General features: G+C 49.0%; 47 protein-coding genes, 2 pseudogenes and 1 riboswitch. Of the genes and pseudogenes, 31 read left to right on the top strand and 18 right to left on the bottom strand.

Annotated features, from left to right (window positions below; genetic code table 11):
• Positions 1–105 precede the first annotated feature (105 nt).
• The 7 genes from tenA to BLS58_RS07500 form a co-directional block, all read right to left on the bottom strand.
• Positions 106–774 carry a thiaminase II gene (gene tenA, locus BLS58_RS07525; RefSeq protein WP_090397592.1) on the bottom strand — a complete coding sequence of 223 codons (669 nt, stop codon included), beginning with the start codon at positions 772–774 and terminating at the stop codon, positions 106–108.
• A gap of 3 nt (positions 775–777) precedes the next feature.
• Positions 778–2,046, bottom strand: coding sequence for an acetylornithine deacetylase (locus BLS58_RS07520; RefSeq protein ID WP_090397591.1), 1,269 nt, complete (start codon positions 2,044–2,046; stop codon positions 778–780).
• A 63-nt stretch (positions 2,047–2,109) separates the two neighbouring features.
• Positions 2,110–2,213: riboswitch (TPP riboswitch) on the bottom strand.
• 56 nt (positions 2,214–2,269) lie between these two features.
• On the bottom strand, positions 2,270–3,028 hold the full coding sequence (locus BLS58_RS07515; protein ID WP_342705520.1) for a YkvI family membrane protein: 759 nt from the start codon (positions 3,026–3,028) through the stop codon (positions 2,270–2,272).
• Between the two features lie 32 nt (positions 3,029–3,060).
• A complete protein-coding gene (locus tag BLS58_RS18260; RefSeq protein WP_342705519.1) occupies positions 3,061–3,321 on the bottom strand; it encodes a hypothetical protein in 261 nt (86 codons plus the stop codon).
• Positions 3,322–3,342: 21 nt separating this feature from the next.
• Complete coding sequence (gene menC / locus BLS58_RS07510; RefSeq protein WP_425433677.1) at positions 3,343–4,458, bottom strand: o-succinylbenzoate synthase; 1,116 nt, start codon at positions 4,456–4,458, stop codon at positions 3,343–3,345.
• A gap of 5 nt (positions 4,459–4,463) precedes the next feature.
• Positions 4,464–5,237: a GNAT family N-acetyltransferase gene (locus BLS58_RS07505; protein WP_090397590.1), complete on the bottom strand. Its 774-nt coding sequence runs from the start codon at positions 5,235–5,237 to the stop codon at positions 4,464–4,466.
• A complete protein-coding gene (locus BLS58_RS07500) occupies positions 5,234–6,337 on the bottom strand; it encodes an amidohydrolase (RefSeq protein WP_090397588.1) in 1,104 nt (367 codons plus the stop codon). The genes BLS58_RS07505 and BLS58_RS07500 overlap by 4 nt, the downstream gene beginning before the upstream one ends.
• 173 nt (positions 6,338–6,510) lie before the next feature.
• Here BLS58_RS07500 and pxpB point away from each other — a divergent pair, with 173 nt between their 5' ends.
• From pxpB to BLS58_RS07485, 3 genes are read left to right on the top strand one after another with little or no spacing between them, the layout of a single operon-like run.
• Positions 6,511–7,245, top strand: a complete 735-nt coding sequence (pxpB, locus tag BLS58_RS07495) for a 5-oxoprolinase subunit PxpB (RefSeq protein WP_090397885.1) — start codon at positions 6,511–6,513, stop codon at positions 7,243–7,245.
• Positions 7,242–8,264: a 5-oxoprolinase subunit C family protein gene (locus tag BLS58_RS07490; protein ID WP_090397586.1), complete on the top strand. Its 1,023-nt coding sequence runs from the start codon at positions 7,242–7,244 to the stop codon at positions 8,262–8,264. The genes pxpB and BLS58_RS07490 overlap by 4 nt, the downstream gene beginning before the upstream one ends.
• A gap of 15 nt (positions 8,265–8,279) precedes the next feature.
• Complete coding sequence (locus BLS58_RS07485) at positions 8,280–9,038, top strand: LamB/YcsF family protein (RefSeq protein WP_090397584.1); 759 nt, start codon at positions 8,280–8,282, stop codon at positions 9,036–9,038.
• A gap of 2 nt (positions 9,039–9,040) precedes the next feature.
• On the opposite strand, the gene BLS58_RS07480 is transcribed toward BLS58_RS07485, so the two are convergent.
• Positions 9,041–10,309 (bottom strand): L-lactate MFS transporter, encoded by a 1,269-nt coding sequence (locus tag BLS58_RS07480; RefSeq protein WP_245723100.1) that lies wholly within the window; start codon positions 10,307–10,309, stop codon positions 9,041–9,043.
• A 199-nt stretch (positions 10,310–10,508) separates the two neighbouring features.
• Between BLS58_RS07480 and fdhF the strand changes: the two genes are divergently transcribed.
• The 4 genes from fdhF (at position 10,509) to BLS58_RS07460 (ending at position 15,552) form a co-directional block, all read left to right on the top strand.
• A complete protein-coding gene (fdhF, locus tag BLS58_RS07475) occupies positions 10,509–13,466 on the top strand; it encodes a formate dehydrogenase subunit alpha (protein WP_090397581.1) in 2,958 nt (985 codons plus the stop codon).
• Positions 13,459–14,100: a helical membrane plugin domain-containing protein gene (locus BLS58_RS07470; protein WP_090397579.1), complete on the top strand. Its 642-nt coding sequence runs from the start codon at positions 13,459–13,461 to the stop codon at positions 14,098–14,100. The genes fdhF and BLS58_RS07470 overlap by 8 nt, the downstream gene beginning before the upstream one ends.
• Positions 14,101–14,114: 14 nt before the next feature.
• Positions 14,115–14,915: a formate dehydrogenase accessory sulfurtransferase FdhD gene (fdhD, locus tag BLS58_RS07465; protein WP_090397577.1), complete on the top strand. Its 801-nt coding sequence runs from the start codon at positions 14,115–14,117 to the stop codon at positions 14,913–14,915.
• Between the two features lie 304 nt (positions 14,916–15,219).
• The gene (locus tag BLS58_RS07460) at positions 15,220–15,552 is read left to right on the top strand and encodes a hypothetical protein (protein ID WP_090397575.1); all 333 of its coding nucleotides are present in this window, start codon (positions 15,220–15,222) and stop codon (positions 15,550–15,552) included.
• A 143-nt stretch (positions 15,553–15,695) separates the two neighbouring features.
• On the opposite strand, the gene BLS58_RS07455 is transcribed toward BLS58_RS07460, so the two are convergent.
• Positions 15,696–18,569: a gamma-glutamyltransferase gene (locus tag BLS58_RS07455; protein WP_090397574.1), complete on the bottom strand. Its 2,874-nt coding sequence runs from the start codon at positions 18,567–18,569 to the stop codon at positions 15,696–15,698.
• Between the two features lie 450 nt (positions 18,570–19,019).
• On the opposite strand from BLS58_RS07455, the gene BLS58_RS07450 reads away from it, so the two are divergent.
• The 15 genes and pseudogenes from BLS58_RS07450 (at position 19,020) to BLS58_RS07385 (ending at position 38,239) form a co-directional block, all read left to right on the top strand.
• Complete coding sequence (locus BLS58_RS07450; protein ID WP_090397572.1) at positions 19,020–21,263, top strand: N-acyl-D-amino-acid deacylase family protein; 2,244 nt, start codon at positions 19,020–19,022, stop codon at positions 21,261–21,263.
• 58 nt (positions 21,264–21,321) lie between these two features.
• Entirely contained in the window at positions 21,322–21,561 is a 240-nt protein-coding gene (locus BLS58_RS17495; protein WP_090397570.1) for a hypothetical protein, read from the top strand.
• Between the two features lie 66 nt (positions 21,562–21,627).
• On the top strand, positions 21,628–22,203 hold the full coding sequence (sipW, locus tag BLS58_RS07440) for a signal peptidase I SipW (RefSeq protein ID WP_245723099.1): 576 nt from the start codon (positions 21,628–21,630) through the stop codon (positions 22,201–22,203).
• Between the two features lie 55 nt (positions 22,204–22,258).
• Complete coding sequence (locus BLS58_RS07435) at positions 22,259–22,849, top strand: TasA family protein (protein ID WP_090397566.1); 591 nt, start codon at positions 22,259–22,261, stop codon at positions 22,847–22,849.
• Positions 22,849–24,612 carry a M4 family metallopeptidase gene (locus BLS58_RS07430; RefSeq protein WP_090397564.1) on the top strand — a complete coding sequence of 588 codons (1,764 nt, stop codon included), beginning with the start codon at positions 22,849–22,851 and terminating at the stop codon, positions 24,610–24,612. Before BLS58_RS07435 ends, BLS58_RS07430 begins: the two co-directional genes overlap by 1 nt.
• Positions 24,613–24,803: 191 nt before the next feature.
• Positions 24,804–25,145 carry an FIMAH domain-containing protein gene (locus tag BLS58_RS07425; RefSeq protein WP_090397561.1) on the top strand — a complete coding sequence of 114 codons (342 nt, stop codon included), beginning with the start codon at positions 24,804–24,806 and terminating at the stop codon, positions 25,143–25,145.
• 19 nt (positions 25,146–25,164) lie between these two features.
• Positions 25,165–26,796 carry a dipeptidase gene (locus tag BLS58_RS07420; protein ID WP_090397559.1) on the top strand — a complete coding sequence of 544 codons (1,632 nt, stop codon included), beginning with the start codon at positions 25,165–25,167 and terminating at the stop codon, positions 26,794–26,796.
• A gap of 65 nt (positions 26,797–26,861) precedes the next feature.
• Entirely contained in the window at positions 26,862–27,452 is a 591-nt protein-coding gene (locus tag BLS58_RS07415) for a TasA family protein (RefSeq protein WP_090397557.1), read from the top strand.
• Positions 27,453–27,545: 93 nt separating this feature from the next.
• Complete coding sequence (locus tag BLS58_RS18350; RefSeq protein ID WP_176764659.1) at positions 27,546–29,924, top strand: M28 family peptidase; 2,379 nt, start codon at positions 27,546–27,548, stop codon at positions 29,922–29,924.
• Between the two features lie 161 nt (positions 29,925–30,085).
• A complete protein-coding gene (locus BLS58_RS07405; protein ID WP_090397553.1) occupies positions 30,086–32,089 on the top strand; it encodes a glycoside hydrolase family 3 protein in 2,004 nt (667 codons plus the stop codon).
• Positions 32,090–32,108: 19 nt separating this feature from the next.
• Positions 32,109–33,350 (top strand): annotated as a pseudogene (locus tag BLS58_RS07400) (exo-beta-N-acetylmuramidase NamZ family protein); the annotation flags it as partial.
• A gap of 24 nt (positions 33,351–33,374) precedes the next feature.
• Positions 33,375–33,617: pseudogene (locus BLS58_RS18345) on the top strand (FIMAH domain-containing protein); the annotation flags it as partial.
• Positions 33,618–33,767: 150 nt separating this feature from the next.
• Positions 33,768–34,748, top strand: a complete 981-nt coding sequence (locus BLS58_RS07395; protein WP_218126186.1) for an endonuclease/exonuclease/phosphatase family protein — start codon at positions 33,768–33,770, stop codon at positions 34,746–34,748.
• 4 nt (positions 34,749–34,752) lie between these two features.
• Positions 34,753–36,240 carry a serine hydrolase domain-containing protein gene (locus BLS58_RS07390; protein WP_245723098.1) on the top strand — a complete coding sequence of 496 codons (1,488 nt, stop codon included), beginning with the start codon at positions 34,753–34,755 and terminating at the stop codon, positions 36,238–36,240.
• Between the two features lie 16 nt (positions 36,241–36,256).
• The gene (locus BLS58_RS07385) at positions 36,257–38,239 is read left to right on the top strand and encodes a glycoside hydrolase family 3 protein (RefSeq protein ID WP_090397546.1); all 1,983 of its coding nucleotides are present in this window, start codon (positions 36,257–36,259) and stop codon (positions 38,237–38,239) included.
• Positions 38,240–38,326: 87 nt separating this feature from the next.
• Here the strand turns inward: BLS58_RS07385 and BLS58_RS07380 are convergent, their stop codons facing one another.
• The 5 genes from BLS58_RS07380 to BLS58_RS07360 form a co-directional block, all read right to left on the bottom strand.
• A complete protein-coding gene (locus tag BLS58_RS07380) occupies positions 38,327–40,504 on the bottom strand; it encodes a TRAP transporter permease (RefSeq protein ID WP_090397544.1) in 2,178 nt (725 codons plus the stop codon).
• Between the two features lie 4 nt (positions 40,505–40,508).
• On the bottom strand, positions 40,509–40,994 hold the full coding sequence (locus BLS58_RS07375) for a DUF1850 domain-containing protein (protein ID WP_090397542.1): 486 nt from the start codon (positions 40,992–40,994) through the stop codon (positions 40,509–40,511).
• A gap of 8 nt (positions 40,995–41,002) precedes the next feature.
• A complete protein-coding gene (locus tag BLS58_RS07370; RefSeq protein ID WP_176764658.1) occupies positions 41,003–41,941 on the bottom strand; it encodes a TAXI family TRAP transporter solute-binding subunit in 939 nt (312 codons plus the stop codon).
• A 68-nt stretch (positions 41,942–42,009) separates the two neighbouring features.
• Positions 42,010–42,927, bottom strand: coding sequence for a LysR family transcriptional regulator (locus tag BLS58_RS07365; RefSeq protein ID WP_090397538.1), 918 nt, complete (start codon positions 42,925–42,927; stop codon positions 42,010–42,012).
• A 3-nt stretch (positions 42,928–42,930) separates the two neighbouring features.
• Positions 42,931–43,950, bottom strand: a complete 1,020-nt coding sequence (locus BLS58_RS07360; RefSeq protein ID WP_090397536.1) for a hypothetical protein — start codon at positions 43,948–43,950, stop codon at positions 42,931–42,933.
• Between the two features lie 204 nt (positions 43,951–44,154).
• Here BLS58_RS07360 and BLS58_RS07355 point away from each other — a divergent pair, with 204 nt between their 5' ends.
• From BLS58_RS07355 to BLS58_RS07335, 5 genes are all read left to right on the top strand, one after another.
• A complete protein-coding gene (locus tag BLS58_RS07355) occupies positions 44,155–44,907 on the top strand; it encodes a DeoR/GlpR family DNA-binding transcription regulator (protein WP_090397534.1) in 753 nt (250 codons plus the stop codon).
• Positions 44,904–46,208 (top strand): four-carbon acid sugar kinase family protein, encoded by a 1,305-nt coding sequence (locus BLS58_RS07350; protein WP_090397532.1) that lies wholly within the window; start codon positions 44,904–44,906, stop codon positions 46,206–46,208. The genes BLS58_RS07355 and BLS58_RS07350 overlap by 4 nt, the downstream gene beginning before the upstream one ends.
• On the top strand, positions 46,198–47,205 hold the full coding sequence (gene pdxA / locus BLS58_RS07345) for a 4-hydroxythreonine-4-phosphate dehydrogenase PdxA (protein WP_090397530.1): 1,008 nt from the start codon (positions 46,198–46,200) through the stop codon (positions 47,203–47,205). The genes BLS58_RS07350 and pdxA overlap by 11 nt, the downstream gene beginning before the upstream one ends.
• A gap of 12 nt (positions 47,206–47,217) precedes the next feature.
• Complete coding sequence (locus tag BLS58_RS07340) at positions 47,218–48,591, top strand: GntP family permease (RefSeq protein ID WP_090397528.1); 1,374 nt, start codon at positions 47,218–47,220, stop codon at positions 48,589–48,591.
• Positions 48,592–48,907: 316 nt separating this feature from the next.
• Positions 48,908–50,497 carry an acyl-CoA synthetase gene (locus BLS58_RS07335; protein WP_090397526.1) on the top strand — a complete coding sequence of 530 codons (1,590 nt, stop codon included), beginning with the start codon at positions 48,908–48,910 and terminating at the stop codon, positions 50,495–50,497.
• A gap of 25 nt (positions 50,498–50,522) precedes the next feature.
• Here BLS58_RS07335 and nhaC read toward each other — a convergent pair whose 3' ends face one another.
• The 4 genes from nhaC to BLS58_RS07315 all read right to left on the bottom strand — a co-directional run bounded on the left by nhaC (position 50,523) and on the right by BLS58_RS07315 (position 54,168).
• Positions 50,523–51,899 carry a Na+/H+ antiporter NhaC gene (gene nhaC, locus BLS58_RS07330; RefSeq protein ID WP_090397524.1) on the bottom strand — a complete coding sequence of 459 codons (1,377 nt, stop codon included), beginning with the start codon at positions 51,897–51,899 and terminating at the stop codon, positions 50,523–50,525.
• A 77-nt stretch (positions 51,900–51,976) separates the two neighbouring features.
• A complete protein-coding gene (locus BLS58_RS07325; protein WP_090397522.1) occupies positions 51,977–52,570 on the bottom strand; it encodes a hypothetical protein in 594 nt (197 codons plus the stop codon).
• Positions 52,571–52,673: 103 nt separating this feature from the next.
• Complete coding sequence (locus tag BLS58_RS07320; protein ID WP_245723097.1) at positions 52,674–53,345, bottom strand: type 1 glutamine amidotransferase domain-containing protein; 672 nt, start codon at positions 53,343–53,345, stop codon at positions 52,674–52,676.
• Positions 53,346–53,409: 64 nt separating this feature from the next.
• Positions 53,410–54,168: an SDR family oxidoreductase gene (locus BLS58_RS07315; RefSeq protein ID WP_090397520.1), complete on the bottom strand. Its 759-nt coding sequence runs from the start codon at positions 54,166–54,168 to the stop codon at positions 53,410–53,412.
• 90 nt (positions 54,169–54,258) lie between these two features.
• On the opposite strand from BLS58_RS07315, the gene BLS58_RS07310 reads away from it, so the two are divergent.
• The 4 genes from BLS58_RS07310 to BLS58_RS07295 all read left to right on the top strand — a co-directional run.
• Entirely contained in the window at positions 54,259–55,221 is a 963-nt protein-coding gene (locus BLS58_RS07310) for a 2-hydroxyacid dehydrogenase (RefSeq protein ID WP_245723096.1), read from the top strand.
• 23 nt (positions 55,222–55,244) lie between these two features.
• On the top strand, positions 55,245–56,195 hold the full coding sequence (locus tag BLS58_RS07305) for a ribose-phosphate diphosphokinase (protein ID WP_090397879.1): 951 nt from the start codon (positions 55,245–55,247) through the stop codon (positions 56,193–56,195).
• Positions 56,196–56,324: 129 nt separating this feature from the next.
• Positions 56,325–57,329 carry an AbrB family transcriptional regulator gene (locus tag BLS58_RS07300; RefSeq protein WP_245723095.1) on the top strand — a complete coding sequence of 335 codons (1,005 nt, stop codon included), beginning with the start codon at positions 56,325–56,327 and terminating at the stop codon, positions 57,327–57,329.
• A 122-nt stretch (positions 57,330–57,451) separates the two neighbouring features.
• Positions 57,452–57,671 (top strand): IS110 family transposase (locus BLS58_RS07295; RefSeq protein ID WP_176764657.1); only part of this gene is annotated, 220 nt, incomplete at its 3' end.

Genomic DNA, 57,671 nt, shown 5'->3' with positions numbered 1-57,671 from the left:
CAGATCATCATTCGAAACCGCCAGAAAAAGTTGCAAAACCGCCAGATTATCGTTCGAAACCGCCAGAATAACCTATAAAAGCGCCAGATCTATCGGAAGTTATTCCTACACCGGCCACCCTTCCTGCTTATAAGCCATATCCCAAAACATATATTCATAGCGGCTCGTGTTCAGAAAGATCGCTTCCAGTCGATCCAACTCCGCTTCCGTTTTGCCTTCCGCGAGTTCATCCAACTTCCCGATCAACCAATCGCCAATGGCCCCAAATTCTTCAGACGCATACATCCGCACCCATTCTCCGTATTGTTCGTGTTCCGTGGCGCCGGGGATTGTTGCGAGTTCGAGGCCGATTTCGTAATAGCTCCAGGCGCAAGGGAGGATAGCCGCTATCAGTTCCGCGAGGGAGCCTTTTTGTGCTTCGGCCATCATGTAGCTGCTGTAAGCGTGCGTGATCGGGCCGGGCTCGGTCGCTTCGAGTTCTTCGCGGGAGATGCCGAGCCGTTCGGCGTAGGAGCGGTGCAGCTCCATTTCCATATTTAAAGTATCATCGAGGGCTTTCGCGAACCCGGACATCGTGTCCAGATCAGGCGCGAGGACGGTTCCCATCGCCATGACACGCGAATATTCGATTAAATATTTATAATCCTGGCGCATGAAAAATTTAAAAGATTCAATGTCCAATGTGCCATGTCCGATACCTTGCACAAACGGATGTTCATGGCTTGCCTTCCAGATCGGATCTGCGGTTTTGCGAATGCGTTCGCTGAATGTCATATTTTATCTCTCCTTTGGTTGGTTACACCACTTAACGATGAAGCGAAGCAGTGTTTTCGTATAGTCCAGTAATTGATCGATATCGATTTGTTCATTGACGGCGTGAGCGTGTTCCAATTTTCCGGGACCGTAGCAAACCGTGGGGATGCCGGCCTCCGCCAGCCAACCGCCGTCATTGACGGATGGGGACATGGACAGTTTTGCAGGTTCTGAAAAAGTTTGCTCGTGCGCTTCCTTCAAATTATCGACAGCTGCATGATTTTCATCGATAGAAAAAGAAGGAAAGACCTCGCCACGATCTTCTATCATTGACGTGCCACCCCATTGAAACGTTGGCGGGTGGTCTTTCATCCAGAGATCAGCATTTGCTGTTGCCAGGAGGTGGTCTTCGATTTCTTTTGCCACGGAATCAGCACTTTCATCTGGATAAAAATGAACGGTGATCCAAAGCCGACATTCGTCCGCTACAAAAGCGGCATGGCGTCCGCCTTCAATGACGGCGGGGTTAATCGTGTTCGTTCCCGGGACGAAACCGGGATAAGACTTCTGAATCGCCCAGTCACGTTCCAGTTCCTGCAGAGCTGTGATCAGCTTATTCATTTTTTCAATGGCACTGGCCGCGCGCAACCCGCCGCCGGCGTGCACCATGCGGTGGCGGGTTCCGTCATGATGAGTCGTTGGGCTTTTCACCGTCACCCAGCCGGTGATCACACCACCTTGACCGTGAAGTTCGCAATTACTCGTGTCGGCGACGAGGGCGAAGTCCGCTTTATAGCCGCGATCGCAACACTGTTTTGTGCCGGCTTCCCCGACTTCTTCACCGATGACGGATTGCAACAAAACGTCCCCGTGAAGCTCGACGTCGTTCTCGTGCAACAACTGAAGCGCGAATAAACAGGCGGCGACACCTCCTTTCATATCGGCGGCTCCGCGACCGAATAACGTTCGGTTTTGCACGATTGCTTCAAACGGCGGCGTTTCCCAGTCTTCATTTTCCTCCACGGAAGCCACATCTACATGGCCGTTTAAGATAAGACTTTGATACTCCCTTGAACGGGAACCTTTTCGTGTCCCTACAACATTCGGATCCCCGGGATAAACGTCCCATTGATCCACACCAAAACCTATCGCCTGCAGTTTGGCAGCTATGTACCGTTGGATCCCATCGGTGTTTCTGGCCGGCGGTGCCGGCGTGCGAAACGCGATTAAATCCGAAAGCAAGCGCACCAATTCAGCTTCACGCTTTTCAACTTGTTGAATGAGCGTATTCATCGTTTCCACCTCCAAAATAAAAACCACTTCCCGAAAGGGAAGTGGCGACGAAAAAATATGCTATACGTCTTCAGCCCACTTCCCTCCGCCAGTGCGAACTGGATCAGGTGGATAAGGGTCGAGGCTACCGCCTCTCTCAGCTAATGAAAGCACCCCTAGTGGTTTCGTAGATTTTTATTGTTTTCTATAAGTTAGCATATATTCCCATAGTAGGCAAGTGTTTTTAATGGTTCTTGTTCCTGGATCTCAATAAAGAAACGAGCACCGCCCCGATTAATACAAATCCGACGTACCCCAACATGGGATAAACGGTGTTCACGAGATCGACAAAGCCGATGAAACCGAGGGCAAACGCAACAATGCCGACGATCACGACTGCTCCCCTAAACTTGGGTGTTTCCGCTTGTACAAAACGGGCCGTAAAACTATAGAACATCGCTGTCGCCGTATTGAAAATCATCCCGAGCAAGGCAATGGCCATGAGAATGCCCACGAGTGGAGAAATTTCAGTTGCCAACGCCAGGGTCGGCATTTCAGCGTCTTGAAGTTGATCGATATTCGCGTAGATACCCAAATTGAGGACTAATACCATCACACCGAGGATGATACCTCCTACAATCGCTCCTCGTCTCGCCGCTTGTTTATTTTTTTCCGTGGAGCCAATCACGGCCATCATCGCGAATCCGACAGAAAAGTTAAAGGAGACATAGAGCAGCGCACTGAGCAGCCAATGCGGAGCCGCTGAAAGTTGGTCGTGAGCCACATTATCCAATTCCTCGAAATTCATCCCGCTTGTAAACAAAGAATAAACCACGACAATGAGCGCAAGCGCAATCATATAGGGGCTGATGTAGCTTATGATTGTGACGATTCTTTCGGTTCGGAGAATCGTTGTCAAAATCACAAGGGCGACTAACAGAAAATAACCGACGGCAGGAGGGATGCCAAACTGCTGCTCGAAAAGAGAACCGCTACCGGCCACCATGATGACCCCGACGCCAAATAAGAAAAAGGTCAGAATAACATCAAGGATAGGGCCAAGATATCTGCCGGCAATGTGGGAAATGACCGTTTATGAGAGGCGACCTGTAATCGTTCGCCCAGCTTTATGACTTGATAGCCGAGCAGCGGAAAGAGGATGATCGTCACGATGGCACCAGCAATGCCCCACATACCAAAGCTCGTAAAAAATTGGATGATTTCCTGGCCGGAGGCAAATCCAGCTCCGACAATGATGCCGACATAGGCACCCGCTACCCGAAGGATGTCTTTCATATGTAATCTCTCCCTTGCTGTTTAAAAGTCGAACGTCTTTGTTGCGGTTGTCCACTTGTCTAAGGCATGGTCGTCGATGTCATAACCGATGCCCGGTTTATCGGGAACTTGAATCATGCCATTTTTCGCCACGACTTCAGGGTTGATAATATCTTCTTCCCAATAAAGGGAAGAACTGGCGGTATCGCCGGGCAGCGTAAATTGGGGCAGCGTAGTTAAGGCAATATTATGCGCCCGGCCCACTCCTGCTTCCAACATGCCTCCGCACCAGACGGGCACCCCTTGTTCGCGACAATAATCATGAATACGTTTTGATTCAGTTAACCCGCCGACACGACCGATTTTTATATTGATGATTTGGCAACTGCCTAGTTGAATGGCCTTTCTCGCGTCGGCGAGAGAATGAATGCTCTCGTCCAGGCAAATCGGCGTGTCCATGCTGGCTTGCAGCTGGGCGTGATCGACGATATCATCGTGGGCTAAAGGTTGTTCGATCATCATTAAGTCCAGGTCGTCCAGCTTTTTCAAATGGTCGACATCGTCTAGCGTATAGGCTGAATTGGCATCCGCCATCATCGGCATATCCGGAAAATGGGCGCGCACTTCCCGCAGAACATCAACGTCCCAGCCGGGCTCTATTTTAATTTTTATGCGCTTGTAGCCTTCCTCGAGTTGCTGTTCAATCGTCGTTAGTAAATCTTTTACGGTCGGTTTGATGCCGAGACTAACGCCCACCTCGATCTCCTGTTGGGTGCCGCCTAGCGCTTGGGCTAACGATTCGTTTCTCCGTTTGGCATACAAATCCCAAATCGCCCCTTCTATGACCGATTTCGCCATGTTGTTTCCCTTTATGTGTGAAAATAATGCGGCTAAATCATCCGGATGGGTGATACCATGATTTTTGATAGGCTCGATTAAAAAGTCTTCCAGAATATGGGCGCTGGTTTGCACGGTTTCTTCACTGTACCAGGGACTGGCGAAGGCGACCGACTCGCCAAATCCACGATTTCCTACCTCATCAATCGCTTCCAGAATCAAAAATTCCTTGTCCCGAAACGTGCCGAAGCTTGTCGTAAAAGGATTTTTGAGTTGCATGCTTAAACGGCGCAGCTTGATTTGTTTAATCGGAATCGTCATTGTATTCACCTTTCCAACATATAGTAGCTCGTTTGTGATTCCTGGCCGCGGATGACGCCTTTTGCCTGATAGCCATCATTAAAAAGTGTTTGAAAGACTTTTCGCGTTTGATAACGCCACTCCCGGGCGCGTTGAAAATCTTCTTGTTTTATCGTCTGAAAATTTTCGGGCACCGCTAAAAACCATGGCCCGGCTTTTTGTTCATACCGGTGAGCAAACATGGTGGGTTGGCCATGTCCGTCCTTGTCCAGGAGAATACTTTCTTTTTCAAAATGAACATTACGATCGTTGTTCTGCTCATGTAAATCCCATTCAATTTGGATGCGATCGGTCGGGAGCCCTTGATTCAGGTCATCGTCCATGGCTCCGTAGTGGTTTTCCTTGTAAGCGACACCTTTTGCTTTTAACTTCTGTATGTTAAAAAAAGCATTTAAACTCTCCAGTGGATCAAACGTCCAGGTGATCAAGTCGTAGCCCGTGTTGCGGGCCACCTCCGCTTGTTTATTTTTCATATCCCGGCCGAGGCCGCTTTTTCTGTATTCCGGTAAAATGCCGAGCATGTGAGAACATAGATAAACTTTACCCTCGGCAAAGCCGGGGAAGCTGTTTAAAAATCCGACCATCTTGTCCCCGTCAAAGGCACCTAAAATCACTCCGCCATGATTTAAGACGGTGAAGGTTTGATGGACAGGGATCGGGGCCATATCCCAAACGGCGGCTTCGACTTCCTGCAATTGCTGCAATTCTTTCATTGTCGTGAGTGGGCGAATTTCGATCATCGTTCAGCCTGCCTCTTTTTGAGTGTGGTTGTCAAAATCTCAATGGTCGTAGGGATCGCGTCACGATCAAAGGTCATCTGTGGATGGTGCAAGCCTGGTTTTAAATCGCATCCGATCGCGAGCATCGTCGCTTTTAAATCGGGACGTTTAATGGTGTAAAAATGAAAATCGTCGCCGCCCGTTGTCGTGATCGTCGGTGCCCGTTTATCGTTGCCGACGTTTTCCGAAATCGCGGCTTGCATGACTGCTTTCGCTTCCGGATCGATGACAGCCGCGGGGACATCTGCCCCGACCTCTAATTCGATGTCGACGTGATGATAAGTGGCCAGGGCATGCGTCAATTTTTTTATTTTATCCATCAATTCTTGCATGACTTCATTCGTTTGCGCCCGTAAGTCGATGGAAAAATCAGCATTGCCGGGGATGATGTTCGGACTTTTGCCACCGGCGTGAAAAGTCGTCATTTTTGCGGAATGCGGAATCATCGGGTTGATATGGATATTGTTTAATTGCTGTGCGATATCCATACCAACCTGAATGGCGTTCGTGTTCAAATGAGGACGCGCGCCATGGGCATCATCGCCTCGGATCGTCCCTTGCAAAAATTTGGCGGCCCCGTGTTGAATCGCGGGTGCAAAATGGCCGTTGGCTAATTCCTCGTTCGGCCGCAAGTGCATGCCATATAAAACATCGACATCGTCAACCACGCCCTGATCAACGAGTGTTGCAGCGCCCGTGCCTTTTTCTTCCGCGGGCTGGAAAATAAAGCGGAAGGTGCCGGTGTGGGGAGGACCTTCTTCCAAAAGATTCCGTATCACGCCGATCGCTATCGTCATGTGCGCATCATGCCCGCAGGAATGATTGGCTTGAAACGTGCCATTGACTTCTTGCCAGACCGCGTCAATATCAGCCCTGAGAGCAACGACCGGACGACCTTCGCCGATATCTGTGACGAGCCCGGGGATTGAATCGAACGTTTTGACTTCACAGCCGTATTCTTCCAATAGATTTTTTATGTACGCCGTAGTGTTGTGCTCTTCCCAGCTTATTTCCGGATGGGCATGCAAGTGCTCGAAAATGTTCGTAAGTTGAGGGTGCATGGAGTCGCCCTTTCTGAATAGATATTCATTGTTATATATTAGTCATTATAATATGGCTGTTTGTGGATTTCAAAGGCGGGGACAAACCTCACTCTTCAACTTGCGGAGGATGTCACTTGCAAGCAAATAATGTTAAACTTATTTTTAAACAGGAAAGTAGCGAGGAGGCCTTTATGCCTGCCACAGTTGAAAATCCAAAGCTGTATGCGCTATCCGAAACAGCGGTCAACATTGCTTTTGGCACCGAAATTCACCCGGACATTCATAAACAGACGAAAAAAATGATGGACTCTTTGGAAAATGATCCATTCGAAGGCTATCTAGAGTGTGTGCCGAGTTATATTGGTCTCACCGTCTTTTATGATCCAGTGAAGATCTATCCTATAATGGATAAAAAGGGGTCGCCGAGTGACTATGTGATGCATCGGCTGCGAGAGAAGGTAACCACTTTAGGTGAAATCACCGAAGACGAAGACGAGGGAAATGTAGTTACGATCCCCGTCTACTACGGGGAAGAGCTTGGACCGGATTTGCCTCATGTAGCGAAAGAAAACGGCCTTTCCGAAGCTGAGGTGATCCGCATACATACAAGCGGAGAGTATCTCGTTTATATGATCGGCTTTGTTCCCGGATTCTCCTTTCTCGGTGGGATGTCAAAAGAGATCGCGACACCGCGGAGAAGCGAACCGCGTACAAAAATCCCTGCCGGTGCCGTCGGCATTGCCGGTATGCAAACAGGCGTGTATCCGTTTGAGACCCCGGGGGGATGGCAATTAATCGGGCAAACGCCCGTTAAAATGTTCGATCCTAACCGCGAGCAACCGAGTTTGCTGAAATCCGGTGACAGGGTTTATTTCAAGGCGGTGACACGCGTGGAATACGAGGCGTATGAGGAGGGGGACGAGTGAGCCTACATATTTTAAAAGCAGGTTTATTTACGACCGTTCAGGATGGCGGGCGTATCGGCTTTTTAAATCAGGGGGTTTTGGCAAGTGGTCCGATGGATCGGATATCGCTGCAAAGCGCGAATGCGATCGTGGGGAATAACAAAAATGAAGCCGGGCTTGAAATGACGATGCTCGGCCCTGAGATCAAGGTCGAGCGAGACAGCCTTATCGCCATCACGGGCAGCGGCATGGAGCCGATGATTGACGGCGAGGCCTATTCGCTCGGTGTCCCACTTTTTGTTCCCGCCGGAAGTACGATCACCTTTAAACCGATGAGCCGCGGCTATCGCGCTTACCTGGCTATCGCAGGTGGCATCGCTGTACCGGTGGTGATGAACAGTAAAAGCACGTTCGTGCGCGCAGGGATCGGGGGATTGGACGGCCGCGCCCTTGAAAAAGAGGATCGTTTACATATCGGAGAAAAAGAAGAAAAAGCGCAAGAACGTTTTGAAAAAATATCCAAAAAGGCAGGCGGACACGTCTTCGCTGAAAATTGGGGAGCAAACGGGCGACTGCTCGACCGTGAACAACAAAAAATCCGTGCTTTTCCGGGCACCCATTTTGAACAGTTTACACGAAAGAGCCAAGAACAATTTTTTCAACATCCATTTACCGTTTCCACGCAATCGGATCGCATGGGTTACCGGTTGCAAACAGAGGATGGGGATCCGCCACTCGAACTTACGGAATCCTTCAGTCTTTTGTCCGAGGCGATCGCGTTTGGAACCGTGCAAGTGCCTCATGATGGCCAGCCCATCGTCTTAATGGCTGATCGCCAGACGATCGGCGGCTACCCACGTCTGGCCCAGGTGGCCGCAGTCGATTTAGCCCGGGTAGCCCAGTTTCGACCGAACGAAACATTCATGTTCGAACAGATTACATTCGCTGAAGCCGAATCGCTTTATCTAAAACAGGCCCAGGCCATGCGCGAACGGGAAATAGGGATTTCCTTAAAATGGAATCAGATAGTTAACCAATAAAAGGAGTGATTGAAAATGAAAACGATCGATCTGAACTGTGACATGGGCGAAAGTTTCGGCGTTTACAAGCTTGGATCCGATGAAGAGATTCTTCCGTATATCTCTTCGGCAAATATCGCCTGCGGGTTTCATGCCGGGGACCCGGCCACAATGCGGAAAACGGTAAGGCTCGCGATTGAAAATGACGTCGCGATCGGTGCACATCCGGGCTTGCCGGACCTGATGGGCTTCGGCCGTCGCCACATGGATCTTTTACCGGAAGAAGCCTATGATCTTATCGCTTATCAAATCGGCGCTTTATGGGGCGTCGTGCAATCGGAAGGGGGGCAGATGCGGCATGTGAAAGCCCATGGCATGCTCTATAACAGGGCGACGGTCGATCCGGAACTGTCGGATGCGCTCGCCCGGGCGGTCTATGATATCGATCCGAACTTGGTGTTATTTGGACTACCCGGCGGCGAGGTTTTGAAAGCCGGCACAAACGTCGGGTTGCAGACCGCGAGTGAAGTCTTTGCCGACCGTACGTACCAGGAGGATGGGACCCTCACCTCGCGGCGTGAAGCCAATGCCTTGATAGACGATACAAATCAGGCGGGAGCGCAGGTGGTTCGCATGATTGAAGACGGTAAAGTGCGTTCCTTACAGGGAACAGATGTGGACATCCTTGCAGAAACCATTTGTATCCATGGCGATGGCCCGCATGCGTTCGAGTTCGCGAAGAATGTGCGGGAAAAAATCGAACACGCGGGCATCAAGGTCCAGTCGTTCGCATAGAGCTATGAAGGCTCCTCTTGCTGCCTGCGAATCTTTTTAATATTAAAATGCATGAGAATCGCCATTAAAAGCGCCAAGGCGAGTAAAAAGATAAAGAGCACAAAAGCAGCCGTGAAATCATCGGTGAGCTCTACAATCGTAGACACAGCTGTCGGTCCGAAAACGCCGGCCATCGCCCAGGCGGTTAACGTATAGCCGTGGATGGCACCGAGTTGTTTTGTGCCGAATAAATCGCCGATATAAGCCGGCAGACAAGCAAACCCGCCTCCGTAGCAAGTCATGATAATATACAACAAAATCGCGAAAATGACGACATTTGTCGTAAGCGGCAAGAGGATGAAGGCGATCAACTGCAAAACGAAGAAAATGATATAGGTATTGGTCCGCCCAATATAATCGGAAGCACCTGCCCAGCCGATTCGACCTAGGCCATTGAAAAAACCCATCACGCCGACGATGGTGGCCGCGGTGGCTGAGCCTACGCCTGTAATGGCCTGGGTCATATTCGACGCGACAGCGAGAAGCATGATTCCCGCGGAAATATTAATAAACATCATGCCCCATAATAAATAGAAGCGGAAAGTTTTTAATGATTCTCGGGCTTCCAGTTGAGCAAGATCGCCTTGCTTGACTTTTGTCTTTTTTTCCTTCTCCTTTCTCTTTTCCCTGACTTTCTGCATGTTGGCAGGTTCCCACCCTTTCGGTGGTGGCGATATATAGCTGGAACCTGCGATCATGAGAATGAGATAAGCGACACCGAGCGTGTAAAAGGTCGCCGGTATACTGATCATTCCCATCAACCATTCAGCGACGGGACTCGTAATGAGCGAACCGGCACCAAAGCCTAAAACAGCCATTCCGGTCGCGAGTCCGCGTCGGTCCGGAAACCAGCGGACAAGGGTGGCGACGGGGGAAATATAACCGATCCCGAGGCCGAAGCCCCCGATCACCCCATAAAATAGGACAAACATCGGGAAGCTTTCCAACTGCACGCCCAGACCTGCCCCTAGCGTCCCCGTTCCAAAAAGAATTGCGGCGATCAACGAGGAACGGCTGGGGCCGTTGCGCTCGACGAATTTCCCCATAAAAGCGGCAGTCATACCAAGGAAGAAGATAGCAGTAGTAAATGCGAATGTTACCAGTCCAATATCCCAACCAAGGCTTTCGTTCAAGGGATTTTGATACACACTGTAGGCATAGACAGAGCCGATCGATAAGTGAATGGCGATCGCCGATACAGCAATCAGCCAGCGATTACGGTGCGCTTGCAATGGCATACCCCTTTCATTTTATTTTGGAATATAATTGAGAATACCACGAATAAATTTAAAGTAAACATTTATTTTACAAATAAACCAACGATTCGACATGCCATTTAATCTTTTACAGTAAAATTTAAAAGCGCTATGTTTACATGGCGGGCAAAAAATGGTATACAATAGGGAAACGTGATAGTTAGGAGGACTGGTCATGTCTGGATATCTTGAAATAAAGCTGAATGGTAAGCGCATACAGGCGCAAGAGCATCAGACAGCGCTTGATGTGATGACAGAGAATGATACGGAAGTCCCGAGCCTATGTTATCACCCGAGTCTGGGCGCGATTGAAACGTGTGATACGTGTATTGTGAATGTCAACGGGGAAATGGTGAGATCTTGTTCGACCAAACTGCAAGACGGGGATGTTATCAGCTCGAAGAGCGAAGATGCCCACGAAGCGCAGTTAATCGCGTTGGATCGTGTCCTCGGCAATCATGAATTATATTGTACCGTCTGTGATTACAACAACGGTGACTGCGAGATACATAACGCGGTCAAGGATATGAAAATAAATCACCAGGAGACACCTTTTACGCATAAGCCTTTTGAGGTGGACCGAAATGCGTTCTATCGCTATGACCCGGACCAATGCATCCTGTGTGGCCGTTGTGTCGAGGCTTGTCAGGATGTACAAGTAACAGAGACATTAACCATTGATTGGGAGAGGGAACGTCCGCGTGTAATTTGGGACAAGGATTCTCCCATCGAGGAATCTTCTTGTGTGAATTGTGGGCATTGTTCGACGGTTTGCCCGTGTAACGCCATGATGGAAGTGGGCATGGAAGGGGAAGCCGGTTTTCTGACTGGAATTAAGGATGACTCCATGCGCCCGATGATCAATATTACAAAAGAAGTAGAAACGGGCTATGGCCAGCTCATGACCATGTCCGACATGGAAGCGTCGATGCGGGAAAATCGCATTGAAAAAACGAAAACGGTATGCACGTATTGCGGGGTCGGCTGTGCCTTTGATGTCTGGACGAAAGATCGTCAAGTTCTCAAAGTCGAGCCGCAGACAGAAGCGCCGGCCAATGGCATTTCCACCTGTGTGAAAGGGAAATTCGGCTGGGATTTCGTCAACAGTGAAGAACGCCTGGAGAAGCCCCTCATCCGCGAAGGCGATGCTTTCCGGGAAGCGGAATGGGATGAAGCGTATGACCTCATTGAACGCAAATTCAATGAAGAAAAAGAAAAAAATGGACCCGATGGGCTCGCGTTTATAACTTCGTCCAAATGTACGAACGAAGACTCGTATGTCATGCAAAAGCTCAGCCGCGCGGTGATCGGCACGAACAATGTTGATAATTGTTCCCGTTACTGCCAGTCTCCGGCGACGATGGGCTTATGGCGAACGGTCGGCTACGGCGGTGATTCCGGAAGTATCACCGACATCGAAAAAGCTGAACTGGTCATTATCGCCGGTTCCAATACAGATGAATCGCATCCGGTGCTGGCAACGAGAGTTAAGCGTGCCCAGAAACTTCATGGCCAAAAAGTGATTGTCTCGGATCTCCGCAAGAATGGTATGGCAGATCGAGCTGACCAATTTGTCCAACCGGCAGGCGGAACGGATCTCGTCTGGGTCTCGGCGGTCACCAAATATATGATTGATCAAGGTTGGCACGATCAATCCTTTGTGGATGAGCATGTGAACTACTTCGAAGAATTTAAAGAGAGTCTGGAGCCGTACACGCTTGAATATGCCGAGAAAGTCAGCGGCCTGACCAAAGAAGAAATGATTGAAATCGCGACTTCGATCTATCACGCCGAGACGACCTGCTTCTTATGGGCGATGGGGATCACCCAGCATGGGGGAGGTTCTGACACGAGCACGGCTATTTCCAACTTGATGCTCGTAACCGGCAATTACATGAAACCAGGAGCAGGCACTTACCCGTTGCGGGGTCACAACAACGTGCAGGGAGCCAGTGACTTTGGCAGCATGCCGGACCGTTTCCCGGGGTATGAATATGTAACGGACGATGACGTTCGTGCCCGTTATGAAAAAGGCTGGGGCGTGGAGCTGCCGACCGAGAAAGGGCTTAACAACCACGAAATGGTCGATGCCATTCATGATGGGAATCTTAACGTCCTGTATCTAAAAGGCGAAGAGATGGGGATCGTGGATTCCAACGCCAATTATGTGCAATCGGCGCTTGAAAAGCTCGATTTCTTTGTCGTCCAGGATATCTTTTTCTCGAAGACAGCCGAACAGGCGGATGTTGTGCTTCCGGCATCGCCAAGCTTTGAAAAAGAAGGGACGTTTGTAAATACCGAGCGTCGTTTTCAGCGTTTGTACCAAGTCTTTGATCCACTGGGAGACTCGAAGCCGGACTGGCAAATCATTATGGAAATCGCCAATCGTTTCGGCGCCGACTGGAATTATGGAAACCCAGGTGAAATCATGGATGAAGTCGCCTCGCTTTGTCCCATGTTCGCCGGCGTCAGCTATGATCGACTGGAAGGATATGACAGCTTGCAATGGCCGGTGGCTGAAGACGGCACCGACACGCCGCTCTTGTTCGAAAAAGAATTTCCATTCCCGGACGGCAAAGCGAGACTGTACCCCGTCGACTGGACCCCGCCCCTTGATATGGGCGAGGAATATGACCTCCATGTCAACAACGGACGTTTGCTTGAACATTTTCATGAAGGAAACTTGACTTATAAGGTTCCGGGGATTACGAAGAAAACCCCTAGTGTTTTTCTTGAGGTCTCCCCCGAACTTGCCGAAGAACGCGGCGTAGAGGACGGGACGCTCGTTCGCCTCACCTCGCCGCATGGCCATGTGAAGGTCCCTTGTGTTGTCACGGATCGCGTGAAGGGTAAGGAATTGTATTTGCCAATGAATGACACGGGCGAAGGCGCGATTAACTATCTGACGAGCAGTCATGCCGATAAGGACACGGATACCCCTGCGTACAAGGAAGTCTCCGCCAAGATGGAAATCCTCGAACAAAAAGGGGAGAGCCCATTGCCGCGTATCAATCATCGAAATGGCAATCCGCAACCGCAAATAGGGGTAGCGGTTGAAAAGAAATGGGCACGCAAGGATTACACCTTCCCTGGCGACGTCGTGAAAGAGAGGAGGTCGCGGCATAATGGCTAAAGCAACCCAAGTCATCCATCGCATGGAACCGAGCGAAGAGGAATTACGCCAGCGTGATTGGGAAGAAATCGAAAGCGTTCTTTTGGAAAATAAAGAAGTGATCGCCGATACGTTTGAACTTATGAAGGGGCTTCAGGATTGGGAAGTGTTCAATACACTCAATGCTCTCGTCAAAGAAGGGGACGCGGTGCTGGAAAGATTCATGACGGCCATTGACGAGTCGGATGCCACACAGTCGCTGAAAAATACGCTCCTAGGGTTTGGCGTCCTTGGAAATCTTAATATGGAGGAAATTGAGCCGCTCATTCTAAAAATGAATACGGCCATTTCCCAGGTGGCGGAATATGAGCACTATGGTAAGGAAGGCGGCGGTTATTCCGCCTTCCTCCAATCCATGAGGGATCCAGAGGTCATCGAAGGGATAAACGTCCTGATGGCTTTTCTCAAAGGTTTCGGGGCGAATCAGGAAGACAGGGAAAAAATGGAGTCGCGTGAAGCGAAAGAACAGCATAAGTCCGAAAGAAAGGTTCCCGGGACTCGGATATCGCGTTACCCGTCTTCCACGAACAGCAAATGGTATCTTGCCGCGGCAGGTGTAACGCTCGTGGCATTGCCTTTTATTTTTAAAAAATGAGGATCGTGAGAGAGATGAACGGAAACATCCAAACTTCTCGATCGATATTGCGTTTTGGAAATGGAACAACAGAATGGAAGGAAGACACCGTCGCCGCTGAATATCCGGTGACAATCAAAATCAACGAAGAAGAATTCGTGACGATGGTATGCACCCCGGAATATATCGAGGACATGGCCATCGGATACCTGGCTTCAGAAGCTGTGATCCGTTCAGTGGATGATATAAAAGAGCTGCGCGTGGACGAAAAAGGAGGATTTGTCCACGTGACGCTCGCGATGAAGATCGATCAGTTGCACCAATACATGCAAACGAAACGCTACATCACCTCTTGTTGCGGCATGAGCCGGCAAAGCTTCGTCTTTGCCGGGGACGCAAAAACGACGAAAACGATGACCACACGAAAAGTGGTCATTTCTCCTGATGATTGCTTTCGCCTCATGGGAGACATGCAGCAATCCGCGGAGACCTTTCAGGAAACGGGCGGCGTGCACAATGCCGCCTTATGCACGCTTGAGGGCATCGTGCTCATGCGAATGGACATCGGCAGACACAATGCCCTTGATAAAATTTACGGATATTGTTTGAAACACGGCATTTCCTTGCAGGACAAGATTATCGTCTTCAGCGGAAGGCTATCATCAGAAATCCTCTTAAAAGTGGCGAAGATCGGCTGTGAAGTCGTTTTGTCGAAATCAGCGCCTACGCAAAGAGCGTTGGAATTGGCCGAGGAACTGGAGATTACAACCATCGGCTTCATTCGCCGTGGCTCGTTGAACGTGTATACCGTGTCGGAGCGGGTGAAATTGACGTGAGCATGTCAACCGCCAGATTAATCTGTAAAACCGCCAGAATATGCATCAAAAGCGCCAGAATATGGACAGGAATCGCCAGATGAGCGCTCATATTATCTAAATGCAGCCGGGAACGTTCTCCGTTTCCGGCTGTTTTACGCTTTCGGCTGATAAATCAGGCTCTCAAAGTATTCTCTAGGGGTAATGAACAATTCATGATAAACTATATATAAGGGAAAAAGTGGACGCGAAATGAGGGGAGTCCTGCCGTAACGACATCGAATGAGAAAAGTTACGATATGATAAAATCGAGAGGATGAGAGCGATGAGTGACAATTTATTAAAATTGATTCTCGAAAAACTGGATTCTCAGCAACTAGAACTAAAGGAACTAAAAGAACAAGTAGGAGTGCTGGATAATAAAGTGGAGAACCTGGATAATAAAGTGGGGAGCCTGGATAATAAGGTGGAGAATCTGGATAATAAAGTGGAAAACCTGGATAAGAACTTGGATTATAACACACAAATGACTAAACAAACGCTGCAATACGCGTTGAGTATTGACAAGCACCAGCAAGAAAATCATCGGTACCTCACTGAAAAAATGGTGGTGCATGATAAAGAAATCTTTCATATCAACGAAAAACTGAACAACTAATTTTTCATATAAAAGAACCGGGAACGTTCTCCGTTCCCGGTTGTTAAATTTAGCAGGTAAGAAAGTATAAACCACTTTCTTATCCTGCATAAGTGCAACTAAGGCTTATCGCCTTAAAGGCTTGGCGATAAGCCAAGTTTTCTTTATTCCCACATTTCAATCAATGCTTCCGCTTCTGCCAGCAAAGTGTCATAGACGTCATCGGAAATCCATTCCTGTGCTTGCTGGTGGTCGAGCAGATCCTTGAATCCGCCCATGTGGTGAACGACTTTCTCCGCTTCTTCCTGATTTTCAAAATGACCTACGGACGTCAGATGCACGTCCAAAGCACGGACGGCGTCATCGTTTTCGAATTCGCCTTCTTCGTCGAAGCTCTCGACTAAGCCTCTGATCTTCTCAGCGCTGACTTCTTCATCATCCATCTCGCTCTCCACGAGGGCGCTTCCTCCCCCGCGGCGTTCAGGCTCGGTGGCCGCGGTGACTTGTCCATCTTCCAAAAATTCAATGCCGACCGCTGCGCTGATGCCTTGCTCGGCTGTATCGGCCGTAAAGCGATGGCCCATCGCCTCTAATTCTTCGATTTGTTGCTCGGTTTCGGCATCCAGATAGTTTTCTTCATATTCAGCTAACGCGTTAAAATTGTTTCGTTGTGACAAGCGAGGCTGTTCGATCGCGTCTGGAAGCGATACACCAAAATCCAGGTTGTTCATCATGATTTGCGACAAGGTCGTTAAAATCGTATCACTTCCCGGAGCACCTACCGTTAGAACCGGTTCCCCTTCTTCCATGACAAGAGTAGGAGCCATGCTGCTCATCGAGCGCATCTCCGGACGCGGATAATTCGGATGCGATGGCGTCTCGGTCGGTGTCCGCCCGTACACGGCATTATTTAACAAAAAGCCATAGCCGGGGACAACCATGCCATTGCCGCCGATCGATACAATCGTTGTCGTGTAGCTGACGACGTTGCCTTCGTCATCGCTCACAGCCAGGTGAATCGTCGATTCATCGACTATGTCCGCTTCGTCTTTCATGCGTTGTTCTTCATCAGCCTGCACGCCTTCGGCTTCCTCTTCGATAGATGTGGTTTCAGCCGGTGGCGTTGCATCGTCAGCCATGACGCTTGTTTCACTCGGTTCCGCGAGTGTCTCGCTATCTTCGATTACGGGTTCTACTTCAATATGATCAAGGAAAAACGTCTGCGTTTGCTCGTAATCGAAGTTAATAACGCTCATCATCAAACGGCCGAGGGGCTCTTCCAGCTGATCGTCATCCGCTAATTCATGGACGGCCAACCATTCCTCGGGCTCCTCGTCATCTGTTCCCCAAGCATTCACTTTCAGCTCGTTATTTTCCACCCGGAAACGCAAGTCGTGCCAATCCGTCTCCACGGGGTAATCGATACGCTCAAGGGTTGCCAAGTTACCATCGATAACGCGCTGGAGAACAAGCTCCCCGGTTTCGGTGTTGATTTCCAGTCCGTAGCCATTGCTCGGAATGCTGCTGCCTGACTGCCACACATCGCCGTTCAGCCATAAACGCAAGCGTTGGTCATATCCTTCTTCATCGGCGCGCACGCGCACATTCACTTCGTTATCTTCTACAGGCTCCATGTTGGCAGCTGCCCGCCCGTACGCGCTTCCTCTCTCTTCCCCTCGTGCGCTCAAGTCAATTTTTCCGGCTTCATCTTCAATTGTAAAGCTGGTATCAAAAGGGTCGCTCGTAGGACCGGTATCGATGCGGTGAAATTTACGGGCATCCCATTCGGCGCCATCTTCTTCGGCAAAATCATAGAAGAAATCCTCATCATCGTCCAACCAGGGATTGCCGGGAGGCACCTGGCCAATCGATGCACGCTCCGAATCAATATTCGTGATCCGCTCTTCGGTATACGCATCGGAAAGCAACTCATCGACGGGGACATCTGTATGCGCGGGGTCACCGATGTATTCCCGGCGATCGGCAATAGCATAGCGGGTCGCTTCCATAAAATAATGCCACGCCTCGGTTCTGGACATATTTTCCATATCATAATGCTCGAGCATATTAAACGTTTGCCCAATCGTGAGGCCGCCGCTGGAAGATGGGGGCATGCCATAGATGTCGTAGCCGCGGTAACCGGTGTGGATCGGCTCGCGCGTTACCGTTTCATAGTTTGCGAAGTCTTCCATCGTGACATCGCCTTCCAGCACCCCGTATTCTGTCAGCCATTCGCCACTGACAGCTGCAAAGTCCGGGTCGTCCACGACTGGCGGGTCGTTAATCGTGTCGACCATCGCCTCGGCGATGTCGCCTTCATAAAAAACCTCGCTTCCTTCTTCAGCTATCAATTGATAAGTATGAGCCATATCAGGGTTTTGGATCACGTCACCGGGTTCCGGCGCAGAACCGTCCTCATTGAGATAAATGTCTCTCGTAGAGGCAAAAAGATCAAAACGCTCCTGATTTTCCGTCGTTTCCCGTACAAAATTCTCATCCGCAATGAATCCTTCTTCGGCCACGTCAATCGCCGGTTGCAGCACTTCGGCAAATGTCATCGTTCCGTATTCTTCCAGGGCGACTTCCCAATTTTTCACCGTCCCGGGAACGGAAAAAGATTTTCCGCTTGAGGTTCTCATCACTGAGGGGAAAATGCCCCCAGATTCCGGATTAATGTACGTTTCGTCATTAAACGAGGCCGGGGTAATGGAGCGACTGTCAATCGCGATGGGCTCGTCCTCTTCGGCTAAATGGATGAGCATCATGCCACCGCCGCCAATGCCGCCGGAATACGGTCTCGTTACCCCTTGAGCTGCCGCTACCGCCACAGCAGCGTCGACGGCATTCCCGCCTTGTTCAAGAATCGTCATCCCGGCATCCGTTGCATGCACATCTTCAGAAGCCACGGCCCCGCCGCTTCCGGTCATATGTGACATAGATTCATCATTCTCCTCGCCATTAACGCCTGGTGCAAATAAAGCCGCCATTAATGTACTACATATAAGCGTCATTCCGAATCGAAACCTACGCTTAACCATTTAATCCCTCCAGTGGATGTTAATTTACATATATTTTACAGATATTACTGAAATTTTGGCATAGTCACATCCTCCTTTTATAGGAAAATCTATGAAACATTGAGTCATCAGTTCAAAAAAATCCTATTCTGACAATATTTTAAAATAATATAAAAAATTAAAATAGTAACATATATACATCCAAAAAATAGGATAATTATGAAATAGGTTGCAAAAATAGATAGAAAAACTATCGTTAAGACCAATAAAAAAATAATATAAACGAACTATTATTAATTCCGGATAATTAATAGTTATATATTTATAACCATAAGTTATTTTTTAATCTATTGTCACAATGGTAATATTTTATATAAATATCTCAAATTATTGAAATACTTGTAAAAACAGGAGGTGGCATTAACAAGCGGTCGGCAAGGCATTCAAAATTTTCAAGGAGGATCATATGAAATGTTTAAACGACCATTCATCGTTTCGTTAGCGGTCATTTTTGTAGGCGGGGCTGCTATAGGACTGAAAAACGACAACCAAAGTGATGCCCAGGAAAATGATTTCGACACGATTATCAAAAACGGCACAGTCATGGATGGGACAGGCCAGTCGAGTTATGAGGCGGACGTAGGTGTCCGGGACGGGTACATTTATCAGATTGGCGATCTTGATGAAGCCAACGCTGCCCAGGAAGTGGATGCAGACGGGCAGATCGTCGCGCCGGGTTTCATTGATATTCACAGCCATGCTGATCTCGAAGCGTTGCAGACCGCGACGAGCTCGCTAACGCAAGGGGTGACGACAGAGATATTAAGCCCGGATGGTTTCGGACCAGTCGATGTAACGGAACGATATGACCTCGAAGACGATGGATTGGCGATCAACATCGGCACCTATATAGGGTTTAACTCTGTTTGGTCAGAAGTTGTCGGTGAAGATGATCGGGATGCCACGGAGGAAGAAATTACCGAAATGCAGGGATTGGTTGAAACAGGACTTGAAGAAGGCGCCTTTGGTGTCTCGGCAGGTCTTTTTTACACACCGGCAACTTATGCCGACACCGAAGAAGTGATCGATGTCGTTGAGGTAGCCGATCAATGGCGGACGAACTTCCCGCACCACATTCGGGACGAAATGGATGATGTCGTAGAGGCGACCGAAGAGACGATCGAAATTGGAGAGGAGGCAGGACTCGTTCCGGTTATCACGCACATGAAAGTGATGGGTGCAGACAACTGGGGAGCTTCCGAAGAAACGATCGGTCTCATTGAAGAAGCTAACGAGCGCGGAACATATGCCGCCGCCGATGTCTATCCGTACCTGGCAAGCCAGACCGGTTTGACGGCGCTCGTCCCGGCATGGGTAGAGGATGGTGGTTTTGACGCGATGCTGGAGCGTTTTGCCGACCCTGAATTACGGCCGCAAATTGAAGAAGAAATTGAAGATGTGATGACGAGCCGGGTGGAAACGGCGGAAGATGTTTATTTTCCGGGAGATAATGAGACATTGGCCGACGTCGCTGAAAGAGAAGATGTGAGTCCCGGAGAAGCGACGATGCGAATCCTCGAGGATCGAGGGAGCTTGACGACGATCTATCATTTTGGCCACGAAGACGATTATGAACGGATCCTCCAAAACCCAACGACGGCCGTCGCTTCAGATGGGGGAGCCACGTACTCGGATAGCATTCACCCTCGCCGTTACGGTTCACAGCCACGAGTGTTGGGAGAGGACGTCCGTGAAAACGGATTGCTGTCTTTTGAAGAAGCCGTGCAGAAAATGACAGGCTTACCGGCTACGATGATTGGAATGACCGATCGCGGTTTTATCGCCGAGGGTATGGTCGCTGACATCACCGTTTTTGATCCGGAGACGGTTACGGACAACGCTGAATTTGAAGATCCTCAGCAGTACGCGGACGGGATCGAGCAAGTGCTCGTAAACGGTGAATTTGCCCTGCAGGACGGGGGAACGACCGACGCTCAGCTCGGGGAAGCATTGCAGCGAACGGGGAATATGCCGAGTCGACCGATGAGTGTTGACAAGGATGTGAGTGTGGAAGGTGCCGGAACGTTGCGTAATGTGGACGGTTCCGGATCCCCGGATGAAGAAGTGGCGATCGCTGTTGAGCAGGCGGCAAGTGATTCAGCGGCCACAGGTTATTTCCAATTCAATCATGAGGACGCAGGTATCGAACTGGAAGCCGATGAAGTGGGCCAACTGCAGGCGAAAGAAGACTGGGCGAGCTTTACCGGACTGGGAACATTGGAGAACGGTGAAGAACGGACATTTGAAGTCATCGTTGAAGAAAATGATCCGATGATCGAAGACGAGCGCGCCTCCGTGACGGTTTATATCGAGGATGAGCTTGAGTATCAGGGAACGCTCTCTCCTGAGCAAATGGATGTGCAAATAGCAGAACCTGATATTGCACCACCGGAAAACGCCGCCGATATTGAAGCCGTCGTTGAGGACTTGGCTGAGGACGGTGAGTTTGCCAACGATGAGGCTACTCGTGCCTTAACCGTCCATTTAACAGCTGTCCATCATTACGAGAATCAAGACGCGGCGGAACAAGTTATCCAGCACATGGGAGGCTTTCAGGATCTTCTTGACCATCAACTGGACGAGGCATTGATCTCCGAGGAAGCGTACGACATTTTAAGCGCGCAGGCCGAAGATCTGCTCGACATCTGGGAGTGAGTATAAAACAAAGCCCTCCTGTGACAGCTCGCGGGAGGGTGGGGAAGGAGAGGGTGAATTGCGCAGGAAGATAGGCATTCCTGTCCGGCTGTTCGCGGTAACGTACTTACTATTTTGCATCGGTGCTTTAGTAACGTCGCCGACATCGGCAACGTTTGAAGATACGGAATCGCTGGAAGGAAATCTTTCCACGGAAGATTCTTTTGGGGAAGCGGATAAAACGGATGAAGCGGATTCGGATGAAGATGAGGATGAGGAGGAGGAAGACTCGGAAGCAGAGGATGATGAAGAACAATAACTCAATATTTTTAATATAACCAATCAAACCAAGGTTCAAAAATCTATTATGAGGGTGATGAATACTATGTGGCGTGTCACTGGCAAAGTCATTAGCGGCTTTACAACAACTTTATTGTTTGCGTTACTCGTCGTCACCTTATTCGCGGTTATTTCCAGCCAGGCGGCTGAGGGCGAACCGAATGTCTTTGGGTATGAATTAAAAACGGTTTTATCAGGATCCATGGAACCGGAGATTCAAACCGGATCGATGATCGCGATCCAGTCGACCGAGCATCCGACCCAGTTTGAGCAAGGCGATGTCATCACTTTTACAAATGCCGATGACAATCTCGTCACCCACAGGGTTCACGAAGTTGAGAATGACGGCCAACAATACATTACCAAAGGGGACAACAACAACTCGACGGATTCGGAACCGGTGCTTGCTGAAAATATTGTCGGCGAATACACAGGGTGGACGGTTCCGTTTCTCGGCTATGCGTTTGTTTTCGCCACTTCGGAACAGGGAGCGGTGCTGTTATTGATTTTGCCCGGCGTGTTGCTGCTGGCTTACTCTGCATTCACCATAGGGCGCGCGCTGCGACAGATCGAACCGTCCGAGAAAAAGGAAGAAACGGTGTCGCCGCCCCGTCAGGAGTAGGCGTAACCCTGATGAGGCGTTCACATAACTAAATTTTTAAAGGGAGGATTTCATAATGGGAATCAAAAAACAGCTTGGCATGGGAGTCACGACGGCGGTTCTCGGCTTGACGTTAGTCGGTGGGGGTACGTTCGCGTATTTTAGCGACAGTATCGAAACGAACAATACGTTCGCGGCCGGAACGCTCGATCTGAATGCGGAGCCGACAGAGATCATTGATGTGGACAACTTGCAGCCCGGGGATACGATGATTCGCGATTTTGAGTTACAGAACAACGGCTCCCTGGACATTGATACGGTGACGTTGGAAACCGAATACACGGTCAATGATGCAGAAAATGATAACACGCACGATTTCGGGGAGTTCATCGAGGTGGAATTTTTGTATAACGCCGACAACTTGGACGAAGTGATTTTTCAAACGACATTGAGTGAACTCGAGGATATGGAACCGGAGGCGATCAGTGAGCATGTGTTCTATCCGGAACTCGGCGATGATGGTCTGCCGGTCGATGAGTCCCACGACCTCGTCGTACAGTTTAACTTTACAAGTGACGAAGACGTAGACATGAACCAGTTCCAGGGCGATGCTTTAGAGCTGGAATGGACGTTTACCGCCACGCAAACGGAAGGTGAGGAACAATAATGGCTAAAAAATGGACGAGCGGTTTGTCGATAGGTCTCATCGTGTCACTTGCTGTATCCAGTGGAGCTTTAGCTAACTCTCAGGTTCCGGAAGAAAACAGTGGTGATTCAAGCATCCTTTATCAAGAAGATGCAGATGTGTCCGCACAAATGCAGCGTTCCATCGAAGAACAGGAAAGCGATGCGGACTCGGCCAAACGGTTTTTGGAGGTCAACAAAGACGTTTTTGATATGGCGGACCCACTCCAGGATATGGAGGTGCTCGAAGAACAAACCGATGACGAGGGGATGACCCATATTCGCCTGCAACAAACGAAAAATGGGATCCCGGTCGAAGGTCATGAAGTGATTGTCCATTTTGACGAAGACGATAACGTCGACTCGGTCAATGGGCATTTCGATTCGCAAGTGGATGGGACGGATGCGATTTTAAGCAGTGCAACACTGGCTGAGGAAGACGTCATTGCAACAGCACGGGAGGCGGTCGATGCACCTAAAGATTTGGCAGAAACCCCTGAAACAGAGCTTGTGTACTATCCCATGGGCAATGACACCCACCTCACTTATAAAGTAAACATAACTTTCATGACGGAGGATCCGGGCAATTGGTTTGTTTTTGTTGACGCCGATACAGGGGAAGCGATTGATCAATACAACACCATTTCCCATATGGCAGAAGCGGCCGGATTGGAAGATGAGGAGTTACAGGAAGAGGAAAATGAACAAGCTGACGCATCTGCCTCTGTATCCGACGCTGATCCGGACCCTGGCGTGTATGAATCAGCGGTTGGCCCTGGCATAGGTGTTCATGGTGAAAATCGCGTGTTAAACATCTCTCATAAGGCAGCAGAAAATGGACCGGGCAGAACCTTTAGCTTATTTGATTTTTCCATCCCTGACCTGGATGGCCTCCTGACATATGACGCAGAAGAAGACTTCGCTCTGCCGGGTGTCCCTTATTCCAATGTCGGTGCGGCTTTTGACTTTCGCGATGAGTCTCACGCGGCCGCGGTAGACGCCCATTACAATTCAACCGAAGTATATGAGTATTTCCTGGAAGAGCATGACCGCAATTCCATCGATGATGAAGGGATGGCCCTGGTATCTTCAGTGCATTACGGTGAGAATTTTGCCAACGCTTTTTGGAACGGAAGCCAAATGACATACGGTGACGGGGACGATGAAATGTTTATTCCTTTGTCCGCCGGTTTGGATGTCGCCGCTCATGAAATCACCCACGGCGTCACCGAATATACTGCGGGGCTCGTGTACCGCTTCCAGTCCGGCGCGGTCAATGAAGCCATGTCCGATATATTCGGGGTCCTGGTTGATGATTCTAGCTGGGATATCGGGGACGATATCATGGCACCGGCTGCGATAGAAGATGGTCGATTTGCTTTGCGTAGCCTTGAAGATCCCGGCCAGTTCGATGTCGATGAAGCGTATTGGGAGTATGGAGATGGATCCGGTGCGTATCCTTCGCACATGGATGAATATTATGACTTGCCGATTGAACTGGATGACGGCGGCGTTCATACCAATTCCTCCATTATTAATCACGCGGCTTATTTAATCGGCCAGGATATCGGTCGTGACGACCTTGGACAAATCGTGTATCGGGCTTTAACGACGTATTTAACGCCGATGTCTGATTTTGACGATACCCGTTTTGCCTTCGTCCAGTCGGCGATCGATCTCTACGGAGAGGATAGTGACCAAACCGAAGCGGCCAGAGATGGATTTGACGGGGTGGGGATTGAGTAAATGATTCTCTGTGAATAAGCTAATCTGGCGGTTTCCGGAGATAATCTGGCGCTTTTGTGTCATATTCTGGCGCTTTTGCAGGATAATCTGTCACTTTTGCCTCTTATTCTGGCGCTTTTGAAACGAGGAGGTATATCTATGAAAAGAAATTTGACGAGACTCCCGGCGGAATCGGCAACGTCCAAAGTATCATGGTCGATCACGATGACGGCGTCTTTGAAGGGGTTGCGGATGATAACCGCGAAGGAGTGGCCATTGGATTTACCCTGGACAGCGCGTCCATGATGAACCTCGTGGAACGTTTTGAAAATGAGGGTGAATTCGAAAATGAGGAAGCGGCCGACGACTTGCATCTTCATTTAACGGCCGTCAATCATTATGAAAATCAAGGAGACTATGAAAAAGTGGTGCAGCACATGGAAGAAGGCTTTAACGATTTACTGAACCATCAGCAAGAAAATGAGCTCATTTCCGAAGAAGCGTATGACATTCTCGCTGCCCAGGCCGATACCTTGGTTGAAAAACAGCCGTAATGTGGAAGGAGTGCTTGTCATGCGGGTGATGCTCAGCATTCTATTTATTTTTTCTACATCGTTGGCTTTTCACGGTACGTCTTACGCTGAAGACGAAGGTACTCATTATCAATCTACCGTGGTAGACAGCCATATCGACACGTTTATGCACACGTTGGATGAGACGACTTGGTTGCCGGAAACCGACATCGGGGAAGAAACACCTTTTGATTTCGATATTCCAAAAGGGCAAGAAGGCGGATTGGATGTTCCTTATCTGGCGGCCTATACGCCGGGATATTATGAAAATACCCCGCGCAGCATCAGTGAGACGTTGGCGAAAATTAACGGGATTTATTGGACAGAAGCCAATAACCCGGACGACCTCAGCATCACCCCGTCTTATGAAGACATCGAGCAAGCGGTGCAGGATGAAAAAATCGCGGCCGTACCGACGATTGAAGGCGGCTATTCCATGGAAGAGGATAACGCGATTGAACTGTTGCACCAATACGACGATTTAGGGGTAAAAGCGCTCGGGTTTACCTGGAATTATTCCAATGCCCTCGGGGAGGGCGCAGACCGAGTATACGGGGACCCCGATGAAACGCCTTCCGAAGGTGGGTTAACGGAACTGGGTACAGAAGTGGCCGAAGAGATGAATGACTTGGGGATGATGATTGATGTCTCGCACATGGCCCGGACAACGTTCTGGGATGTAATCGAAGTTTCCGAAGACCCGGTTATTGCTAGTCATTCAGGTGTCAATGCTTTGCATGACCACCAGCGGAACCTCACCGATGAGCAGTTGGAAGCATTGGCTGACAACGGCGGCGTGGTAGGGATCGTCTTTTACCCTGCATTTTTAACTGATGAATCGGAAGGTTACGTGGAGGACGTCGTCGACCATATCGATCACGCCGTCGATGTTATGGGCATGGAGCACGTCGCGTTAGGCTCAGATTTCGATGGCGCACCCATGCCGGAAGATCTTCAGGATGCATCAGAATTATATAAAATTACCGACGAACTTGAGAATAGAGACTACTCAGAAGAAGATATCGAGAAAATATTGGGCGAAAACCATCTGCGGGTTCTGGAAGAAGTAGAACAAAATGAAGAAGATGCCGATAAAGGCGTGACCGTAACTCCTTCGCTGGAGATGGGCGAAGAATTGGCAGATAACACCCCAATCCTGCAGGCGGATATCGAAGGGGAAGCCCTCAATGAGAGCGATTTTCGCATCATCGTTGATGGTATCGATCATGAACCTGATTTTGATGAAGAAACCGGAACTTTATCGTTGGAGCTGGACGAGCCGTTAAAAGAACGCTTCCACGCCGTTACGTTTGAAGCGGAAACAGGAGATGGTGAAACGGAAAGGGAGACAAAAATCTTTTACGTCGATACGAGTGTCGATAACATGAAAACGCTCGTTGAGCATTTCGAAGCAGAAGGCGCTTTCGAAAATGATGAAGTTGTCCGTTCCCTGAATCTTCACTTGACGGCAGTGGGGCAGTTCGAGGATCAGGAAGAATCGGAAAAAATCGTTCAGCACACGGAAGGTTTACAGGATCTACTGGATTATCAGCATGAAAACGATTTGATTTCCGAGACGGCGTACAGCGTTCTCTCGAATGATGCCGATGTGCTTAAGGATAAGTGGCAGTAAAAAAACGGTGACATCGCCTTAACAGGGCGCTCACATAATAACAATTTTAAGGGGAGGATTTCAACGTGGGAATCAAAAAACAGCTTGGCATGGGAGTCACAACGGCGGTTCTCGGCTTGACGTTAGTCGGCGGAGGCACATTCGCGTACTTTAGCGACAGTGTCGAAACGAACAATACGTTCGCGGCCGGAACGCTCGATCTGAATGCGGAGCCGACAGAGATCATTGACGTGGACAACTTGCAGCCCGGGGATACGATGATTCGCGATTTTGAGTTACAGAACAACGGCTCCCTGGATATTGATACGGTGACGTTGGAAACCGAATACACGGTCAATGATGCAGAAAATGATAACACGCACGATTTCGGGGAGTTCATCGAGGTGGAATTTTTGTATAACGCCGATAATTTGGATGACGTGATTTTCCAGACGACGTTAAGTGAGCTCCAGGACATGGAACCGGAAGCGATCAGTGAGCATGTGTTCTATCCGGAGTTGGGCGATGACGGTCTGCCGGTTGACGAGTCCCACGACCTCGTCGTGCAGTTTAACTTTCTGAGCGACGATGACGTAGACATGAACCAATTCCAGGGCGATGCTTTAGAGCTGGAATGGACGTTTACAGCGACGCAAACCGAAGGTGATGAGCAGTAACCAACATCGAAGAGCTGGCCCATGAACTTACGTTTTAGGTCAGCTCTTTTTTCTAGAGAAATCTATGAAAAAGCTATTTTTAAGGAGGCTATTATGAAAAGTCCAAAATGGAAAATGTCCTCTTCTGCTTTGTTTTTCGCATTCTTGCTCGCCGGAAGTCCGATGGTGGGAGCCGCAGCCCAGGAAAACGAAAACGCGGAGGAACCTCCGACGACGGGATTCGAAGACAGCGACGGTGAAGAATGGACGAGCCATGATGATGAACTGCAATTTTTGGAAGAAGTGGCGGAGCAATCGGAGTGGATGACGTATTACGAGATTGGAACATCCGTTGAGGATCGGCCGCTTCACTTAGTACAAGTGGGAGCTCCCGAACCACCAGCGGATGAAGATATTGCCGACGGAAACAATATGTTGGTGATTGGTTCACAGCATGGTAATGAGCCGGCTGGCCGGGAGATGGCGTTACAGACGCTTCGGGATTTGGCATTTACCGATGACACAGAGTTGGAAGAGCAACTGAATGAGTCGACGGTGATGTTCATTCCATCGGCGAACCCCGATGGACGTGTGGCGGATACACGTACCAACGCCAATGATGTGGACATTAATCGTGATCACCTCAACCTTGAGGAACCTGAGGGGCAAGCGATTGGTGAGGTGTTAGAGGAGTTTTCTCCTGATATTACGATCGATGCGCACGAACGGCCTACGGCCACGGGTGATCCAGACATGGAAATGTTGTGGCCGCGCAACCTGAACGTGGACGAAGATCTTCGTGACTTAAACCAGGAGATGGTGGAAGAATACTTGTTTCCTGATGTGGAAGATGCAGGGTTCTCCACTGGTTTGTATGGAACCCCCGGTGGAGCCGGTGGTGGCGATGAGCGGATCTCTAGAAACGTTTTAGGTCTTCGGCATGGATTGGGTCTGTTGACCGAAACGGCTGGGGAGCAAGATCCACAATACCGGGTGGACGCCCAGGTGGAAACGGTGGAATCCGTGTTGAACTTCTACAGTGAGCGCATGGACGACATTTCCACTGAAGTAAATGAGGCACCGGATCGCAAAGCGGTCGCGGGTGAAGAACAATCCGAGCCGTTCTATCTTGACGGTGCGGACAACTGGGAGCCGACCGAAACGTTGGACCCCCACGCGTGCGGCTACATGCTTCATACGACCCAAGCTGAAGATATCGACCGCCATATCGATGCCTTTTCCCTGGAAACGGAAGAGGTGAGTGAACACGGGGTGTTTGCCACCATGGGTCAGTCGATGATGACCGTTATTCCCTTTTTGATGGATGGTGAAGCGACTTACAACGAAGTAAGCGCCATGCCGCTGGAAGGTTGTGAGGATCCGAGAGTCACGGCTTCCGGCTTGCAAAGCCTCGTGGGGCAATTCGATGAAGACGGGGAGTTCGAGGGGGATGACGCGCCTCATGACTTGGACATTCATTTGGAAGCTGTCAGCCACTATGAAAACCAGGAAGAAACAGAAAAAGTCGTTGAGCATATGGGCGGCTTTCATGACCTTCTGGGTCATCAGTCGGACAATGAACTGATTTCTGATGAAGCTTTTGAAATTCTGAGTGATTTTGCCGATGATTTGATCGCAAACTATGAAACAACGTTTGACGCCGATCGAGTCATGGACCATGTCGAGCATTTAAGTGTAGACATCGGCCCACGCGTTGCCGGTACTGACGAAGAAGCCGAGGCTGCCGATTATATATACGATGAATTTGAAAGCCTTGGTTACGAGACGTCTACCCATGAATTTGAGATTGCGGACGGTGACGAGTCACAAAACGTGATCGCGGTGAGAGAAGCGGAAGGCGTGGAAGATCCGGAGATCGTTTATCTCACCGCGCATTATGATAGCGTACCGGAATCCCCAGGTGCGAATGACAATGCTTCAGGGACGGCGAGCCTGCTGGAACACGCCCGCGTGATGCAGGATATGCCGACGGACAAAGAAATCAGATTTGTAGCGCTTGGCGCTGAAGAGATTGGGCTGGTTGGTTCGGATGAATACGTTGATGAGTTGTCCGAGGACGAGATTGATCGTAGTGAGGCCACCTATAATTTGGATATGGTCGGTACGGATTGGGATCCGGCTTCGCAACTTCACATCAGCACCGTTGACGGAGAATCGAATACGGTCTGGGAAACGGCAGATGCAGCCGCTGAAAACGTAGGATTTGACGAAGATGAGTGGACGTTGCACCAATTGGGCCGATCCGATCACGTTCCGTTTCATGAAGCTGGCATCGACGCAGCGCTCTTCATCTGGATGGAACCGGACACGGAACCGGGGGGTGCCGACCTAGAACCTTGGTATCACACACCGGAAGATACGATTGATAAAGTGAGCCCGGAAAAAATTCAACAGGTCGGTGACCTGATTGATGAGGCGGTTTCCGATCTTGTTAGCGAAGGTGAATTGTCATCAACAGATGAAGCTGCCTAGTGACAGATTATCTCGGTAAAGCGCCAGATTAGTATGAAAAAGCGCCAGATTATCCTTGAAAAGCGCCAGAATAAGATGAAAAAGCGCCAGATTATCTCACGAAAAACGGAAACGGATCCCGGAAATCTGGCGCAAATTTTTTAAAGAGAGGAGGTCATCCCATGCGATGGCGATCATTTTTGACTATCGCCTTATTAGTGCCTCTGATTGTAGGGTTACAATCACCGAATGCTATACAATTAAGTGCACAAGATGCTGAACCTGACGAAATCGAATCCATTATGGACGATATGACTTTGGAAGAAAAAGTCGGGCAACTCTTTATCGTCCATGTCTATGGAGAAACGCCGACCGATCCGAATTATGAAGAGGAAAATCTGGAAAATGACCGCGGCGGGAAGAACTTTCAGGAAGTGATTGAAAATTACCATCCCGGTGGTGTGATTTATTTTAACTGGAGTGACAATATCGGTATGCCCGCGAATTTATCCCAGGTGAATGCCCTCTCCAACGGGATTCAGGACATCGCGATGGATGACGGGTCGTCCATTCCCATGTTCGTATCGACCGATCAGGAAGGGGGCATTGTCGCTCGGGTGACAGAACCTGCCACGACCTTTCCTGGTAACATGGCGATTGGCGCGACCGGCTCTTCGGCCTATGCAGAACAATCCGCGGAAATCCTCGGTGAAGAGCTGAAAAAGTTGGGCATAAACATGAATTTTGCTCCCACTTTGGATGTGAACGTCAATCCGGACAACCCGGTGATCGGTGTCCGCTCCTATTCTGAGGATCCCGCTTTAGTCTCAGATTTGGGACTTTCGCAAATTCAAGGCTTCGAATCGGAAGATGTGATCGCAACGGCGAAGCATTTTCCCGGCCATGGCGATACGGATGTTGATTCCCACTACGGGCTTCCGATTATAGAAAAAGACTTGGATACGTTGCTCCAAGAAGATTTGCCCCCGTTTAAAGATGCCATTGATCACGGGATCGACGCGATCATGCCGGCTCATATAGTCGTTCCCGCGCTGGATGATTCGGAACTGCCTGCCACGTTTTCCGAACCGATCTTAACGGATTATCTCCGGGGAGAATTAGGCTATGATGGGCTAATTGTGACGGATAGCCTCGGCATGTCGGGTGCCGACGTTATGCCGGAAGAAGAAGTGCCGGTGGAAGCTTTTAAAGCCGGTGTCGACGTACTGTTGAATCCACCGGATGTTGATTTGGCGTACAATGCGATGCTGGATGCTGTTCAGAACGGTGAAATCAGCGAAGCGCGACTGGACGAGTCCGTCTACCGCATTTTGGACCAAAAAATGGAACAGGACTTGTTCGATGATCCTTACGCAGACCCTGAAGCCGTCGATGAGATTGGCAACGAGGACAATCTGCAACTGGCCGAGGACATGACCGATGACAGTATCACACTCGTTAAAAACGACGATGATGTTCTGCCATTGGATTATGACACTGAATTGCTGGTGACCGGTCCGGAATCCGGAAAGCCGGAGCTACTGTCGGATCTTTTGTTGGATGCTGAAAGCTATGAAACGAGCGACAGCCCGACGGAAACGGAAATCGAAGAGGCCGTTTCTTTAGCGGAAAATAAAGAGATGGTTGTCGTGCCGACGTCTTCCGCCCATTTGGATGACGAGCAACAAAACTTAGTCACCGCTCTCCAGGATACCGGTACACCGGTGGTGGTCGCAGGTGTGGGAAATCCATATGACATCGCCGAATTTCCCGATGTTGATGCCTATTTAACGACGTATGGCGACCAGGATATTTCCATTGCTTCTTTGGCAAAAGCCTTAACGGGAGAGGTTAATCCGCAAGGAGAACTGCCGGTTACGATCCCCGAGCATTATGATTTTAGCCACGGATTGAGCTATAAAATCGATACGGTTAATATCGCGCAGCTGGTGGATCTATTCGAAGAAACAGGGGGTCTGGAAAACGACGAAGCCGTACATGCTTTGCAACGCCATTTAACCGCTGTCGGTCATTATGAAAATCAAGGGGAAGCGGAAAAAGTGATCAATCATATGGAAGGCTTTACACATCTTCTCGATCAGCAGCTGGCAAATGAATGGATCTCGGAAGAGGCTTATGAAACGCTCATGGATCGTGCGGATGATGTGATTGCAGAGTGGCAATAGCTTTTTGGAGGTATGTAACGTGAAAAAATGGTTTATTTTGCCGGTAGCCACTGTTTTTACCCTGTCAGCACTTTCCGTGGCCGCGACCGGCACGGAGCAAACGGATAACGATGAGACGGAAGGATCTGAAGACTTGAAACTTGGCATTGATGTTTTGCTTGAGGACAGAATCGATGAACTTGAAGACAAAAACGTTGGTTTGATCACAAACCCGACGGGCGTCGATGAAGATTTAAACAGCATCGTTGATTTGTTGCATGAACATGAAGATGTTGATCTCGTCTCCATGTTTGGTCCGGAACATGGCGTAAGAGGGGACGCGCAAGCTGGCGACGACGTTGATAAATACATTGATGAACAGACAGGCCTCCCTGTCTACAGCTTATATGGAGATACGCAAAAACCAACCCCGGAAATGTTGGAGGACGTTGATGTCCTTCTTTTCGATATTCAGGATGTCGGGGCTCGTTTTTACACGTATATCTACACGATGGCTTACGCTATGGAAGCAGCCGGTGAAAACGATGTGGAAATGATGGTTCTTGATCGTCCGAATCCGCTCGGTGGTCAGGATGTTGCAGGGCCGGTGCTTGATCCGGATTATGCTTCGTTTGTCGGATTGTATCCGATTCCTTTGCAACACGGCATGACCGTTGGGGAGTTGGCTCAATTGTTTAATGAAGAATTCGAGCTCGATGCTGACCTGACCGTCATGGAAATGGAAGGTTGGGAACGAGGGATGAAGTATGACGATACCGACCTTGAATGGGTGCTTCCATCTCCGAACATGCCCACCTTTGATACAGCTGTCGTTTATCCCGGAACAACGCTTATTGAAGGAACGAACGTATCGGAAGGAAGGGGTACAACGAAGCCGTTTGAAACTATCGGCGCGCCCTTTATTGACGGAACCGCATTGGCGGAAGAATTAAACGAGCTTGACCTTCCGGGTGTTCAATTCAGAGCCGCCTATTTCACGCCGATGTTTTCAAAACACGAGGGAGAACTTTCCGGCGGAATTGAGATTCACGTGCAGGATGATGAAGTCTATGAATCACTTGAGACAGGCTTGCATATTGTAAAAACGATTCATGACAACTATCCTGAAGACTTCGAATTCGACGCGTTCTTCGATAACTTAATGGGGAACAGCTGGGTGCGTGAAGAAATAGAAAACGGCACATCCGTTGATGAAATCATTGATAACTGGCAAGACGACCTGGAAGATTTCAAGCAAACGAGAAACGACTATCTTCTCTATTTTGATAGCGTCACAGAATTAAGAGAGGTGGTAGAAACGTTTGAGGAACAGGGAGCATTTGCAAGTGAAGAAGCCGCACGGGAATTATTGACCCATTTAACCGCGGTTGAGCAGTTTGAACAGCAAGGAGACATGGCTAAGGTGGTTGAGCACATGGAAGGTTTTTATCATCTACTCGATAACCAGCAAGAAAATGACCAGATAACGGATGAAGCCTATCAGACACTCACCGAAGAAGCTGATGTTTACATGGAGCAATGGCAGTGATCTCTCCGGCTGATATGTTGAATTGAAGGGAGGTGACACCTTATCCGTTTATTACTATCCATCTTTCTACTATCACTTTTCACTTTCCCATCTTCAGCAGTTGCTGAATCTGACCAGGAAAACCAAGAAGTCAAGGTGGCCGCGTACAATATGGCCGCCGGCATTGGGGCAGATGGAGAGTTGGATTTGGAGAGGACCGCTCAGACCCTCCGTGAATCGGAGGCGGAGATTATCGGCCTCCAGGAAGTAGACGTACACTGGGATAGCCGCAGTGACTTCGAAAATCAAATCGAGCATTTGGCTGAAGAACTGGATATGGAAGCGTTTTTTGCCCCGATCTATAGTGAAGAGCCAGAGGACCCGGAACATCCCCAAAGTGAATACGGGCTCGCAATCTTAAGTGAATATCCCATTGAGGCTGCGAACAATTACGAGATTGCAAGACTTTCAACCCAGGATCCAGACCCTGAGCCCCAACCGATGCCGGGATTTCCGGAGGTATTGATTGATGTTAATGGAACGAATGCCTGGTTTTCCACGACCCACCTCGATTATCGGGGTGATCCAACCGTTCGGGAGATGCAAGTGGCAGACATGCAAGAAAAGATGGCTCCTCATTATAATGCCATGCTGGTTGGGGATTTGAACGCAAGGCCGGATGCCGATGAGCTTCAACCACTTTTGACAACCTTTACAGATGCTTGGGAAGAAGCGGGTGAAGGCGACGGGTTTACTTTTCCCGTAGGCGATCCCGACAGACGAATTGACTATATTCTGACTTCACCCGATATCGACGTCCAATCGGCCAACACGGATCATTCACCGGCTTCCGATCATTTGCTCGTCACTTCAACCGTGACGTTAAATCCTGTTAATGCAACCAATATGAAAAAACTTGCAGAAGCATTCGCAGAAAAAGAAGCATTTGCAAACGAAAGTGCTACCCGTTCTCTTTTGATCCACCTGACAACATTGGAACACTATGAAAATGAGAAAGAAGAGGAAAAATTAATGGAGCATATGGAAGGCTTGCGCAATTTGCTTAACTATCAAGAAGAAAATGACTTGATTACCGAAAAAGCCTATAACGTGCTCAAAGCTGATGCGCTGGCGATGCAGGAGGAGAGGTGAAAAAATGGCTAAACGATGGATACCGATGGTGACCGGCAGTGTTTTTCTGTTGCCACTGTTGTTTTTTAACGCAGAGACAAGCCATGCTTTCAGTGACCGATCAGACGGGTTCCAACCGGGATCGCCAGGTAGTGCCGGCATGGTGGAGCAGAAATTAAACAACATTGATGACGTCATTAAGGAAGGGATCGATGATCAAGTGATGCCGGGCGCCGTCGTTTTGACAACCAAGAATGGCGTTATTGCAAAAGAAGATGCCTACGGCGAGGCGGCAAAATATTTGGACGATGACTTCACCGAAATGGATGATCCCGTTGCCATGCAGGCAGACACGATCTTCGATGTAGCTTCCATTACGAAAGTATTCACGGCAATTTCTGCCATGCAGTTGTACGAAGATGGTGAATTCGACCTGGACGATCCGGTAGCGAACTATATACCGGAATTTACTAAAGGTGATAAGTCTGAAATAACGATTCGGCATCTTATCACTCATACTTCCGGCTTTGAAGATTGGGTTCCACTGTATATGGAGGCAGATTCCCGTGAAGAAGCGTATGACATCGTGTTTTCTGCTGAGTTAACCCGTGAACCTGGAAGCGATTATGTGTATAGTGATCTGAACATGATTACATTAGCCGCGGTGATCGAACACATAACAGGAGAACGGCTCGACGAATATATCGAAAAAAATATTACTGAGCCGCTCGGAATGGATGACACGATGTTCAATCCCCCGGAATCAATGAAGGATCGTACGGCTGCCACCGAGTATCAACCCGAAGTAGATCGTGGACTCGTGTGGGGCGAAGTTCATGATGAAAACGCGTGGGTGATGGACGGCGTCTCCGGACATGCCGGTTTATTTTCAACCGCCCGGGATTTGGCCGTTTTCGGACAGATGTTTCTCAATGAAGGCGAGTATGAAGGGGAAAGAATTCTGCAGGCAGACACTGTAAAAAAGATTGGCACGGACCAGCTGCCTGATTCTCTGGATGATTCCCATGGTCTCGGTTGGGAACTGGACCAAGCATGGTATATGGGTGATCTATCCGAGCCTGAAACGATGGGCCATACCGGCTTTACCGGAACCTCAATGGTTATTAATCCGAATGAGCAGACGATGGCGATCGTATTGACCAATCGCGTTCATCCGACACGGGATGGAGCGTCCCCGAATGACATTCGGGAAAGTGTCGCTGATCAGACAGCAGCTGCTATCGATGCCTGGGATGCAAGTTATATGGCATCACTTGTGGAAGATTTGGACGAGGATGGTGAATTTGCAAAAGATGAAGCAGTCCATGCCCTACAGACCCATTTGACCGCTGTGCATCATTATGAGGATCAAGAGGAAGCTGCAAAAGTTATCCGGCACACGGAAGGCTTTCAGGATTTAATGGCTGAGCAAAAAAACAACGCAGAGATTTCTCAAGAAGCGTTTCATATTCTCAATACACAAGCCGAAGATTTGATCGAGAAATGGGAATAGATGGGAGGAGAAGCAGATGAAAACATTCATTTTACTGACAATTATCGTGCTATTAACAGCAAGCCCGGGCTTCATGCAAACTCAAACACTCGATGAGGAGAAAAAAGATAGGGTCACACAAATGATTGATGAGATGGACGATAAAGAAAAGATTGGACAGCTAGTCATGCCGGCGACCCAGGATGGGGATGATGGTATGCCTAATGAATTCACGAGGGAAATGATTCAGGATTACGGCGTCGGGTCTGTTATCGTCTACGGGGAACGGGGCGCAGAGGAACAGGCAGAATACAACAATCAATTGCAAGCATATGCCGAGGATACCCGTATGAACATCCCGTTGTTCACGACGGCTGACCTGGAAAACGGAGCTGCTCAGCGGGTGCCTGAAGATGCGACCACATTCCCCCGCCAAATGGGAGTCGGAGCCACCCAAAGTTCACAAGCCGCTGATACATTCGCGCAGATCGCAGGCAAAGAAGTTAATGCGCTCGGTTTTAACTGGAGCTATTCTCCGGTGGCCGATGTAAATTCCAACCCCTTAAACCCGGTCATTGGTGTGCGTGCTTTCAGTGAACAGACGAAATTGGTCTCTGAAATGACGGGGGCGCAAGTAACCGGTTATCAAAAAGAAGGCGTCCTCGCTACCGCGAAACATTTTCCCGGCCATGGCGATACGGAGACGGACTCTCATTACGAACTGGACAGTGTCACCTATGATCGGGAGGTCCTTGAAGAAACCCATCTGCCTCCTTTTCAGGAAGCCATTGATAACGGGATCGATTCGATCATGACCGCGCATGTCATAATCGAGGCCATTGATCCTGATCTTCCAGCTACATTATCTAAAGACGTGTTAACGGGGTTGTTACGTGAAGACATGGACTTTGACGGTTTAATCGTGACAGATGCCATGAGCATGGAAGCGATTGAGGACAACTGGGGAACCGGGGAGGCAGCCGTGATGTCGATCCAGGCAGGCGCGGATATCATTATGGCAACCGGCACGCCTGACGAGCAGCTGGAAACCTATGATGCGCTTTATGACGCCTACCAATCTGGCGAATTAACCGAGGAACGCGTGCAGGAGTCCCTGGAACGTATTCTCATGAAAAAATTCGACTATGATCTGTTCGATGACCGTTATGTCGATGCATCCGAAGCGGAAGCCTTTGTCGGAAATGATGAGCATCAAGACAAAGCAGAACAAATGGGACGAGATTCTATCACGCTAGTAAAAAATGAAAATGTGCTGCCTTTTGACGAACATAGTGAGGAAACAACGTTTGTGGCAGGCGTTACGCACGTGGATGACATTGCAGATCGAATACAACAACAAAGCAGCGGGGACGTGCTTTCCTGGGAAGCTGATAGTCATGATCCCACAAGTGAAGACATACAAGCAGCAGTTGAACAAGCGGAGGAGGCCGACCGCATCCTCGTGCCAACGTTCTCTTTCGATGAGTTACCGGACGGACAAAGTGAATTAGTACAGGCTTTAAAAGAGACCGGAAAACCTGTCGCGGCTGTTTCACTTGGGCTTCCGTACGATGTGCAAAACTATCCGGAGGTTGACGCGTATCTTGCTTCCTATGCCCTTGATAATTGGGAGTTGGCGAACCCCACATCCATCAATGCCGCTGTTGATGTAGTGTTCGGCGCACAGCCCGGAGGACAGCTCCCGGTTACGATTGCAGATCATTATGATTTCGGCCATGGATTGAGTTATGAGCCAAGCGATGCCTCCGATATCGAGAACCTCGTCGAGCAATACGAAAGAAAAGATGCATTTGCAAATGAGGAAGCCGTTCGCCACTTACAGACCCATCTAACAGCCGTCCATCATTATGAAAACGAAGAAGCAGCGGAAAAAGTCATTACCCACATGGAAGGGTTTAAGGATTTGTTGGACGAGCAAGAAGATAACGAGTTGATTAGCGAGGTAGCTTATAACGATCTCCAGGAGCAAGCCGAAGTTTTGCTTGAGCAATGGCAGTGACCTCTTCTCGCTGATAAATGTCCTTAAACGGCTGATAAAAACAAAAAACCCGCCGGGGATACAAACATCCCCGGCAGGCTTCTTTTTTTACGCCGTGACTTCCGTTCCGGCTCCGCTCCTTCGGTCTATCGACCGCTTGCGCAGCAAATGAATGCTTAAGAGCAGTGCAAAGAGTGCGAGGCCGATGATGTCGGAAATGAACGCGGGATAAATGAATACGAGCGCGGAACTTAGGGCCAATATCCATTCAAACCAGCGGTATTTCACGAACATATAGTTTTGAATAACGGTCACGAATGCCAGTATGCCGACGAGGGCAGTAAACATGGCCCAAATGATTTCATACCAGGCGAACATTCCTTGATTTTCAGGCAAAAACAAGATGATCGTATTCATGACGAACACAAACGGCAGCAATAATGCGCCTGCGTCATATTTAAAGCCTTGCACACCCGTGATGATAGGATCTGCCCGCGCGATCCCGGACACGGCGTAAGCAGGCAGGTTCACCGGCGGTGTATCATCGGCAAGTACGCCGTAGTAAAGCACGAATAAGTGTGCAGCCATGATCGGTACGCCCATCTCAATAAGTGCGGGCGCGATCATGGAAGCCAAAATAACGTAAGTCGCCGTTGTCGGCAGCCCCAGCCCGACGATGAGGCAGGCTATAAGGGTAAAGAAGAGCACAATGATCAATTGATCGCCTGCAAAGCCTATAATGATGGTAGGGAGTGAACCGGATAGCCCCGTCAGGTTAATGATGCCGATGAGAATACCGGCAGTAGCACAGGCGGCAATGACGGTGAGCGCTTTTCGTGAAGCCATTTCGAGACTGATCGTTAACTCGCGCACGCCGAATTTAACAGGGGCAGAGTTAATCTTGAATTTATTTTGAAAGAGCACGAAGAACACACAAATAAAGGTACCGATCGCGATCATGATGGAAATTTCCAGGTGCCACCCGAAGAAGTGGTGCATGCCGTACGATACCGCTGCCAGCACGCCTGCGATCAGTAACCCTGCGCCAAAGCGCGCCCGTAGGCGATGGGCGAGAATCGCCACCGTCAAAAGCATAACAATAGCATAAAAGGCAGCATTGAAGACGGTGTTACCGGCCATCACAAAATAGACAAGCGCGATAATCGGAATGATCAAGTAACCTTGTTGCAGTAAACTTTTTCGCCCGGAAACGAGTGATTCCTTCGGCAAACCATGGATGTTGTGTTTCACCGCTTCGATGTGTACCATCCAGATGATGGCGATATACGTTAATATCGCGGGAACGATAGCGGAAATCATAATTTGTGCATAGCTGTAAGGCGTGTACTCGATCATCAGAAAGGCGGCAGCTCCCATGACCGGCGGCAATAACTGTCCGCTTGAGGATGAGGCCACTTCGATGCCGCCTGATGTTTGCGGCCGGAACCCTACTTTTTTCATGAGCGGGATTGTGAATGTTCCGGTGGTGACGGCATTGGCGACCGAGCTTCCGGAAATGGAACCCATAAATCCGGAGCCAACGACGGAGGCTTTGGCCGGTCCGCCTCGAAAATGACCGACAGCACGAAGAGCCAGGTCGATAAACATTTTTCCCGCACCGGTCGCTTCCAGGATTGCTCCAAACAAGATAAAAATGAAAACGTAATTGGCCGAAACAGATAAAGGGGTTCCTAAAATGCCCGTCGATGTGTACATCATCTCATAAATGAACTGCTCAAAATTTGCCCGACTGTGACCAAAGGGCGGCGGCAAATAATCACCCAGGAAATAATAAGCGATGAATACTAAAGCAATAATCAATAAAGGTTTTCCCACCACCCGCCGGGCCGATTCGAGGAGCAACAGGATCATAATGACCCCGGCGATCATATGGCTTGTCTCCATATTTCCCTGTAAGATCGTTTGGTGGGTTTGGTTCAGCATGACAAATGAGCCTACAACGAGGACCAAACCCGCGAGGACCATATCGTACCAGACGATCGTCTTTTGACCCAGCCCTTTTTTTCTCGGGAAAATAAGAAAAATAAGGATAAGCCCTGCGAGCAGGTGGATAAATAAATGTTGATTCGTCGATACGATCAAACCGAAACCGGCTGTATATAAATGATAAAGAGAAAGCGCAATAGAGATGATGAGAATCAGTATCGCTTTCCAACCAAAGACGCTCCGGTCGCTGCCTTCGGCTTCCTGCGCTTGCTCAGACGATTCTTGCGGAGCTTCAATGGTTTCTTTATTTTCCTCGTGCTGCTTTGATGTTTCTGCCATCGCGCTATCCTCCTTGCACGTGGATCATGATGCGGCGGTCATCTTCCTCCATGTCCGATAAATCGAGGGTTTCATTTTTAAATTGAAAGGTGTGTGTGTAAAGATTGGATGGGATAAGTCGTAACTCTTCAACGACTCTCCCGTCATCAGGAATAACGTAAAAGCCATTTTCTTGACGGATCGGCTCGTTGGCTTCATAGGGAATACCGGCACCGAAGGCCTGGGTCCACGTTTCTTTCGGGACGACTTCGAAATCATCATTGATCTCAAAAACCTCCCGGATCGGCGTTTTCATCACCGAATGAATATATTCATGAAAAAACGTATCTCCCGGCTCAATTTCTTCTTCGAATAAAACGTCATCGGACTCGGTAGCTACCACTTGTAACTTCGGCGTTTGTTCCCAAAAGACGGCCAACAAAAGAAGGATGGCAAGGAAGAGGAGAAAAACTCCCCATCTCCCTTGCAAAAATCCCGGGATGTTCCTCATGATCTCACCTATTGATCGTCAAAGAATTGTTCCGCGCCGGGATGCAGATCAATCGGCATGCCTTCCTGGGCGGTTTCGAGTTCAATATAGCTGCCAGACTCATGGGCGTTCTCGAAGCTATCCGTGTTATCAAAGATTGTTTCCATGACCTCGTAAACGATCTCATCATCCAATTCGTCATGGGCGACGAGCATAGCTTGCACAGCCAGTGTATTCACAGCTTCGTGTTCCTCCTCATACAAACCTTCTTCAATCTCATGCTCGGTATAGTACGGATATTCGTCAATCAGGTCGTTGGCTACCTCTTCGTCGACGTCAACCATCGTAATATCCTGTTGGGCCGACAACGCTTCAATCGCGCCCGTCGGTGTTCCTGCAACGATCAACGCGGCGTCGATGTTCTCATCTTGCAAGCCATCGGCAGCGTTTTCAAAGTCCTGGTATTCAACGGTAATGTCGTCATACGTAATGCCGTGCGCTTCGAGAATTTGATTGGTAACCACTTCCGTACCTGAACCTGCATCCCCAACGGCGACGCTCATGCCTTCCAGATCATCCACGGTTTCAATGCCGGATGCTTCAGTGGCTACAATCTGGATGACTTCCGGGTAGAGGGTAGCCATGCCGCCGAAACCTTCCAACGGTTCTTCGAAATCAACTTCCCCGTTAACCGCGTAGTAAGCGGTATCATTTTGCGTTAAAGCCAGATCACCCGCATCATCAGCAATATCGTTGAGGTTTACGACCGAAGCGCTCGTGGCAAAATGGGACGCGTCATATTCCTCGATGTCTTCATTAATAAGTGTAGCGAGTTGACCGCCCAATGGATAATAAGCGCCTTGTTCGCCGCCCGTTAAAATCTCAAGCTCCTCTTCAAAATCTCCGCAAGCTGTCAGCAGCACGGCGGCTGAACCGACGGCCAGCGTCTTTGCTAACATTTTTTTCATGAATAAGACCTCCATAAAAATAATAATCGTTTCTCTATGATTATACAATACAACCTGTCAAAAAAGTCCTATTGATTAATGAAAGATGAAAATTCTTCTTTTGCCAGTTGTATTAACTCTTTGGTAATAAAAGGTGTGTACGGCGTTTCCTCCCAGATCAGCGATATGGAACTCATGTAATCCTCACCGGCGATGGGCAGGGCAGTGACGAGCTCTCCGTGCAATACGCCGGCCATATCGGCAGGCATTAAGGAGACACCGATTTCATGCCCAATTAAATTTTCGATGGTCATCAACTCTGGTCCCACGCACAGAGTGTTGGGAACAAAGCCGGCTTCAAGACAGGCCCTCTCCAACAGATAGTAAAGGGAGGGGGAATTTTTGGGATGATAATGAATAAAAGGTTCGTCTTTCAGCTCTTCCAGATGAATGGCACTTTCGTTGGCCAACGAATGATTCTTGGACAAAACGACCAGTAAGGGATGTTGGCTGAATTCCAGGGTGGCGATGTCCAAGTCCCGCAGCTCACTCATATCCGCAGGTGTACGAATAAAAGCGAGATGACTTTGTTGCTGTTTCACCGCGTGGATTGCCTGTTTTGACGTCGTTTCTTCAATGTACAGTTCAACCGGATTAAGCTTGGCTTGCATCTTTTCCAGTAGTTCCGGTAGCCAAATGCTCGCGGCTGACGGTACGGAAGAGATACGCATGCTCTTTTGTGGGATTTGCTTGTTTTGAACGACATCTTCGATGATCGTTTCGATTCTGTGAAAAGAAGCATGTAAATGCTCGTAAAGATAAGCGCCCTCTTCGGTGAGAGAGACTTGTCGCGTCGTTCTTTTCAGCAACTTAAAGCCGATTTCTTTTTCCAACGCGGAGATCTGTTGGCTCAGCCCGGGTTGACTCACATGCAAGCGTTTAGAGGCTTCGCTGAAATTAAGCGTCTCGGCCACTTCCAGAAAATATCGGTACGACAGAAGGTTCATGTTTTATACCTGCTCTTTATGTGTTTGCAGCGGCTGTACGCTGTGAAAAGGCAGCCCGGCTTCAAGCATCGTTAATAATCCGGGTTTTTGTTGGGTGACGATGCGTTTGCCGGTATTGATAATCATGGAAGCGGTCGCGGTATCGCCGAAAATACCGTTGGGAATGATGAGATGGACCGGGTCCGTGCCCCGTACCATAATTTCATCTTTCGATTCTACCCCTAAAGCCATCGTCAGCTTCATCTCAATCGTGACATTTTCCGAAGTGGTCGCTTTTGCTTGCTGGGATTGTCCGCTCACTTCACCACTTTTAAGAGTGAGCCAGGATAGTTCATAATCTCGGTCGGCAAACGTTGGTTCCAGCGACGTTTGCAACTGTTCAATGTGGACATTCAACCCGGCCGCAACGAGGCGAACCGTTTCCTCCAAGCCTACATGCCCGATCTTGCCCTCTTTCGCGAGTTGTCTGAACTCATCCTCGCTTTTTCCGATCCCGACTTTTTTCTGTAACGGCACGCGGCGTTCGCCGACATTGGCTTGGCGAATGGCATTTACAGACTGAATTTGATCGGTCACAGCCGTGGCCATTAACGGGAGACTGTCCATGACAAACCCGGGATTAATGCCGGTTCCGATGACCGAAAGCCCTTTGCTCTTCGCGTAGTGGTCGATTTCACCACTTAATTCCGGGTAACGGACCCACGGATAGAGCATTTCTTCACACGTCGTCACGACATGATAGCCATAATCGAGGAGTTGCCTGATTTGTGGCCAAACCGAAGGAAGTTTGGAACCGGTTGCATGAAAGGCAATTTTTTGAGCGTAAGGCTTCGCCTTGCCGGAAAGCTCGGAGACATCGGAAACAACAAACGCATCGTTTCCCAGTGATTCGCCGACTAACTCCGGATCAATATCCACCCCGCCGATGACATTAAATGCTTCATCTTTGCCTCCTTTCTTTAAAATTTCCTTACCTATGGGACCTAGACCATAGGGAATAAGCGCAATGGTTTCACTAGCCATGAATCATCCCACCTGCCTTGTCGTTGTTATGAATACGGTATCATATATTAGTAATGTTTATAAATAATAAATGTTTATTTTTTTATAGGTTGTGGTTATAAATTTATAATAATAGCAGGACAAGGTATTGACATTACTGTTCATTTGAAACAAAATAAAGAAAATAAATGTTTGAAATAAACATTATATGGAGCATATTTTCATATGAATGATCGAAAAGAACATATTGTTCAATGGGTTCAGAAACACGATAAAGTTGATATTACGGATTTATCCGCTCGCTTCCAGGTTTCGACGATGACTGTTCGCAGAGACTTGAACTCGTTAGAAGAAGAGGGAAAAATTATTCGTACTCATGGAGGTGCGGTCGCTGCTCCGCAATGGAGGCCGGAAACCGCCTATCAATTGAAGGAAAGTGCCAATAAAGCTGAAAAAAAAGCGATTGCCAGGGCTGCGGCTTCGTCTGTTACAGACCACTCGAGCCTTATTTTGGATTCCGGAACGACGACACTGGAGCTCGCCCGTTTCTTAAAGGAACGGAAAGGGTTAAGGATCGTCACGAATGATGTTCTGATCGCGGCCGAACTTATCCATGCCCCGATTGAAGTGATTGTGACCGGAGGCGAGCTGCAGCATGAAGTAGGAACCATGTTTGGTACTCACACGCAAAATCTTCTTCAATCCATTCATGTAGATCAGTGCTTTCTTGGTGCCCATTCGGTGGATTCCGAAGGCGAGGTAAGAGCCCCGTCCATTGAAAAAGCAAAAATAAAGCAGCTGATGATGGGCGTCTCCAATGAAACGTGGCTGCTTGCCGATCACAGCAAATTTGGCTATAAAACGTTTGCCCACGTATGTCATCTTGAGGAATTAAAAGGCTTGATCACTGATGAACAAATGCAGCTCAGACATCTACACGACAATGTAGTCGTCGCCAAGGTGGAGGGAGATACATGAAAGTAGGCGTGATTGCGGATGACCTGACCGGTTCGAACGCGACGGGGGTAAAACTAACAAAGCAGGGGCGACGCACGCTCACGGTCCTCAATCAGGGGATTTTTCCTGATGACAGATATAATACGCTCATCCTCAATACGGACAGTCGCTATTTGCACCCCGCTGAAGCTGCAACAAAAGTAAAGGATTCCTTCTCTTATTTTAGCGGGTGGGGAGCAGAGCTCATTACTAAACGTATCGACAGCACATTTCGTGGAAATGTCGGTGCCGAGGTGGATACGATTCTTGCGGCTATCAAGGATTCCGTAGCGATCATCGTTCCCGCTTTTCCTGATTCAAAACGAACGGTGTCTGGCGGCAACCTGTTTGTGGATGATATTCCCCTGGAAAAAACAGAGGTAGCAAAGGACCCGGTGAAGCCCATTCGACACTCCAACGTATGCAATCTGTTGGAAATGCAAAGTCAACATGCAACGACCTCGATGTCACTAAATGAAATAAACGGTGATTTGCAAACGCTTTTACAGCAAAAAATCGACGACGGTGCGCGTATGATTTGTTGCGATGCCATCAGCAATCACGATATTGAGACGATTGCGAACGCAATGGCTTCTATTCAAAGTCATTCTTTGATCCCGGTAGATCCCGGGCCACTCACTTCACATTATGTACAAGCGAAAAGTCAAAAAGAGAGTCAAAACAACCCGGTTCTCTTGATTGTGGGTAGCACGACAAATCATACGAACAATCAGCTCGACTACCTAACAACGATGACGGATGTCCGTAAGGTCTTTACGGATACGGAGAAGTTGGCAAGCTTCAGTGACCACTGGGAAGAGGAAATCGAACGAGTGTCAAGGGAGGCACTCGACCAATTTCGGCATACGAATATCGTCATCATAACCACTTCTCATCCGGAACAATTATCGATCGATTTGAGTGATCTATCACAAAAAGAAGGGAGGAAAATAAGTGAACTGGGTAATCGCATTACGGATGGATTGGGAGAAATTTTCATAAATATGATGGACAGAGATCTATGCAGTAAGAATGTGGGTTTATTTTCAAGTGGAGGTGAAGTGCTTGCAGCTATTTGTGCCTCAGCTAAAGCTCAAGGGATTGAGCTGATCGAAGAAATTCAACCGCTGCTGGCTTACGGTCAGTTGAGTGGTGGTCAATTCGACCGTTTGCCGATGGTGACCAAAGGAGGGTTGGCCGGTGATGAGCGGGCCCTCTACGATTCTGTACGTTATTTACAAAAAGAATTAAAGAAGAAAGAAGGAGACGGCTATGCGCGATAATAAAGCAATCATTGCAACAACAATGGGGGATCCGGCAGGGATCGGCCCCGAAATTGTTGTAAAGGCAATGGCCAATCGAGACATTCAAGCGTTGGGGAATATCTTTGTGATTGGTGAGAGCGATATTCTTGAGAAAGCGATTGAAATGACAGAATCTGATCTAAAACTCCGTCCTATCCATCACCCAAATGAAGCTCAATTTGAATATGGGCAAATCGATGTATTGAATCTGGAAAACGTAGACACTTCCGCGCTACGGTATGGCGAAGTGCAAGCGCAATGTGGTCAAGCCGCTTACGCGTATATTCAGAAGGCGGTGGAATTGGCAAATGAAGGCCAAGTCAATGTCATCGCCACCGCCCCGATTAATAAGGAATCATTGCAGGCAGCAGCCGTTCCGCATATCGGTCACACGGAAATGCTTGCTGATATGACGGACACGAATGATCCATTAACGATGTTTGAGGTTCATTCCTCAAGAATCTTTTTCCTGACCAGACATCTCTCGCTAAAGGAAGCCATTGCACAGATGACAGCAGATCGGGTCCACGATTATCTTCTTCGCTGTGACCAGGCTTTACAGCAACTCGGTGTTGACTCACGCAAGATAGCTGTTGCCGGTTTGAATCCTCACAGCGGGGAGAATGGACTTTTCGGCATGGAAGAAGTCAATGAAATTACGCCGGGGATTGAACGAGCACGAGCAGACGGACTTGAAGCGGTAGGACCTGTTCCGGCAGATTCGGTCTTTCATCAAGCGTTACAGGGAAAATATGATGCCGTGCTTTCCTTATACCATGATCAAGGCCACATTGCGGCGAAGATGACCGACTTTGAGCGTACGATTTCGATTACAAATGGATTGCCTTTTCTTCGCACATCTGTCGATCACGGGACCGCCTTTGATATTGCAGGTACCGGTGAGGCCAGCGCTGTCAGTATGGAAGAATGCTTAAAAGTATCGGCCAAGTACGCTAAGTATTTCACAAACATTTAAGGAGGAAAGTATATGGAAGCTCAGGGAGCGCAGATGATTTTTGCATTAATACTCGCCGTTTTTCTACTCATCGTTTTAGTGTTGAAAACGAAAATTCATGCCTTTGTAGCGTTGCTCATTGCAGCATCGGTAACCGGAATTGTTGGAGGGATGGCTCCCTCCACAGTCATCGAAACGATTTCAGAAGGTTTTGGCAGCACTTTAGGGACCATTGGTATTGTCATCGGCCTCGGTGTGATGATGGGACGTGTGCTTGAAGTGTCGGGTGCAGCAGAGCGAATCGCCTACACGTTCATCAAGTGGTTGGGCAAAAAGAAAGAAGAATGGGCGATGGCTGTAGCGGGATATTTCGTCTCGATTCCCATTTTCGTCGATTCTGCCTATGTGATCTTAATGCCAATTGTGAAAGCGTTGTCAACAAGGACCGGTAAATCCGTTGTATCTCTCGGTATTGCCCTTGGGATTGGGTTAACCGCCACCCACCATATGGTGCCTCCAACACCCGGGCCGCTAGGTGTAGCCGGAATCTATGGAATTGACGTTGGAATGATGATGCTCTGGGGATTAATCCTCGGGATTCCTGTCGTTGTTGCTGGTGTCTTTTACGGAAAATGGCTGGGCAAGAAAATCTATCAATTGCCGACTGAAGATGGGCTGGATTATGTTCGGCCGGAAAAACCAATTGAAAGTCTTGACGATTACTACGAAATGCAAGAACAAAAGAACCTACCCGGATTGTTCATTTCCACTGCGCCTATTCTCATTCCGATAATCTTAATTTTTATGAACACGTCGATAGCAGCAACCGGCGCTGAAGGATTAGCGGTTGAATATATCACATTTTTTGGAGATCCGGTCATTGCTGTTGCGATTGGTTTAATTATTGCCATCTATGGACTTTTTCACAATGTTCGTCAAGCGGAGGCTATTGAGCGGATGGAAGAGGGAATCAAAAACGCGGGTATTATTTTACTCGTGACCGGTGCAGGTGGCGCGCTCGGTTCTGTATTGGAAGAAAGCGGCACAGGGGAAATGATCGGGGAACAAATTGCCCAAACCGGCCTCCCTGTTATTATGATCCCGTTCCTCATTGCTACCGCGGTACGACTGATCCAGGGTAGTGGGACCGTTGCTATGATTACCGGTGCATCGATTTCAGCACCCATTGTCGCAACAATGGATGTCAGCATGGTCTTTGCAGCGTTGGCAGCCACTGTGGGCTCAATGGTCTTTTCCTACTTTAATGACAGCATGTTCTGGGTCGTTAACCGTATGCTTGGCATCAAGAATGTCAAGGAACAGCTGCTCGTATGGTCGATCCCGACGACGATTGCATGGGGTGTCGCGTTGCCGTTGTTACTGCTCCTAAACGCGTTATTTGGATAAGGCCAGCGATTTTATCAGCCATGGGGAAAATTTATATTGAGCTCTAGTAGCGTTTGCCAGTTCGGACACTGGACGCTTTTTCGGACAATTTTTACCGCTTGCGCACTCGTTTTGTCCATATGAACGCCTCTTTCGGACAATGCTTGGTCGATTGATCCCGGTTTTGTCCGTATGAGGCTCCCATATGGACAATTTTTGCAGTTCAGCCCTCTATTTTGTCCGAATGAATGCTCTATACACAAATTTCACGATCATCGTTGAATCTATCTATTTTCTGAATTAAACTAATAGTATCAAATGATGGAGAGGTGAGGACGTGAGAACGGAAACAAGCAACCAACTAAACAAGACGTTACAACGGGCAAGACGGCAAACGCTCGGGGATTTGTTGGCGAGAACGAGGGAGCGTTTCCCGAATAAATTTGCAATCGCTTACAATGAACAACAACTAACCTATGCCGAACTGGATGATTTCGTCAATCAAACCGCCCGTGCCTTTGTGGCAGACGGTATGCAAAAAAGTGATATGATCGGACTCATGTCCAGAAACAGCCTTGATTTTGTCGTGGCTGAGTTTGCCTTAGCCCGCATCGGTGCGGTGATGATCCCCATCAATTATATGCTCTCCGGCGAGGATGTGCAGTATATTTTGGAGCACGCCGAAGTGAGTGGCTTCATTGCATCTGAAGAATTTGCCCCCGTGCTGGATCAGTCGGCAGACAGCCTGGACATCAAGCATCGTTATTTGATGGATACTTCCGCGACTTCAGATGAACGCCTGCAACCCTGGGCAACGCTGCAAGAAGCGCGCAGCACCCAGTCCAAAGCATTCATCGATGCAGAGATTGACAACGATGACCTTGCCCAAGTGCTTTATACGAGTGGCACCGAGTCAAAACCAAAAGGGGTCATGCTCTCCCATAAAAGTATTATTAGTGAGTATGTGAGCTGCATCATTGACGGGAACATGGAAAGTCGAGATATCGCGATTCACGCGATGCCCTTCTACCATAGCGCCCAGCTTCATGTTTTTCTCGGTCCCGCCATATATGTCGGCTCCGGCGGGATTATCCTCGGTGCGGCCAGTCCTGAACTTATTTTGGAAACGATTGAGAAAAACAAGGCTACACAGCTGTTTTGCCCGCCAACAGTCTGGATTTCAATGCTCCGCCATCCTGATTTCGACAAACGTGATTTGTCCACATTGGAAAAATGCTATTACGGAGCGGCCATTATGCCTCGGGAAGTTTTAAAAGAACTTGCGGAACGATTGCCTAATGCCCAGTTCTGGAATTTTTATGGTCAAACGGAAGTGGCTCCCCTCGCTACGGCTCTACAGCCCGAAGATCAATTACGCAAGCTTGGTTCAGCCGGTGTTCCCGCTCTCAATGTACAGACGAAAATCGTCGATGACCATGATGTAGAAGTATCCCCTGGGGAAGTCGGTGAAATCGTCCATCGCTCCCCACATGCGATGACAGGGTATCTTCATGATCCCGGCCAAACGGCTGAAGTGTTTCGAAATGGCTGGTTCCACAGTGGCGACCTGGGCGTCATGGACGAGGAAGGGTATATGACGATCATTGACCGTAAAAAAGATATGATCAACACCGGTGGCGTGAACGTTTCAAGTAGAGAAGTAGAGGAGACGATCTATCAATTGGATGGCGTGTCAGAGGTAGCCGTGATCAGCACCCCCGATCCGTATTGGATCGAAGCGGTGACGGCGATCGTCGTGCCAAAAGCAGGTGAAACGCTAACAAATGAGCACATCCTGGAATTTTGCAGAGGCCATCTATCCAAATTCAAGGTGCCCAAGTACGTTGATTTAATAGAAGAGCTTCCAAAAAATCCAAGTGGAAAAATACTCAAACGCACGCTCCGCGATCGGTATGAAAACAAATGAATAGGCAACCGCTGTGAGCGGTTGCCTATTCTTCATCCATTTTCCTAAGCGTCCACCCGGTATACGCATAAAAGAGCGCGATAAACGGCGTCACTAAGCTAAGAAACACGAAGAATACATAGTCCATCCCCACGTTCAATGTTGTCATGACGAAGGCGCCGATAACGCCCCACGGGATCAGGGGGTGCAATATAGTGCCGCCGTCTTCGATCGTCCGGCTTAAGTTTTTCGGATGAAGGTTATGGTTTTTGTACGCGTCTTCATACATCTGGCCGGGCAGAATAATCGACAGATATTGTTCCCCGGTAACGACGTTGACGCCAAAACAAGAGGCCAACGTGGAAGCAATCGTATTGCCGCGGCTCCTGAGTAATGCCTGCAATCCATTAATCAAGGCTGCGGTCATGCCGATCCCCTGGATGATCCCGCCGAAAGCGAGGGCGATAATAATGAGGGATATACCGAAAAACATGTCTTCCAGACCGCCTAAGGACAGAAGATCGTCAATGGCTTCAAAGCCGGTTTGGGCGGTGTAACCGGTGTAGGCTGCTCCCATAATATCGCCGGGTGTAGCCCCAGGGGCTGTCACAAAGGTCGTTAAGGCAGCGACGACAAGTCCCAGAGCCAAGGAAGGGATCGGTCTAAACCTCCTCACGGCCAAAATAATAATGAGCAGGGGCGATAAAAGCGTAATGATGCTGATGGCAAATTCGGATTGCAACACTTGCATCATGTCATTGATCTGTCCCGTGTCAGCAGTCCCCTGCGTGGTCACAAGCCCGATAATGCCAAAAATGACTAAAGAGATGATGAGCGCCGGAATGGTCGTCCATAGCATATGGCGAATATGCTCAAAAATATCGGTTTTTGCCGTAGCCGCAGCGAGGTTCGTCGTATCCGAGAGGGGCGAGAGTTTGTCGCCGAAGATCGCCCCGCTTACAATCGCCCCCGCGGCCATCGCCGGTGCCACATCCATACCGTAAGCGACTCCCATGAGCGAGACCCCGATCGTCCCCATCGCGCTTAATGAACTCCCGGTCATGATCGCCACGATCGCTGTGATGACGACAGAAGAGACGAGAAAAGTGGAAGGGGAGAGAAGTTGCAGACCGTAATAGGTTATCGTCTGCACGGTGCCGTTCAATACCCAGACGCCGATGAGCATTCCGATTAAACTGAGAATAAGAATAGGCGCGATTCCCTTCGCGACCCCGCTTACAATGCCTTTTTCCATATCGTCCCAGCGATATCCAAGAATAAAGCCGTAAACGGTAACGACGACTGCGCTGATGAGAATCGGGATATGGGGAGGGGCTTCATAATACAGAATACTTATAGCGAGAATTGCGATCACGATCAATAAAACGAACAGCGAGCCTTTCAAGGTTGCCTTATTTTCCAACGTATGCTCCTCCTCAATTACTTTAAACCATTAAAGGGGCGATTGTAAGCGACATGAAGCTAAGAATCAACCCCTTATCATTGATTCCTGTCCCGAGAACCTTCCCGTTGTTTCATATCCTTTTCACTGTTTTTGATCGTCTCTTCCTGCTCTTTCGTCCGGGCGGCGGGGTGCTCTGGGTCGTCATACCTACGTTCTGATGTATGCCAATGGTTATGGCGGATCACATCATAAATCGCCCGCCCGTTCGTCGGTTCTCCATTGGGTTGATAGACCGGCAAGGCGTCAAAAAGAACGAAATAAAAGGTATAAAATAAAAACGTATTCCAAAAGATTTCTCCGCCTAAAACCTCGGCACCGAGCAATGAATTGACAATCAAAGCAACAATAATATTGCTAATCATGGGAGAAGCATAGATCAAAATGTGCCAAAACTTGTGATCCGGCCGGATTTCATCATAACTGATCCAGCTGGTCATGAAAAAATACCAACGAACTTCTATGGAAGGAAGATAAAATAGAACAGGCCCGGCACCGATTGTGATATGTTTATTCGTTGCGCCCAAAAGGGTGGCCACAAAAAAGTACCCCGTTTCGCGGATCACGGAAACGATGGGTAAAATAAAAAAGGCCGATACCAACAATCGCAGGAGGTCAAATAAGTCGAACATCCGGCATACCCCCAATGTCGTGCAAATGTCTGGTTTATTTTTCCCTTGAGGGCATCCGAGTAAACATAAAAAGCATGTATTCAATAGAATACATGCCCGGGACTTAACCTTCTAATGTGTTTACCAGTTGCCGCGCGACACTCACGGAAGATTGCGGGTTTTGGCCGGTGACGAGCTTGCCGTCGGCCTGGGTGTTTTCCGCCCAGTCGTCTGCGGCCACGAAAGAAGCGCCCAGTTCACGCAATTTACTTTCCAACATGAAAGGGACTTCGTTTTCCAGTTGGACGCCCCGTTCTTCAGAATCAGTAAAGGCTGTGATCGTTTTATCCTTCACGATTGGCGTGCCGTCATTGAGGGTGGCGCCGACAAAACCGGCGGGTCCGTGGCAAACGGCGCCGATCGATTTGCCGTCTTCCGCAAAATTACCCAGCAGGGAACGAAGTTTGGCATTCTCGGGAAAATCAAACATCGTGCCATGTCCGCCAGGCAAGAATATCCCGTCATAATCCTCGGCATTGACGGTGTCGATCGCTTCCGTGTTTCGCAATAGGTCGGCAATTTCTCTCCAGCCGGCAGGAATTTCGCCATCTTCCAGGCTGTTGTTATCGATGCGGGATTCGCCGCCCTCCGGGCTGACGACGCTGACTTCATAACCGTTGGCCCGCAATTCTTCATATGGCTCGGCGAATTCCGATAACCAAATACCGGCATAATGTCCGTTGCTCATTTCCTGGCCGTTCGTCACGACCATAAGGATTCTTTTATTATCAGTCAAAATGGATCGCTCCTTGCGTATGGTTTCGTGAGAAGATATTCCCCGGAGAAGTGAATGTTAAACGTCAGTATGCCAACAATCCGGCGTCAGCCGTAATGATATCGCCATTCACGAAACTGGCATCTTCGGAAGCAAGGAAAAGCGCGATGCTTGCGACTTCCTCGGGCTTGCCGGTACGCGGATTGTTATCTGTAGCCGACATCGCCCGCTCAAGGCCGAATGCATTCGGTTCGCTCATCGTCGTACCGATGTTCGTCTCCACCCCGCCGGGAGCGATGGCGTTACAACGGATACCTTCCTCTGCATATTGGAAACCTACGTTCTTCGTCATGCCCGCGACGGCGTGTTTCGAGGCGGTGTATGCCAAACCGGCGCGGGAGCCCCGAAGGCTGGCGGAAGATGCCGTGTTGATGATCACACCTGCTTTCTTTTCCAGAAAAATCGGCAGGGCTTTTCGGGTCGTACGCATCATACCGGTTACATTGACATCGAGAACCTTATTCCAAAGGTCATCGGTTATTTCACCGGCGGGCATCATGTTGTCCATCATGCCCGCGTTGTTGACGAGAATATCGAGAGAACCGTAATGTTCGATCGCTGCAATGATCATTCTTTCCACGTCTGATTCCTCGGTAATATCCGCTTTGACGGGGATGGCTATGCCATCTGCGGAAACGATACTTGTAACCGTTTCTTCAGCTGTTTCCATATTCATGTCCGAGACGACGACTTTTGCCCCTTCGCTGGCAAATCTCTCCGCAATGGCTCGTCCCATTCCCGATCCTGCACCGGTAACGACGGCAACTTTGTTATTTAATTTCATATAAACGCCTCCTTAAAATATAGCATAACATGAAACCGTTGGCAGATGAGTGCTATAATTAAAAATAGAAATGTCATGGGAGGGAGATTATTGGCGAAAATTTATGTGACCCGGAAGCTCCCGGAAGAAGTGGAGAGCCGATTGTCCGAGCACTTCGATGTGCGCTCGTGGGAATACGAGGACGAACCGGTCCCCCGGGAGACGTTGCTGGAAGAAATCAAGGATGTCGACGGTGTTTTTTGCATGATTACGGAACAGATGGATGAAGAAGTGTTAGAGGCAGGGGAAAAATTGCAGGTTGTTGCAAACATGGCTGTCGGACATAACAATATCGATGTCGAAGCCGCGACCGCCAGAGGCATCACCGTCACGAATACGCCTGATGTACTTACGGAAACGACCGCTGACCTTGCGTTCGCGTTACTCATGGCTTCGGCGCGGCGCTTACCGGAAACGTCGGATATTCTTCGCAAAGGGGAATGGGGAGCTTGGTCGCCGCTGCAGTTTACGGGGCAGGACGTGTTCGGCGCCACACTCGGTATTATTGGCCTCGGTAGAATAGGGGAAGCCGTCGTGCAGCGAACTCACGGTTTTAAAATGAATGTGTTGTACCACAGCCGGACGAGAAAACCGGAGAAAGAGTCAGCGTTGGGTATTCATTACGAAGAACAGGATACGTTATTGCAGAAATCCGACTTCGTCATGCTGCTTTTGCCCTATAGTTCAGAAAGTCATCACTTGATCGGACAACGGGAACTTGCTTTAATGAAGAAGCGTGCCATTTTGATTAATGCTTCCCGGGGAGGGATCGTCGATGAGGATGCTCTCTACCACGCGCTCGCCAATAATGAGATTTGGGGCGCCGGGCTCGATGTATACGAACAGGAGCCTCTCCCAGCCGATCATCCGCTTTTAACGCTATCGAATGTAACGGCATTGCCGCACATTGGCAGCGCGACGGTAAAGACGAGACTTGCCATGGCCCATTTGGCCGTCGATAATCTTATCGCGGTCCTTGACGGAAAAGAAGCCGTGACCGCGGTTAATCATTGATAATGAAAGTTGGCGAGAATACGATGAGCTATCATTTAAACGATGCATTTCGGATTTTTACATTAGATGCCAATCCTGCCCTCACTAACGAGGTGGTCCGACACCTTGGCTGCGAACTCGGAAAAAGCTCCGTGAAAAGGTTCAGCGACGGGGAAATTCAAGTGGACATCGAAGAAAGCGTCCGCGGCTGTGAAGTGTATGTCATCCAATCCACGTCGCAACCCGGCTCTGAGCATATCATGGAGTTATTGATCATGCTTGACGCTTTAAAACGCGCGTCAGCGAAAAAAATCAATGTTGTGATCCCGTACTACGGCTACGCACGCCAAGACCGCAAGGCACGCTCGCGGGAACCGATTACCGCAAAGTTGATCGCCAATCTGTTGGAAACCGCTGGGGCGACGCGCGTGATCGCGATGGACTTGCACGCCTCGCAAGTCCAGGGTTTCTTCGATATTCCCGTGGACCAGCTACAAGGCGTGCCCATCGTTGCCGGGTATTTTAAGGAAAAACAACTGGAAGATGTTGTCGTCGTCGCCCCCGATAACGGCGGGGTCGTTCGCGCCCGCAAAATGGCCGACGAAATGAACGCTCCCATTGCCTTCATCGATAAACGCCGCCCCCGCCCGAACGTCGCCGAAGTCATGAACATCGTCGGCGAATTCGAAGGCAAAAACGCGATTATCATCGACGACCTTATCGATACCGCGGGCACGATCACATCCGCCGCCAACGCCTTGATCGAAAATGGCGCCAACGCCGTCTACGCCTGCTGCACGCACCCGGTCCTCTCCGGCCCTGCGATCAGCCGCATCGACGGCTCGCCGATCCGGGAGCTCGTCGTGACCAACACGATCGAGCTTCCGGAGGAGAAAATGATCGATAAGATCACGACGCTGTCAGTCGCGCCATTAGTAGCAGAAGCGATTCACCGGGTGCATAACGAGGTGTCAGTGAGTTCGTTGTTTGAGTAAAAAACCGAGGGCATACACAGTGCCCTCGGTTTTTCCGCGTACTGTCAACAAATACCCCCTATTTGGGTTCGCGCGTGGGGGTCCAGAAAATGAAGAAAGCCGTGTATAATAATGTGGTTCTATAAGCTTTTGTTTCTAGCCGTAGCTTTGCTTATCGGGGCGTCCTTTTCGTCTATAGGCGTTCCGGCCGGTTGGTTGCTTGGCGGTTTACTGGCAGGTATATTTTATGGATTGTTTATACGTGCCTTTGATTTTTCGGGGTGGCCTTTTCAGCTGGCCTTGGCGCTGGTAGGTATCAATATCGGGCTTATGATGGAGCCGGAACTATTTCAACAGTTAATCCAATATTTGCTGCCGTTATTCATAACGCTGGTGTTAACGTTACTTACCGGGCTTTTCCTGGGCATTCTGCTTGATCGTTGGACCAATTTGGATCGGCGCACAGCCTTTTTTTGCACGATACCGGGAGGCGCTTCGGAAGTCATTGCCATTTCCAGTGATTACGGCGCGGATCAACGTATCGTTGCTTCTTTTCATACCGCACGAATTACGATGTTTGTGCTTATTATTCCGTTTGGAATAGGGATGATATATGGAGAAGGAAATATGGATGTGCAAACGACAGCCCAACTGCTTCCAACAGGTTTACAGATCTCTTTTTTTGCCGTCATTATTGTAGGTTCCTACGTTTTGAATCGCCTGATTTCTTTTCCGGGCGGTATTTTGATCTTCTCTATTGCACTTGGATTTCTGGGTAGTGAATTTGTCGTCAATATCGGCGAGGTGCCGGCATATATCTCCGGAATAGGGCAAGGGTTCATAGGCGCCATGGTCGGCGTCCGTTTTGAGCGCAGTACTGTCGTGAGGTTAAAATCGATTGGGGCAGCAAGTTTGAAAGTGCTGGGTCTATACCTACTAAGCAGTCTCGGGATTGCCGTCTTGTTTTTTTGGTTAACGCCCCTATCCTATTTGACAAGCCTTTTAAGTACGGTCCCGGCCGGTGCGGCCGAAATGGCTTCAACAGCCGTGGCGCTGCAACTTGAACCGACGCTTGTCGCAAGCTTACATATCATCCGCGTCGTGTCCATATTTATCGTCTTGCCATTTTTGTTTAAGTTGTTGATGAGAGATTAAGAAAGCATTCCTGTTAGGTGAAATTTTGGGCTTTGAACACAAAAGAGCCTCCTTGGTATAGTGCGGAGTAGACGATGAATGATCATCGAATCTCGAATTTAGGGAACCAAGGAGGACTCATCATGAATTATACACAAAATGAAAAGCTCGCTCAAATCACCCCGGAAACACTTATCATTGGCGTCGACATTGCTAAGAACAAACATGTTGCTCGTGCCATTGATGATCGCGGTTTCGAGTTTGGGAAACGCATCAATTTCACCAACGACCTTGAAGGTTTTGAGACGTTTCTAAGATGGGCTGAAGACCATCAGGCTAACAATCAAAAAACGCACATGGTGG

It is taken from the genome of Natribacillus halophilus (assembly GCF_900100185.1).
Lineage (GTDB): Bacteria > Bacillota > Bacilli > Bacillales > Marinococcaceae > Natribacillus > Natribacillus halophilus.
Note: the sequence above shows the minus strand (reverse complement) of the source record. Positions and strands in the feature narration are given on the sequence as shown.

Excerpts from the sequence above, each read along its gene's own strand:
- tenA (WP_090397592.1), bottom strand. The coding sequence starts at position 774 with ATGACATTCAGCGAACGCATTCGCAAAACCGCAGATCCGATCTGGAAG.
- BLS58_RS07520 (WP_090397591.1), bottom strand. The coding sequence starts at position 2,046 with ATGAATACGCTCATTCAACAAGTTGAAAAGCGTGAAGCTGAATTGGTG.
- BLS58_RS18260 (WP_342705519.1), bottom strand. The coding sequence starts at position 3,321 with ATGAAAGACATCCTTCGGGTAGCGGGTGCCTATGTCGGCATCATTGTC.
- menC (WP_425433677.1), bottom strand. The coding sequence starts at position 4,458 with ATGACGATTCCGATTAAACAAATCAAGCTGCGCCGTTTAAGCATGCAA.
- BLS58_RS07505 (WP_090397590.1), bottom strand. The coding sequence starts at position 5,237 with ATGATCGAAATTCGCCCACTCACGACAATGAAAGAATTGCAGCAATTG.
- BLS58_RS07500 (WP_090397588.1), bottom strand. The coding sequence starts at position 6,337 with ATGCACCCTCAACTTACGAACATTTTCGAGCACTTGCATGCCCATCCG.
- pxpB (WP_090397885.1), top strand. The coding sequence starts at position 6,511 with ATGCCTGCCACAGTTGAAAATCCAAAGCTGTATGCGCTATCCGAAACA.
- BLS58_RS07485 (WP_090397584.1), top strand. The coding sequence starts at position 8,280 with ATGAAAACGATCGATCTGAACTGTGACATGGGCGAAAGTTTCGGCGTT.
- fdhF (WP_090397581.1), top strand. The coding sequence starts at position 10,509 with ATGTCTGGATATCTTGAAATAAAGCTGAATGGTAAGCGCATACAGGCG.
- BLS58_RS07470 (WP_090397579.1), top strand. The coding sequence starts at position 13,459 with ATGGCTAAAGCAACCCAAGTCATCCATCGCATGGAACCGAGCGAAGAG.
- fdhD (WP_090397577.1), top strand. The coding sequence starts at position 14,115 with ATGAACGGAAACATCCAAACTTCTCGATCGATATTGCGTTTTGGAAAT.
- BLS58_RS07460 (WP_090397575.1), top strand. The coding sequence starts at position 15,220 with ATGAGTGACAATTTATTAAAATTGATTCTCGAAAAACTGGATTCTCAG.
- BLS58_RS07455 (WP_090397574.1), bottom strand. The coding sequence starts at position 18,569 with ATGGTTAAGCGTAGGTTTCGATTCGGAATGACGCTTATATGTAGTACA.
- BLS58_RS07450 (WP_090397572.1), top strand. The coding sequence starts at position 19,020 with ATGTTTAAACGACCATTCATCGTTTCGTTAGCGGTCATTTTTGTAGGC.
- sipW (WP_245723099.1), top strand. The coding sequence starts at position 21,628 with ATGTGGCGTGTCACTGGCAAAGTCATTAGCGGCTTTACAACAACTTTA.
- BLS58_RS07435 (WP_090397566.1), top strand. The coding sequence starts at position 22,259 with ATGGGAATCAAAAAACAGCTTGGCATGGGAGTCACGACGGCGGTTCTC.
- BLS58_RS07430 (WP_090397564.1), top strand. The coding sequence starts at position 22,849 with ATGGCTAAAAAATGGACGAGCGGTTTGTCGATAGGTCTCATCGTGTCA.
- BLS58_RS07425 (WP_090397561.1), top strand. The coding sequence starts at position 24,804 with ATGGTCGATCACGATGACGGCGTCTTTGAAGGGGTTGCGGATGATAAC.
- BLS58_RS07420 (WP_090397559.1), top strand. The coding sequence starts at position 25,165 with ATGCGGGTGATGCTCAGCATTCTATTTATTTTTTCTACATCGTTGGCT.
- BLS58_RS18350 (WP_176764659.1), top strand. The coding sequence starts at position 27,546 with ATGAAAAGTCCAAAATGGAAAATGTCCTCTTCTGCTTTGTTTTTCGCA.
- BLS58_RS07405 (WP_090397553.1), top strand. The coding sequence starts at position 30,086 with ATGCGATGGCGATCATTTTTGACTATCGCCTTATTAGTGCCTCTGATT.
- BLS58_RS07395 (WP_218126186.1), top strand. The coding sequence starts at position 33,768 with ATGGCCGCCGGCATTGGGGCAGATGGAGAGTTGGATTTGGAGAGGACC.
- BLS58_RS07390 (WP_245723098.1), top strand. The coding sequence starts at position 34,753 with ATGGCTAAACGATGGATACCGATGGTGACCGGCAGTGTTTTTCTGTTG.
- BLS58_RS07385 (WP_090397546.1), top strand. The coding sequence starts at position 36,257 with ATGAAAACATTCATTTTACTGACAATTATCGTGCTATTAACAGCAAGC.
- BLS58_RS07380 (WP_090397544.1), bottom strand. The coding sequence starts at position 40,504 with ATGGCAGAAACATCAAAGCAGCACGAGGAAAATAAAGAAACCATTGAA.
- BLS58_RS07375 (WP_090397542.1), bottom strand. The coding sequence starts at position 40,994 with ATGAGGAACATCCCGGGATTTTTGCAAGGGAGATGGGGAGTTTTTCTC.
- BLS58_RS07370 (WP_176764658.1), bottom strand. The coding sequence starts at position 41,941 with ATGAAAAAAATGTTAGCAAAGACGCTGGCCGTCGGTTCAGCCGCCGTG.
- BLS58_RS07365 (WP_090397538.1), bottom strand. The coding sequence starts at position 42,927 with ATGAACCTTCTGTCGTACCGATATTTTCTGGAAGTGGCCGAGACGCTT.
- BLS58_RS07360 (WP_090397536.1), bottom strand. The coding sequence starts at position 43,950 with ATGGCTAGTGAAACCATTGCGCTTATTCCCTATGGTCTAGGTCCCATA.
- BLS58_RS07355 (WP_090397534.1), top strand. The coding sequence starts at position 44,155 with ATGAATGATCGAAAAGAACATATTGTTCAATGGGTTCAGAAACACGAT.
- BLS58_RS07350 (WP_090397532.1), top strand. The coding sequence starts at position 44,904 with ATGAAAGTAGGCGTGATTGCGGATGACCTGACCGGTTCGAACGCGACG.
- pdxA (WP_090397530.1), top strand. The coding sequence starts at position 46,198 with ATGCGCGATAATAAAGCAATCATTGCAACAACAATGGGGGATCCGGCA.
- BLS58_RS07340 (WP_090397528.1), top strand. The coding sequence starts at position 47,218 with ATGGAAGCTCAGGGAGCGCAGATGATTTTTGCATTAATACTCGCCGTT.
- BLS58_RS07325 (WP_090397522.1), bottom strand. The coding sequence starts at position 52,570 with ATGTTCGACTTATTTGACCTCCTGCGATTGTTGGTATCGGCCTTTTTT.
- BLS58_RS07315 (WP_090397520.1), bottom strand. The coding sequence starts at position 54,168 with ATGAAATTAAATAACAAAGTTGCCGTCGTTACCGGTGCAGGATCGGGA.
- BLS58_RS07305 (WP_090397879.1), top strand. The coding sequence starts at position 55,245 with ATGAGCTATCATTTAAACGATGCATTTCGGATTTTTACATTAGATGCC.